This window comes from Mesorhizobium mediterraneum, from assembly GCF_002284565.1.
GTDB lineage: Bacteria > Pseudomonadota > Alphaproteobacteria > Rhizobiales > Rhizobiaceae > Mesorhizobium > Mesorhizobium mediterraneum.
On the sequence record NZ_NPKI01000037.1, the window covers coordinates 112,656 to 169,619 of the forward strand.

Annotated in this window: 53 protein-coding genes and 1 pseudogene (2 of these 54 running past the window's edge); 24 read left to right on the forward strand and 30 right to left on the reverse strand. The window is 63.6% G+C overall.

Going from position 1 to position 56,964, the window contains the following annotated elements:
• Positions 1–1,286: the 5' portion of a YbaL family putative K(+) efflux transporter gene (ybaL, locus tag CIT25_RS27690; RefSeq protein WP_095488354.1), read on the reverse strand. Its footprint begins 487 nt before the window's first position; only the first 1,286 of its 1,773 coding nucleotides appear in the window; its start codon is at positions 1,284–1,286; its stop codon lies beyond the left edge, outside the window.
• 5 nt (positions 1,287–1,291) lie between these two features.
• Here ybaL and CIT25_RS27695 point away from each other — a divergent pair, with 5 nt between their 5' ends.
• Positions 1,292–1,483: a hypothetical protein gene (locus tag CIT25_RS27695; RefSeq protein ID WP_095488356.1), complete on the forward strand. Its 192-nt coding sequence runs from the start codon at positions 1,292–1,294 to the stop codon at positions 1,481–1,483.
• A gap of 9 nt (positions 1,484–1,492) precedes the next feature.
• On the opposite strand, the gene CIT25_RS27700 is transcribed toward CIT25_RS27695, so the two are convergent.
• Complete coding sequence (locus CIT25_RS27700) at positions 1,493–1,942, reverse strand: baeRF12 domain-containing protein (RefSeq protein WP_095488474.1); 450 nt, start codon at positions 1,940–1,942, stop codon at positions 1,493–1,495.
• A 439-nt stretch (positions 1,943–2,381) separates the two neighbouring features.
• On the opposite strand from CIT25_RS27700, the gene cysG reads away from it, so the two are divergent.
• The 5 genes from cysG (at position 2,382) to CIT25_RS27725 (ending at position 7,315) form a co-directional block, all read left to right on the forward strand.
• Complete coding sequence (cysG, locus tag CIT25_RS27705; RefSeq protein ID WP_095488358.1) at positions 2,382–3,833, forward strand: siroheme synthase CysG; 1,452 nt, start codon at positions 2,382–2,384, stop codon at positions 3,831–3,833.
• Entirely contained in the window at positions 3,830–4,135 is a 306-nt protein-coding gene (locus CIT25_RS27710; RefSeq protein WP_095488360.1) for a DUF2849 domain-containing protein, read from the forward strand. The genes cysG and CIT25_RS27710 overlap by 4 nt, the downstream gene beginning before the upstream one ends.
• Before the next feature lie 46 nt (positions 4,136–4,181).
• On the forward strand, positions 4,182–5,852 hold the full coding sequence (locus CIT25_RS27715) for a nitrite/sulfite reductase (protein WP_095488362.1): 1,671 nt from the start codon (positions 4,182–4,184) through the stop codon (positions 5,850–5,852).
• Positions 5,827–6,591: a phosphoadenylyl-sulfate reductase gene (locus tag CIT25_RS27720; protein ID WP_095488364.1), complete on the forward strand. Its 765-nt coding sequence runs from the start codon at positions 5,827–5,829 to the stop codon at positions 6,589–6,591. Before CIT25_RS27715 ends, CIT25_RS27720 begins: the two co-directional genes overlap by 26 nt.
• Positions 6,592–6,778: 187 nt before the next feature.
• The gene (locus CIT25_RS27725; protein WP_095488366.1) at positions 6,779–7,315 is read left to right on the forward strand and encodes a DUF934 domain-containing protein; all 537 of its coding nucleotides are present in this window, start codon (positions 6,779–6,781) and stop codon (positions 7,313–7,315) included.
• Positions 7,316–7,517: 202 nt separating this feature from the next.
• Here the strand turns inward: CIT25_RS27725 and CIT25_RS27730 are convergent, their stop codons facing one another.
• Both CIT25_RS27730 and CIT25_RS27735 read right to left on the reverse strand, forming a co-directional pair.
• On the reverse strand, positions 7,518–8,540 hold the full coding sequence (locus CIT25_RS27730) for a fatty acid desaturase (protein ID WP_095488368.1): 1,023 nt from the start codon (positions 8,538–8,540) through the stop codon (positions 7,518–7,520).
• Between the two features lie 147 nt (positions 8,541–8,687).
• Complete coding sequence (locus CIT25_RS27735; RefSeq protein WP_095488370.1) at positions 8,688–8,924, reverse strand: hypothetical protein; 237 nt, start codon at positions 8,922–8,924, stop codon at positions 8,688–8,690.
• Positions 8,925–9,162: 238 nt separating this feature from the next.
• On the opposite strand from CIT25_RS27735, the gene grpE reads away from it, so the two are divergent.
• Positions 9,163–9,798: a nucleotide exchange factor GrpE gene (gene grpE, locus CIT25_RS27740; RefSeq protein ID WP_095488372.1), complete on the forward strand. Its 636-nt coding sequence runs from the start codon at positions 9,163–9,165 to the stop codon at positions 9,796–9,798.
• A gap of 125 nt (positions 9,799–9,923) precedes the next feature.
• On the opposite strand, the gene olsB is transcribed toward grpE, so the two are convergent.
• The 11 genes from olsB to sppA form a co-directional block, all read right to left on the reverse strand.
• Positions 9,924–10,799 carry a l-ornithine N(alpha)-acyltransferase gene (olsB, locus tag CIT25_RS27745; protein ID WP_164547281.1) on the reverse strand — a complete coding sequence of 292 codons (876 nt, stop codon included), beginning with the start codon at positions 10,797–10,799 and terminating at the stop codon, positions 9,924–9,926.
• 177 nt (positions 10,800–10,976) lie between these two features.
• A complete protein-coding gene (locus CIT25_RS27750) occupies positions 10,977–13,265 on the reverse strand; it encodes a hybrid sensor histidine kinase/response regulator (RefSeq protein WP_095488376.1) in 2,289 nt (762 codons plus the stop codon).
• Positions 13,266–13,375: 110 nt separating this feature from the next.
• Positions 13,376–14,365, reverse strand: coding sequence for an acrylyl-CoA reductase (NADPH) (gene acuI, locus CIT25_RS27755; RefSeq protein ID WP_095488378.1), 990 nt, complete (start codon positions 14,363–14,365; stop codon positions 13,376–13,378).
• A 52-nt stretch (positions 14,366–14,417) separates the two neighbouring features.
• Complete coding sequence (gene lspA, locus CIT25_RS27760) at positions 14,418–14,918, reverse strand: signal peptidase II (RefSeq protein WP_095488380.1); 501 nt, start codon at positions 14,916–14,918, stop codon at positions 14,418–14,420.
• 8 nt (positions 14,919–14,926) lie between these two features.
• Positions 14,927–15,784 carry a TrmH family RNA methyltransferase gene (locus CIT25_RS27765; RefSeq protein WP_095488382.1) on the reverse strand — a complete coding sequence of 286 codons (858 nt, stop codon included), beginning with the start codon at positions 15,782–15,784 and terminating at the stop codon, positions 14,927–14,929.
• 2 nt (positions 15,785–15,786) lie between these two features.
• A complete protein-coding gene (locus tag CIT25_RS27770) occupies positions 15,787–16,830 on the reverse strand; it encodes an RsmD family RNA methyltransferase (protein ID WP_095488384.1) in 1,044 nt (347 codons plus the stop codon).
• Between the two features lie 88 nt (positions 16,831–16,918).
• Positions 16,919–17,401, reverse strand: coding sequence for a hypothetical protein (locus CIT25_RS27775; protein WP_095488386.1), 483 nt, complete (start codon positions 17,399–17,401; stop codon positions 16,919–16,921).
• A 257-nt stretch (positions 17,402–17,658) separates the two neighbouring features.
• A complete protein-coding gene (lhpI, locus tag CIT25_RS27780) occupies positions 17,659–18,639 on the reverse strand; it encodes a bifunctional Delta(1)-pyrroline-2-carboxylate/Delta(1)-piperideine-2-carboxylate reductase (protein WP_095488388.1) in 981 nt (326 codons plus the stop codon).
• A 136-nt stretch (positions 18,640–18,775) separates the two neighbouring features.
• Entirely contained in the window at positions 18,776–19,108 is a 333-nt protein-coding gene (locus tag CIT25_RS27785) for a LapA family protein (protein ID WP_095488390.1), read from the reverse strand.
• Positions 19,109–19,184: 76 nt separating this feature from the next.
• A complete protein-coding gene (locus tag CIT25_RS27790; protein ID WP_023797441.1) occupies positions 19,185–19,469 on the reverse strand; it encodes an integration host factor subunit beta in 285 nt (94 codons plus the stop codon).
• A gap of 69 nt (positions 19,470–19,538) precedes the next feature.
• Entirely contained in the window at positions 19,539–20,492 is a 954-nt protein-coding gene (gene sppA, locus CIT25_RS27795) for a signal peptide peptidase SppA (protein ID WP_095488475.1), read from the reverse strand.
• Positions 20,493–20,810: 318 nt separating this feature from the next.
• On the opposite strand from sppA, the gene lptC reads away from it, so the two are divergent.
• The 6 genes from lptC to ptsN all read left to right on the forward strand — a co-directional run bounded on the left by lptC (position 20,811) and on the right by ptsN (position 26,103).
• Positions 20,811–21,524, forward strand: a complete 714-nt coding sequence (lptC, locus tag CIT25_RS27800) for an LPS export ABC transporter periplasmic protein LptC (RefSeq protein ID WP_095488392.1) — start codon at positions 20,811–20,813, stop codon at positions 21,522–21,524.
• Positions 21,511–22,119 carry an LptA/OstA family protein gene (locus CIT25_RS27805; RefSeq protein ID WP_095488394.1) on the forward strand — a complete coding sequence of 203 codons (609 nt, stop codon included), beginning with the start codon at positions 21,511–21,513 and terminating at the stop codon, positions 22,117–22,119. The genes lptC and CIT25_RS27805 overlap by 14 nt, the downstream gene beginning before the upstream one ends.
• On the forward strand, positions 22,119–22,937 hold the full coding sequence (gene lptB, locus CIT25_RS27810; protein ID WP_095488396.1) for an LPS export ABC transporter ATP-binding protein: 819 nt from the start codon (positions 22,119–22,121) through the stop codon (positions 22,935–22,937). The genes CIT25_RS27805 and lptB overlap by 1 nt, the downstream gene beginning before the upstream one ends.
• Positions 22,938–23,127: 190 nt before the next feature.
• A complete protein-coding gene (gene rpoN / locus CIT25_RS27815; protein WP_095488397.1) occupies positions 23,128–24,654 on the forward strand; it encodes an RNA polymerase factor sigma-54 in 1,527 nt (508 codons plus the stop codon).
• A 268-nt stretch (positions 24,655–24,922) separates the two neighbouring features.
• Positions 24,923–25,507 (forward strand): ribosome hibernation-promoting factor, HPF/YfiA family, encoded by a 585-nt coding sequence (hpf, locus tag CIT25_RS27820; RefSeq protein ID WP_095488399.1) that lies wholly within the window; start codon positions 24,923–24,925, stop codon positions 25,505–25,507.
• A gap of 131 nt (positions 25,508–25,638) precedes the next feature.
• Positions 25,639–26,103 (forward strand): PTS IIA-like nitrogen regulatory protein PtsN, encoded by a 465-nt coding sequence (gene ptsN, locus CIT25_RS27825; RefSeq protein WP_095488401.1) that lies wholly within the window; start codon positions 25,639–25,641, stop codon positions 26,101–26,103.
• A gap of 82 nt (positions 26,104–26,185) precedes the next feature.
• On the opposite strand, the gene CIT25_RS27830 is transcribed toward ptsN, so the two are convergent.
• Together CIT25_RS27830 and CIT25_RS27835 are read right to left on the reverse strand one after the other, a co-directional pair.
• On the reverse strand, positions 26,186–26,443 hold the full coding sequence (locus tag CIT25_RS27830) for a BQ00720 family protein (RefSeq protein WP_095488403.1): 258 nt from the start codon (positions 26,441–26,443) through the stop codon (positions 26,186–26,188).
• Positions 26,444–26,506: 63 nt separating this feature from the next.
• Positions 26,507–26,932 (reverse strand): Hsp20 family protein, encoded by a 426-nt coding sequence (locus CIT25_RS27835; RefSeq protein WP_023797450.1) that lies wholly within the window; start codon positions 26,930–26,932, stop codon positions 26,507–26,509.
• Between the two features lie 143 nt (positions 26,933–27,075).
• Here CIT25_RS27835 and CIT25_RS27840 point away from each other — a divergent pair, with 143 nt between their 5' ends.
• Positions 27,076–28,017 (forward strand): nucleoside hydrolase, encoded by a 942-nt coding sequence (locus CIT25_RS27840; protein WP_095488405.1) that lies wholly within the window; start codon positions 27,076–27,078, stop codon positions 28,015–28,017.
• Positions 28,018–28,170: 153 nt separating this feature from the next.
• Here CIT25_RS27840 and CIT25_RS27845 read toward each other — a convergent pair whose 3' ends face one another.
• From CIT25_RS27845 to CIT25_RS27870, 5 genes are all read right to left on the reverse strand, one after another.
• A complete protein-coding gene (locus tag CIT25_RS27845; protein ID WP_095488407.1) occupies positions 28,171–28,785 on the reverse strand; it encodes a LysE family translocator in 615 nt (204 codons plus the stop codon).
• A gap of 110 nt (positions 28,786–28,895) precedes the next feature.
• Positions 28,896–30,344, reverse strand: a complete 1,449-nt coding sequence (locus CIT25_RS27850) for an amidase (RefSeq protein ID WP_095488409.1) — start codon at positions 30,342–30,344, stop codon at positions 28,896–28,898.
• Positions 30,345–30,353: 9 nt separating this feature from the next.
• Positions 30,354–31,262, reverse strand: coding sequence for a ribokinase (locus CIT25_RS27855; protein ID WP_095488411.1), 909 nt, complete (start codon positions 31,260–31,262; stop codon positions 30,354–30,356).
• 159 nt (positions 31,263–31,421) lie between these two features.
• Entirely contained in the window at positions 31,422–32,300 is an 879-nt protein-coding gene (locus tag CIT25_RS27860) for a methylated-DNA--[protein]-cysteine S-methyltransferase (RefSeq protein ID WP_095488413.1), read from the reverse strand.
• Positions 32,301–32,548: 248 nt separating this feature from the next.
• Positions 32,549–33,043 carry a DUF2244 domain-containing protein gene (locus CIT25_RS27870; RefSeq protein ID WP_095488415.1) on the reverse strand — a complete coding sequence of 165 codons (495 nt, stop codon included), beginning with the start codon at positions 33,041–33,043 and terminating at the stop codon, positions 32,549–32,551.
• Between the two features lie 22 nt (positions 33,044–33,065).
• Between CIT25_RS27870 and nth the strand changes: the two genes are divergently transcribed.
• Positions 33,066–33,869 (forward strand): endonuclease III, encoded by an 804-nt coding sequence (gene nth, locus CIT25_RS27875; protein WP_095488417.1) that lies wholly within the window; start codon positions 33,066–33,068, stop codon positions 33,867–33,869.
• Here the strand turns inward: nth and CIT25_RS27880 are convergent.
• Positions 33,863–34,318: a DUF2214 family protein gene (locus CIT25_RS27880; protein ID WP_095488419.1), complete on the reverse strand. Its 456-nt coding sequence runs from the start codon at positions 34,316–34,318 to the stop codon at positions 33,863–33,865. The genes nth and CIT25_RS27880 overlap by 7 nt on opposite strands.
• A 230-nt stretch (positions 34,319–34,548) precedes the next feature.
• Here CIT25_RS27880 and CIT25_RS27885 point away from each other — a divergent pair.
• A pseudogene (locus CIT25_RS27885) lies at positions 34,549–35,087 on the forward strand (GNAT family N-acetyltransferase).
• Positions 35,088–35,136: 49 nt separating this feature from the next.
• Here CIT25_RS27885 and CIT25_RS27890 read toward each other — a convergent pair.
• Positions 35,137–35,910, reverse strand: a complete 774-nt coding sequence (locus CIT25_RS27890; RefSeq protein ID WP_095488476.1) for an IclR family transcriptional regulator — start codon at positions 35,908–35,910, stop codon at positions 35,137–35,139.
• Positions 35,911–36,115: 205 nt separating this feature from the next.
• Between CIT25_RS27890 and CIT25_RS27895 the strand changes: the two genes are divergently transcribed.
• From CIT25_RS27895 to CIT25_RS27915, 5 genes are all read left to right on the forward strand, one after another.
• Positions 36,116–37,093, forward strand: a complete 978-nt coding sequence (locus CIT25_RS27895; RefSeq protein WP_095488421.1) for a Bug family tripartite tricarboxylate transporter substrate binding protein — start codon at positions 36,116–36,118, stop codon at positions 37,091–37,093.
• A gap of 129 nt (positions 37,094–37,222) precedes the next feature.
• Positions 37,223–37,759 (forward strand): tripartite tricarboxylate transporter TctB family protein, encoded by a 537-nt coding sequence (locus tag CIT25_RS27900; protein ID WP_095488423.1) that lies wholly within the window; start codon positions 37,223–37,225, stop codon positions 37,757–37,759.
• Between the two features lie 3 nt (positions 37,760–37,762).
• Positions 37,763–39,286, forward strand: coding sequence for a tripartite tricarboxylate transporter permease (locus CIT25_RS27905; RefSeq protein ID WP_095488425.1), 1,524 nt, complete (start codon positions 37,763–37,765; stop codon positions 39,284–39,286).
• A 15-nt stretch (positions 39,287–39,301) separates the two neighbouring features.
• Positions 39,302–40,486, forward strand: coding sequence for a CaiB/BaiF CoA transferase family protein (locus CIT25_RS27910; protein WP_095488427.1), 1,185 nt, complete (start codon positions 39,302–39,304; stop codon positions 40,484–40,486).
• Positions 40,487–40,499: 13 nt separating this feature from the next.
• Positions 40,500–41,351, forward strand: coding sequence for a citryl-CoA lyase (locus CIT25_RS27915; RefSeq protein WP_095488429.1), 852 nt, complete (start codon positions 40,500–40,502; stop codon positions 41,349–41,351).
• A 9-nt stretch (positions 41,352–41,360) separates the two neighbouring features.
• On the opposite strand, the gene CIT25_RS27920 is transcribed toward CIT25_RS27915, so the two are convergent.
• Positions 41,361–41,828 (reverse strand): NUDIX hydrolase, encoded by a 468-nt coding sequence (locus CIT25_RS27920; protein ID WP_095488431.1) that lies wholly within the window; start codon positions 41,826–41,828, stop codon positions 41,361–41,363.
• Between the two features lie 133 nt (positions 41,829–41,961).
• Entirely contained in the window at positions 41,962–42,375 is a 414-nt protein-coding gene (locus tag CIT25_RS27925) for a hypothetical protein (RefSeq protein WP_337124228.1), read from the reverse strand.
• 320 nt (positions 42,376–42,695) lie between these two features.
• On the opposite strand from CIT25_RS27925, the gene CIT25_RS37750 reads away from it, so the two are divergent.
• From CIT25_RS37750 to CIT25_RS27935, 3 genes are read left to right on the forward strand one after another with little or no spacing between them, the layout of a single operon-like run.
• The gene (locus tag CIT25_RS37750; RefSeq protein ID WP_101954544.1) at positions 42,696–44,543 is read left to right on the forward strand and encodes a hypothetical protein; all 1,848 of its coding nucleotides are present in this window, start codon (positions 42,696–42,698) and stop codon (positions 44,541–44,543) included.
• On the forward strand, positions 44,540–50,920 hold the full coding sequence (locus CIT25_RS38195; protein WP_101954546.1) for an autotransporter outer membrane beta-barrel domain-containing protein: 6,381 nt from the start codon (positions 44,540–44,542) through the stop codon (positions 50,918–50,920). Before CIT25_RS37750 ends, CIT25_RS38195 begins: the two co-directional genes overlap by 4 nt.
• Before the next feature lie 33 nt (positions 50,921–50,953).
• Positions 50,954–51,535, forward strand: coding sequence for an invasion associated locus B family protein (locus CIT25_RS27935; protein WP_095488433.1), 582 nt, complete (start codon positions 50,954–50,956; stop codon positions 51,533–51,535).
• 22 nt (positions 51,536–51,557) lie between these two features.
• Here CIT25_RS27935 and CIT25_RS27940 read toward each other — a convergent pair whose 3' ends face one another.
• The 4 genes in view from CIT25_RS27940 to kdpB are tightly spaced (at most 52 nt apart) and all read right to left on the reverse strand, a layout consistent with a single transcriptional unit that may run on beyond the window.
• On the reverse strand, positions 51,558–52,250 hold the full coding sequence (locus CIT25_RS27940) for a response regulator transcription factor (RefSeq protein WP_095488435.1): 693 nt from the start codon (positions 52,248–52,250) through the stop codon (positions 51,558–51,560).
• Positions 52,247–54,994, reverse strand: coding sequence for a sensor histidine kinase (locus tag CIT25_RS27945; RefSeq protein ID WP_095488437.1), 2,748 nt, complete (start codon positions 54,992–54,994; stop codon positions 52,247–52,249). Before CIT25_RS27945 ends, CIT25_RS27940 begins: the two co-directional genes overlap by 4 nt.
• 52 nt (positions 54,995–55,046) lie before the next feature.
• Positions 55,047–55,616: a potassium-transporting ATPase subunit KdpC gene (kdpC, locus tag CIT25_RS27950; RefSeq protein WP_095488439.1), complete on the reverse strand. Its 570-nt coding sequence runs from the start codon at positions 55,614–55,616 to the stop codon at positions 55,047–55,049.
• A 12-nt stretch (positions 55,617–55,628) separates the two neighbouring features.
• Positions 55,629–56,964 carry the 3' portion of a potassium-transporting ATPase subunit KdpB gene (gene kdpB, locus CIT25_RS27955; RefSeq protein WP_095488441.1) on the reverse strand. 758 nt of this gene lie beyond the right edge of the window, so the window shows 1,336 of its 2,094 coding nt (coding positions 759–2,094); the start codon falls outside the window, past its right edge; its stop codon occupies positions 55,629–55,631.

A 56,964-nucleotide genomic window follows, 5' to 3' on the forward strand; every position in this document is an offset into this window, starting at 1 on the left:
GCCAACTGGCCTGGCTCCGTCGCGGGGCCAATCGGCTTTGCCTCGTCGAGCGGCGCCGTCTTGCCGGCGCGCCTTTCCAGCCACGGTTTCATCCAGTCGACGGCAAGGAACATCAGCGGGTTGAGAACGATCGACAGGATAGCGCCGGCGAGGATGAGGTCGCGTCCTTGTTCGGGCAGCAGCTTCAGCCCGACGCCGAGCTCGGCCAGGATGAACGAGAATTCGCCGATCTGGGCAAGGCTTGCCGAAATCATCAGCGCGGTCGGTATCGGATAGCGGAAGGCGACGACGATGACGAAGGCGGCCAGCGATTTGCCGATGACAATGATGGCCAGTGTCGCCAGGACCGGCCAGCCATTGCTGATCAGGCTGAACGGGTCGAACAGCATGCCGACCGAAACGAAGAACAGCACGGAAAAAGCGTCGCGCAGCGGCAGCGATTCCTCGGCCGCCCGATGGCTGAGTTCGGATTCACTCATGATCATGCCAGCGAAGAACGCGCCCAGCGCCAGCGAGACGCCGAATAGCTTGGCCGCGCCGAAGGCGACGCCGAGCGCGATGGCAAGCACCGCCAGCCGGAACAATTCACGCGACCCGGTGTGGGCGACGTAGTGCAGGATCCAGGGGATGACCCGGCGGCCGACCACCAGCATAACGACGACAAAGGCCGCGACCTTGGCCAGCGTGACGCCAACGACGCCCCAGATGCCGTAGCTGGCCGGCAGCAGGCTGCTATGGGCCTCCACTTGCTGCTGGCCGCCCAGCACGCCAGCCAACGCCGGCAAGAGCACCAACGCCAGCACCATCGCCAGGTCCTCGACGATCAGCCAGCCGACGGCGATGCGGCCGCGCTCGGTCTCGATCAGCCGCCGTTCCTGCAAGGCACGCAACAGCACCACGGTCGAGGCGACGGAAAGCGCCAGCCCGAACACCAGTCCAGCGCCCATCGACCAGCCGAGCATCCAGGCAAGAATGGCGCCGAACGCTGTCGCGAAGCCGATCTGCACGATGGCGCCGGGCACGGCGATGGCGCGGACCGACAACAAATCCTTCAACGAGAAATGCAGGCCGACGCCGAACATCAACAGGATCACGCCGATCTCGGCGAGTTCATTGGCGAGGCCGGCATCGGCGACGAAGCCCGGCGTGTTCGGCCCGACCAGCACGCCGGCGATGAGGTAACCGACCAGCGGCGGGATGCGGAAGCGATTGGCAATTGCGCCGAAGACGAAAGCCAGCCCCAGACCGGCGACGATGGTGGCGATAAGGGGCGTGTCATGCGGCATGGTCTATGGAGCGCCTTTCAAAAATCACGATGTCGGATATGCGCCGCCAAAAGAAGCCGCCGCTTTGGCAATATGGGGGCTTGGGTGGCCGCGAGGCAACCCACAATGCCATGAAATCGATGACAAGAATGGCAGAAGGCAAGCCGCCTCGAGGCTGGCAATGGTTGCTGCAAAAAGGAGAAGGCTTGCGCGGCTGATGCCTGCGATCAGGCCGCCTGCAGCAGGTTCTCGATATCGACGATGGTGTGGTTGGTCAGTGTCTTCGGAATTTCCACTGTGATCTTCTCGGCAACTTCCTTGTGTAGTTTTCGGCGCATGTCGCCCAGCACCTGCGGCGGTGCGATCAGCACCATTTCCTTGAAGGCGCCGCGGTGCGCAAGCTTGTACAGCCGCTCGGCAATTTCGTCGGCGAAACGCTCCTTGCCGAGGCGATGCCAGTCAGTGTCCTCGACTGCGCTGCGGTGGACGGAAGGGCCGTCGCTGTAGCGGCCGGGGCGGTCCGAACCCTGCTCTCGCGTCGCCGGATTTGCCTGCTCCATCTCCTGCACGACCTGGAGGTCGGGATATTGGGTGTCGCCACGGTTCTCGAGGAACAGCGCCTTCTCGCCGTCGGCCACCACGATCCACAGTCCGCGTTTCAGCTTGAGGTTGTTCACGGAGCGCTCCTTTTTCCTGTTTTTCATGGTTTTCTAGGCCCTTCTCTGGAGCCATTGCCGCAGCTGAACAGCCAGGCTCGGATTCGCAGGGCAAACGCGCGTCGAGGCAGGAATGTTCCGATGACGATAAGAACAGCGAGCGAGCAAACCGACCACGAGGATGACGGTGTTCCGCGCGTGTCGGCTTTAATCTACTAGATTGGTAGAATTTAGAAAAAATTGTTTTGCGATACACCTCGCTTGCCGCTAGAACGGCCGCAGATCAAGGCCCGCAATAGCGGCTTGGATCCGCTCCATTCGTGGGTGTGGAATTTTTTTCTCCTGCCTTTGGTGCTTGCAGAAAAGCGATTGCTTCGCACGAAGCGATGCGCGAGTGCTTTCCTTCTGCTTTTTCGCTCCCGCGCGTAGAACTGACAGCATATTCAGGATTCCACTCGCCATGCCGCAGGCCACACGCAAGCTCAACGCCTTTCCCGTCTTCATGCGGGTCGAGGGCGAAGCCGTGGCCATCGTCGGTGGCGGCGAGGAGGCTCTGGCCAAGGCGCGGCTGATCGGCCAGTCGAGCGCGGTGCTGCGCATCGTCAGCGATGCCGCCGAGCCTGAGTTGCTGGCCTTCATCGCCACGAATGGCGCCGCCATACACATCGCTGCTGCCTATGATGCCGCGCATCTCGAAGGCGCGGTGATGGTGTTTGCCGCCAGCGGCAATGAGGCGCTCGACCGTCGCGTTGCCGAGGATGCGCGCCGGCTGGGCATTCCGGTCAATGCCGTCGACCGGCCGGAGCTGTGCGATTTCTTCACTCCGGCGCTGGTCAACCGCGCGCCTGTCGCCATTGCAATCGGCACGGAAGGGGCCGGCCCGGTGCTTGCCCAAATGCTGCGCAGCCGCATCGACCGCATGCTGTCGCCGTCGCTCGGGCCGCTTGCTTCGCTTGCTGCCTCGTTGCGCGGCACCGCCGAGAGATTGCTGCCGAAAGGCAATGCCCGCCGCCGCTTCTGGAGCGACTTTTTCGGCGGCTCGCCGGCCCGCGCCATGGCGGCCGGCCAGCTTTCGCAGGCGCATGATGCCGCCGTCGATCTGTTGCTTTCGAATGCGCCGGCATCGGGCCATGTTGCCTTGGTGGGGGCTGGTCCGGGCGCCAAAGACCTGCTGACGCTGCGCGCTCACCGCCTGCTGATGGAAGCCGACGTCATCGTCCATGATGCGCTGGTGCCGGAGGCGATCGTCGCCATGGGCCGCCGCGACGCCGAGCGCCTGCCGGTAGGCAAACGCAAGGGCTGCCACACCAAGAGCCAGGCCGAGATCAACGCGCTGCTGATCGAACTCGGCCGCGACGGCAAGCGCGTCGTGCGGCTGAAGTCCGGTGATCCGCTGGTGTTCGGGCGGGCGGGCGAGGAAATGGCAGCGCTGCGCGATGCCGGCGTCGCCTATGAGGTGGTTCCGGGCGTCACCGCGGCCTTCGCCGCCGCCGCTGATTTCGAGTTGCCGCTGACGCTGCGCGGCGTGTCGTCATCGATGGTGTTCACCACCGGCCACGACCTCAAGGGAAATTCGTTGCCCGACTGGGCAAAGCTCGCCATTTCCGGCGCCACCGTCGCCGTCTATATGGGCCGCTCGGTCGCGGCCGAGGTTGCCGGCCGGCTGATCGAGGCCGGACTGTCGCCGGACACGGCGGTCGCCGTGGTCGAGAATGCCAGCCTTGCCAACCGCCGCCGTTTCCACGGCACGCTCGCCGACCTGCCGTCGCTGGAGGTCCGCGCCGACCTTACCGGCCCGGTCATGACGATCATTGGCGATGCGGTCGCCGGCGCCAACTTTGAACGTTCTGAGCCGCTCGCGACACACAGGCATGAAGGCGCGGCCCAAACGGCCGTTGGAGTTGAACGATGAAAGTTCTGACCGCAAACCGCCTCGCCGATGGCGAAGCCGTCTGGTACGCCAATGGCGGCTGGGCCGAGACCATCGACCATGCCGACGTCGCCCATGACAAGGGGGCTGAAGACCGGCTGGAGGCGATCGGCGCCACGGCCTATGCCAACAACGAAGTGGTCGACGTCAATCTGATCGACGTGACCGTCGCCAATGGCGTGGTCGAGCCGGTCCGGCTGCGTGAAAAGATCCGCGCCGCCGGCCCGACCAACCGCAACGACCTAGGCAAGCAGGCGCGCCCGGAAGCCGCTCGGGCGGCGTAAACGACCACATTGATGAAACGGGCGAACGCGCCCGGAAAGACCAGACATGTACCGTTACGATGAGTTCGATCACGATTTCGTCCAGGCCCGCGTCGCCGAGTTCAGCGACCAGGTCGCGCGGCGGCTTGCCGGTGAGATCACCGAGGATCAGTTCCGGCCGCTGAGGTTGATGAATGGCGTTTACCTGCAATTGCACGCCTATATGCTGCGCATCGCGGTGCCTTACGGCACGCTGAACAGCAAGCAGCTGCGCATGCTCGGCCATATCGCCCGCAAATACGACAAGGGCTACGGCCATTTCACGACGCGCCAGAACATCCAGTTCAACTGGCCGGCGCTGTCGGATATTCCGGCGATCCTGGCCGATCTGGCGAGCGTCGAGATGCACGCCATCCAGACCAGTGGCAATTGCATCCGCAACGTCACCGCCGACCATTTCGCCGGCGCCGCCGCCGACGAAGTCGCCGATCCGCGCCCCTATGCGGAAATCCTGCGCCAATGGTCGTCGGTTCATCCGGAGTTCTCGTTCCTGCCGAGAAAATTCAAGATCGCGGTGACCGGCGCCGAGCGCGACCGCGCCGCCATCCAGACGCATGACATCGGCCTGCATTTGAAGAAGAACGCGGCCGGCGAACTCGGTTTCGCCGTCTATGTCGGCGGTGGCCAGGGCCGCACGCCGATGATCGCCAAGAAAATCCGCGACTTCCTGCCCGAGGCCGACCTTCTGTCCTACTGCACAGCGATCCTGCGCGTTTACAACCTCTACGGCCGCCGCGATAACAAATACAAGGCGCGCATCAAGATCCTCGTCCACGAAACCGGGGTCGAGGAGATCACCCGCCAGGTCGAGGCCGAATGGCAGGAGCTGAAGGATGCGGACCTGAAGCTGCCGGAAGCCGACATTCGCGCCATCGATGCCTATTTCGCGCCGCCGGCGCTGACGGACCGGCCGGAAGGCGACGAGGCGGTCAAGCTTGCCCGCCTCGATTCCAAGAGCTTTTCGGAATGGCTCGACCAGAACGTGGTGACCCACCGCCATCCCGATTATGCCGCCGTCACCATCTCGCTCAAGGGCATCGGCGAAGCGCCGGGCGATGCCTCCGACAGCCAGATGGAAGCGATCGCCGACCTTGCCGAAAAGTACGCCTTCGACGAGCTGCGCGTCAGCCACGAGCAGAATCTGATCCTGCCGCATGTTGCGCGCGCCGACCTCAAGGCGGTCTATGACGCTCTGGTTGACATCGGACTGGCGACGGCCAATTCAAACCTGATCACCGACATCATCTCCTGCCCTGGCCTCGATTATTGCGCGTTGGCCACGGCGCGCTCCATTCCGGTGGCACAGGAAATCTCGCTTCGTTTCGCTTCGCTTGATCGGCAGCGCGAGATCGGTGAATTGAAGCTGAAGATTTCCGGCTGCATCAACGCCTGCGGCCATCACCATGTCGGCCATATCGGCATCCTCGGCGTCGAGAAGAAGGGCGCCGAGCTCTATCAGGTCACGCTCGGCGGCTCGGCCGACGAGAACACATCGGTCGGCGAGATCATCGGCCGAGGCTTCTCGTCGGCAGAGATCACCGACGCCATCGAGCAGATCGTCGAGACCTATCTCGGCCTCCGGCTCGACAGAAACGAAAAATTCATCGACGCCTACCGCCGTGTCGGTCCCGCGCCGTTCAAGGAGGCGCTCTATGCTGGCGAAGCCAAGGCCGCTTGATCGTATCGTCGACGTAGAGGCCGGCATCGCTGCCGAAGCGGCGGGGCTCGATGCGCTCTATGGTCATCTGAAGCCGCTGGAGATCATCGAGCGGTCGGCCCAGGAATTCTTTTACGGTGAAATCGCCGCGGTTTCCTCCTTCGGCGCCGATTCAGCCGTGCTGCTGCACATGATCGCCAAGATCGACCGGACGCTGCCGATCATCTTCCTCGACACCGGCAAGCACTTCGAGGAGACGCTCGGCTATCGCGACGCGCTCGTTGCCGATTTCGGGCTGACCGATATAAGGGTGATCACGCCCGAAGAAGCGGCGCTCGAACGGATCGATCCGACCGGTAATCTGAACGAGACCGACACCGACGCCTGCTGCGATGTCCGCAAGGTCGAGCCGCTGGCGCGCGGCGTTGAGCCGTTCCGCGCCTGGTTCACCGGCCGCAAGCGTTTTCAGGCGACGACGCGGGCGGCGCTTCCGGTGTTCGAGGCGGTCGGCTCGCGCATCCGCATCAATCCGCTGGCGCATTGGACGACCGCTGACCAGGCCAACTACATGCGCGCCCATGCGCTGCGCGAAAACCCGCTGGTCGCCTATGGCTATCTCTCGATCGGCTGCTTCCCGTGCACGCAGCCGGTGCAGCCGGGTGAGGACGCGCGCAGCGGCCGCTGGGCAGGGCATGCCAAGACCGAGTGCGGCATCCATCTGTCGGGGCTGGAGAAGTCACTGACCGACGCGTCGCTTTAGGGTATGTTGATATTCAGGTGAGGTCGGCCTGCGAATGGCGGCTTCCTGCGCTTCCGGTGCTCACGTACCCAAAGTACGCTCCGCTCCGGTTCTCGGAAGCCACCATTCTCGGCTCGGCCTGACCTGAATCTCAACACACCCTCGGGCGTTTTGAACTTTAGAATTTTGTGGACTTGGGAATTTCTCGATGAGTGAATCGATAGCGGAAAACGCCACCCGCCTCTGGACCCCGACAGGTTTTAGCGAGGACGAGTGGAGCCATGCCGAGAGCGCCGACGCACTGTCCGGCAATGGCCGCTTCATCCTGCCGCTGCAGGTGTTTCTCGACCTCGACCCGGTGGTGCGCCGGTCGGCGAAGGAGCGCATCGGTGTCCTGCTTCAGCCCGGCGACCAGCTCGAAAAGATCGCCGACCTGCTCGACCAGACATCGCTGGTGGCGTTGGCCTTCCCGGCTTTCAGTGACGGCCGGTCTTTCTCCAAGGGCGAATTGCTGCGCAGCCGCCACCGTTTCGAGGGCGCGGTCCGCGCCACCGGGCAGGTTCTGGTCGATCAGCTACCGCATATGCTGCGCCTCGGCTTCGATGAGTTCGAGGTGTCGCATCCGGTGCTCTTGAAAAGGCTCGAGGCCGGCCGCACTGGCGGCCTGCCTCTGCACTATCAGCCGACCGAGAAGCCGGAGGCCAAAGGCCCCAAATATTCCTGGCGGCGCGTGCGCGCCGACTGATCGCCTGCGCCGGCCACGGCGAGATCCTGATGCGCGACGAACGCAAAGCGGCTTGAGTCGGCTCTTGGAAAACCGCCGCACTTAGAGCGGTTCAGCTTTTGATAGAATCGCCGAACCGCTCTAAGTATTTATTTTTACGCAATTCCGGACGGAAAACCGCTACGCACTTTTCCTGGAATTGCTCTAGGTGCGGCTGCGCGTTTTATGCAGTCATCCGCGCTTCGCGAAACGACACCAGCTTGCTGCGGCTCTCATCCCACAGTGCGAGCTTGACGCAGCGCAGGCTGTCGAGAAGCGTGACGCGGCCGATTTCGCGCAGTTCCGGATAGTCCCTCAGGACCTCCTGGAGCCGGTAGCACGGCACCTTGGCGGAGAGGTGATGCACGTGATGGACGCCGATATTGCCGGTGAACCAGTTCAGCACCGGCGGCAGGTCATAGTAGGACGAGCCGTGCAGCGCCGCATGCTGGAATTCCCATTCGGAATCCTTCGCCCACTCGGTCTCTTCGAACTGGTGCTGGACGTAGAACAGCCAGATGCCGGCGGAACCGGCGAGGACGACGATGGGCAAATGGACAACCAGGAACGCTTCGAGGCCGACGAACCAAATGAGGGCAGCGGCGGCAACCGCGATGGCCACATTGGTGGCCATTGAGGAAACCCAGGGCGTGAGGCCGCCTCGCATCATGCCGACCGGCAGTCGCTGCTCAAAGATGAAAAGCCAAATCGGGCCGAGGCCGAACATGACCAGCGGATGGCGATAGAGACGATAGGCAAGGCGGCCCCGCCAGGACATTTGCCGGTATTCGGCAACAGTCAGCGTCCTGATGTCGCCCGTGCCGCGCTCATCGAGATTGCCGGCGCTGGCGTGATGGGTTGCGTGGGCGCGTCGCCAGCAATCGTAGGGGGTCAAGGTCAGGATGCCCAGCCCGCGGCCGATCCAGTCGTCGGCAGTGCGGTTGGCGAAGAAGGAGCCGTGGCCGCAATCATGCTGGATCATGAAGATCCGCACCAGAAAGCCGGCGGCGGGTAGGATGAGGATCAGACCCCACCAATGACCATGGGCATAGGCAGCCGTGGACAGGGCCCACAGCGTGGCAAAGGGGATAAGTGTGATGGCAAGTTCGACGGCGCTGCGCCGCCTGTCAGGCGTCTTGTAGCGCGCCAGGATCTTCAACCAGGCACGTTTGCTGTTCGCCACAGCTTCGGGGGAAATCATGTTCATCAGGAAGCATAGACGGACCATACCGTCGCCGCAAGGCAGGGATCACGCCAAGTTACTGCGCGTAATTGTCGCGCGACGCGCAAGAGGCTGCATGTGGAAGGGCATGCTTGGTTCCGACGGCACGCGACGACAGGCGAATGTGCTCGTCTACCGCCGGCGGCCACCGGCGGCTACGCTGCTCTCGATACCGTCCAGGCGGTCGAGCAATTCCTTGAAACGATCGGGAATATCGTTCTCCATCCGAAACGCCGGCAACGCACGCAGAAAGCCCATCGTTGCCTCGGTGCCGAACTGGCGCCTGATGCCGGCCGCGAGCCTTTCACGTCTTTCATCATTATTGCGGTCGCCATTCTTGTTGCGGTCGCCGTTGTTGCGGGTCGTCATCTCAAAATCCTGTGTCGGCTTCGAAACTCTTCCAGCAGACGAATGGTTCCCCCATCGCAGCATCTTGGCAAGCAAAGCTAGCGGTTACAGTAAAATTTGAATTAATATCGAAAGGTCTTCATGATGCGTCGTCAAAGCGCGAGCGGCCTCTCCAGTATCGCTTGCCCCTTGATTTTTGGCCGCCAAACCTCGATATCGGGCACAAAATCCACATCATTCGAAATGACGGGAAACGGCGATGAGCGACCAGGCAAAAGACGAACGCGCGCCCGATGAAGCCGAGACGGTCGGGGCTGCCACCGAACACACGGAAGGCAGCGTCGACGGCGACTACGAAGCGCTTGTGCGGCTGTTGAAGGAAAACGACGAGTTGAAGGACCGCGCGCTCCGCGTCGCGGCCGAGATGGAGAATCTGCGCCGCCGTACCGCCCGCGACGTGCACGACGCGCGTGCCTATGCCGTTGCCAATTTCGCCCGTGACATGCTGTCGGTATCGGACAATCTGCGCCGCGCGCTGGACGCGATCCCAGCTGAGACCAAGGCGTCGGGCGATGCCGGCTTCAAGGCGCTGATCGAGGGCGTCGAGCTCACCGAGCGCGCCATGCTGTCGGCGCTGGAGCGGCACGGCGTGAAGAAGCTCGAGCCGGAAGGCGAGAAATTCGACCCGAATTTCCACCAGGCGATGTTCGAGGTGCCCAATCCAGAGGTGCCGGCCAACACGGTGGTCCAAGTCGTGCAGCCAGGCTATTCGATCGGTGAGCGGGTGCTGCGGCCGGCCATGGTCGGCGTTGCCAAGGGCGGCCCCAAGCATGTGGCTGGTGAAGCGCCGGTCGAGCCAGGGCCGGTGAATGAGCAGGCTGAGAAGGATGCTTAAATTAGACTAGGGGAGTAGGGGAATAGGGAATAACGCTACGCACGGCAAAGTAGAGCAATTGCCTACTCCGGCCGTTGCCTTCTCTCCCCCTACTCCCCTACTGCCTTATTCTCCTACTGCCCTACTCAGGCCGCGAAGCGCTGGGCTTCCCCGCCATAATAGCTGACGTAGCGGGCGCCGATCTCCTTGACCGGCATCACCACGAACACGTCGACCGTCGAGAATTCGCGGTCGATGACGCAGCCGTCGCCGATGCGCGCTCCGACGCGCAGATAGCCCTTGACCAGCGGTGGCATAGCCGCGATCGCGGCCTTGGCGTTGACCGCCTCGATCGGCATTAAATCCATGGAACAGTAGCGGCCGGCGACCGCGCGCACGTCCCAGGCCGAGTTCGTCCGGCAATGATTGGCGAGATAGGTCAGCGCTTCGGCGTGCGCCGCCGGCACGGTGCCTTGGAAAGAGGCGCAACCGGTCATCACGCCGATGCCGTAATGGTTGATATAGGCCCAAATGCCTTGCCAGAGCGCCTCGATGGTGCGCTTCGAGCGGTATTCCGGCAAGACGCAGGAGCGACCGAGCTCGAGGAAACGCTGGCCGGGGTGACGGGCGATAAGATTGGTCAGCTCGAATTCGCCCTCGGAATAGAAGCCGCCGGCCGCTGCCGCGATTTCCTGCCGCAGCAGGCGGTACGTGCCGACAATGCGGCGGTGCTCGGGACCCGACAGCGAGGTGTCGAAGACGAGCAAATGATCACAAAGCGGATCGAAATGATCAGCATCGCGGCGGTCCTGCGCCTGGAACAGGTTCTTCCTGGCGCCAAGCTCGTCGTAGAAAACCCGGTAGCGCACTTCCTGCGCGGCAGCGACCTCGGCCTCGTTGCGGGCGAGCCGCACTTCGAGGTTGCCTATGCGGCCGAGCGCTTCGCCTTTTATGACGGCATCGACGTTCCGCCCGGTGAGCAAAGCACCGCTGGCGTTCGGCCGAGCGTCACATTCCGGCATAACTGTATGCACGAGTGATTCTCCTTCGAGCCATCCCTCTTGGCACGGGGATACGGTGTAGGTGCAACAGGATTGTGACAGTACCGTGATACGGCGTTGCCGGCAATACTTCGTCGGCTGGGTAATCCTTCAACCGGCTATGTTACGCCGGGAAACTTGGTAGGACAGCTCGGCGGATCACGCCGCCACCTGGCCTTCGACCGCATGGACAAGCGCGTCGGGGTCGAGCGGCTTGGTGACGAAGCCGCTGGCGCCATGGGCAAGCACGGCGTGGCGGGTCTTTTCCTGACTATCCGCCGACAGCACCATGATCGGAACCGGCGGCACGGCGGTTTCCTCCTCGTGGCGGCGGATTGCGGCGATGGCGTCCAGCCCGTCCATGACAGGCATGTGCAGGTCCATCAGCACCACGTCGAAGCGGTGCTTGTGGCCGGTGCCAGTGACGGCCTCGACGGCGGCCTTGCCGTTGCCGACCACTTTCACGCGGTGCCCGGCCTTCAGCAGCGTGGCCCGGGCAAGCATGGCGTTGATGTCGTTGTCCTCGGCGATCAGCACGGACAGGCCCTGCCGGCGGCCGGCGATGGCGCGGACGGATGGCGCGCCGCGCTTTTCCGCCTGTGGCTGGGTGAGGGCGGGTACGCTGCTGGTCAAAAGCACGCGCAGCAACGTCTCGCCACGCACCGGCCTTGCCAGGAAGGTGGAGTAGCCGCTGGCGCGGAACTCGCCCAACATGCCGCGATCGGTCGGTGCGATCAGCGTGATCGCCTCGCAATCGGCAAAGCCGCTCTGGCGAAGGCGCTTGAGCAACCTGCCGTCGCTGTCCTCCATGGCCGCGTCGACCAGAAGCACGTCGCAGCCTTCGGCGAAGGGTTCTGCCTGGGCGGCGGTCGCGGCCAGATCGACCATGCCGCCATTGGCGCGGATGGTGCGAGCGATGGCGTCGGCCTCGATGGCGTTCTTCGACAGGATCACGGCGCGCCGGCCAGACAGCGCATTCTGGCGCATCTGCGGTGCTTCGATGGCCGATATTACGGGGATTTCGAAAACGAATTCGGAACCTTGGCCGAGCCGGCTCGACACCGAAATCGTGCCGCCCATGGCGGTCACCAGGCGCTTGGAGATGGCAAGACCGAGACCGGCGCCACCGTGCGCGCGGGTTGACGAGCCATCGACCTGTTCGAATTCCTCGAAAATGCGCTCTAGGTCGTCCTCGCCGAGGCCGGGACCGGTGTCGGTGACGCTGAAGCGTATGCGATCGGTGGTTTCGGTGCGGGCACGGGCGACGGTCACCAGCACGCCGCCGCTGTCGGTGAACTTGATGGCATTGCCGATCAGGTTGAGCAGCACCTGCCTGACTCTTCCCGGATCGGCTGATATCATTTGCGGCACGTCGGACTCGACATGGCAGCCAACGCCGATATTCTTGGCGAAGGCGCGCGCCGCTAGGAGCTCGATGATGTTGTCGGCGATCTCGCGCACGGACATTGGCTGCGGTTCGGGATCGAAGCGGCCAGCCTCGATCTTGGAATAGTCGAGCAGATCCTCGATCAGCGCCAGCAGCGCGCTGGCCGAGGTCGATACGGCGCCGACATAGGTCCGTTGTTCAGGCGAGAGATTGGTGTCCGCCAGCAGCCTGGCCATGCCCATGATGCCGTTCATCGGCGTGCGGATCTCGTGGCTGACGGTGGCGAGGAAGCGCGATTTGGCCTGGCTCGCATATTCGGCTCGCTCACGGGCGGTGATCAGCGACGATTCTGCGTGCTTGCGGGCGGTAATGTCGCGGGCGATGGCGCGATGCGAGACGGCGCCGCTCTCCTTGTCGCGCACGGACAGTTCGATCCATGAGAACCAGCGCGGGCCGCTCGGCATGTTAATGGCGACGTCGGTGGAACTCAGGCATTCGTGGTCGGAAAAGGCGGCATCGGGAACGATGCCGACGTCGATGCCGAGCTCGGCCAGAGTCCTGCCGGCAAGGTCGCGCTGGTCGCTTCCGACAAGATCGGCGAAAACCTTGTTGGCATAGACGATGTGGCCGTCACGGTCGCGGTGGACGACGAGATCGCCAAGCGCGTCGATCAGCCCGCGAAAGCGTTCCTCGCTCTCCTGCATCTCCCACATGCGGTCGGCCAGGGTCTCGACCTCGGCGCGGCTGCGAGCTGCGGTCTCGCCAAGGAGGGCAACGGCGCGACGATCCGTGCGCCTGGCACGCAAATGCACGGCAAGACCGGCCATGCCAGTCGCCAAAAGCCCGACGGTGATGAAGATCGGCGCTCCGGTCAGATGCGACAGGCCTGCCAGCACGACGATGGCGACGAGCGTCAGGAACGGCAGGCCTTCACGATTGGCAGCGGGCAGTTCGGGCGCTAGTGGCGGCGCTGCAATATGCTGCCGCCTTGGCGCCTCCGGGCCGATCCCATCGGCGCTTTCGGCGCTCTCCGTTTCTCTGATGCCGGATTCCGTGACCATGCGAAATCCTTGCCAGACAGAGATTATGGAAAATTGCGGCCGATCGTTCGAATTTTATCGGTCGCGCGGTTTTTGCCTTCCTTTCTTGCAAAAACGGCAGACGACAGAACTCACATGTCCACCACCACGCGGCCACGGATCTTGCCGTCGACGATGTCGTGCGCGGCGTCGATGATGCCGTCGAAGCCAATGGTCGTGGACAGGCTGGCGAGTTTCTGGAGGTCGAGGTCCGTGCCGATGCGGCGCCACGCCTCCATGCGGACCGCTTTTGGCGCCATCACCGAATCGATGCCGAGCAGACAAACGCCGCGCAGGATGAACGGGGCGACGCTCGCCGGTAGATCCATGCCGCCGGCCAGGCCGCAGGCGGCGACGGCGCCGCCATAGGAGGTCATCGAAAGGACGTTGGCCAGCGTATGACTGCCGACCGCATCGACGCCGCCGGCCCAGCGTTCCTTGGCGAGCGGCTTTGCCGGCTGGGCAAGCTCTTCGCGCGAAATCACTTCCGCAGCACCCAGGTCGATCAGATAGGGGCTTTCAGCGCTGCGGCCGGTCGAGGCGATAACGTGATAGCCGAGGCTGGACAGGATCGAGACCGCGACCGAGCCGACGCCGCCGGCCGCGCCCGTCACCACCACCGGGCCGCGATCGGGCACGATTCCGTGCCGTTCCAGAGCGATGACGCAAAGCATAGCGGTGTAGCCGGCGGTGCCGATCGCCATGGCATCATGCGGGCTCATGCCCTGAGGCAGCGGCACCAGCCAGTCGCCCTTGACACGGGCGCGCTCGGCATAGGCGCCAAAATGCGTTTCGCCGACGCCCCAGCCGTTCAATATGACCTTGTCCCCCTTGCGCCAGTCGGCATGGGAGGACGAGATGACGGTGCCGGCGAAATCGATGCCCGGCACCAGCGGCCAACGGCGGATCACCGGGGCCTTGCCTGATATGGCGAGGCCATCCTTGTAGTTCACCGTCGTCGCCTCGACGGCGACGGTGACATCGCCTTCCATCAGGTCGGCTTCGGTGAGGTCGGTCACCACGACCGACTGTTTCTTCTCGGCGTCGCGCGAAACGAGGATGGCTTTGAAGGTTTCGGGCATGTCTTCTCCTCGGGCTTTTCGAATGGGCACTGTATGGCGACGGAAGGCCAGGTCAATCGTTTGAGGCCTTGGCCTCGCGCCGCCAACCGATGAGTTCGTCGAAGACGACCAGCACCGCGCCGACCGCGATGAAGGCGTCGGCGAGGTTGAAGATGGCGAAGGACCATACCGGGGTGTGGAACAGGATGTAGTCGATCACGTGACCATAGGTAGCGCGGTCGAACAGATTGCCGAGCGCGCCGCCGACGATCAGCGCAAAGCCGATGCGGGTCAGCACGTGGCCGGGCGGAGTGCGGGCCGCGAGATAGAGCACGAAAGCGACGACGAAAGTGGCGATGACCACCAGGCCGGTGTCGCCGAAGGACGAAAACATCGAGAAGGCAATGCCGGTGTTGTAGGTGCGATACAATGCCAGGAATGGCACAAGATCGACCTTTTCCTGAAAGGCGAGACCGGTCTCGACCAGGTATTTCACCCACTGGTCGAGCGCTACCGCGGCGGCGACCAGCAGGACGTAGGGGAACCACGATTTTGCCGTTTGGGATGTCACCATTTGGGATGTCACGGTTTGGCGTCCTCCGGGGCAAGTTTCAGCGCGCCGCGCCGGATCTCGAACAGCATGACGCCGGTGGCCACCGCCAGATTGAGCGAATCGGCCCGGCCGGCCTGTGGAATCCGCAGCAACCTGTCGCAGCTTTCGGCCAGGCTGTCGGGCAGGCCCTGCTGTTCGTTGCCCATCATCAGCAGCACCGGGCCTTGGGAAAAATCGACCGAACGGTAGTCAACGGCACCCTTCAGATGCGTGCCGGCAACGAGGCCAGGAAAGCTTTTTCGCCACGCGAGGAAGGTTTCCGGCGTCGCCTTGGCGACCGGCACCGCGAAGATCGAGCCCATGGTGGCGCGCACGGTTTCGACGGAAAAAGGATCGGTGGTCTCGCCGACCAGGATGATGCCCTTGGCGCCGACGGCATCGACGGTGCGGATGACGGTGCCGAGATTGCCGGGATCGCGCACGCGATCGAGCGCCACCCAGACATCGCTGTCTTGAGCGTGGATGTCTTTCAGCGGCAGGAACTTCTGCGAAAAGACGCCGACCACCATTTGCGGGTTGTCGCGACGGGTGATGGCGACGAGCACTTTTTCCGAAACTTCGAGCACGGTGCCGCCGGCGGCGACCGTGCGCGCCGCGACCTTTTCGACTGCCGCATTGCCGCGTCCGGCCTTGGCGAAGACCAGCGTCCGGATCGCCCAGCCGAGGTCGAGCGCGTCGATGACCAGCTTCAGCCCCTCGGCCATGAAGGCGTTCTGCTGGTCGCGGAATTTCTTCAGCGCCAGCGCCTTGATGTCCTTGACCAGCGGGTTGGCGAGGCTGGTGACCTCTTTCACCTGTCCGGGCGCGCCTGCATGCCGCTCGCTCATTGTCAGGCCACCCAGCGCGAGAACAGCGAGGTCGACAGCGCCCGGCCGGCGGATTTCTCGCGGATGATCAGCTCGCCGGATTCGACCGTGCCGCCCATGCCTGCGAAAGTGTCGCGCATCAAGGCATGGATGGCGAAGAAGGAAGCGCGGATCGAATAGGCGGTCAGCACCACAGCAATCGGCTTCGGCGTCAGGATCGAGCGGCAGAGGTCGGTCAGATCAGGCAGATCCTCGAACAACTGCCAGACCTCGCCCTTGGGGCCACGGCCATAGGCGGGCGGATCGAACAGGACGATGTCGTAGCGGCTGCCGCGGCGCTCCTCTCGCTCAGCGAATTTCATGGCATCGTCGACGATCCAGCGGATCGGCTTTTGCGACAGGCCCGCCATCTCCTGGTTCTCCCTGGCCCAGCCGATCGCCTTCTTGGACGCATCGACATGGGTCACCTCGGCGCCGGCACGCGCCGCCACCAGTGAGGCAAGGCCGGTATAGCCGAACAGATTCAGCACCTTGACCGGTCGCTTCGCCGCCGCGATCAGCCCGGCCATGTGGTCCCAGTGCGAGGCCTGCTCGGGGAACACGCCGACATGGCGAAACGAGGTGAAGCGGCCGAGATAATCGATGCCGTCATGCTTCATCGGCCAGGTCTCGCCGAGCGGCGTCCTCGGGAAGCGCCAGCGGCCGATGCCTTCCTCGTCGGTGTCGCCGGTGAAAATGGCGTCGGCGCGGTCCCAGTCCTTGGCCGGCAACGCTTTTTGCCAGATCGCCTGGCCTTCGGGCCGGACGATGCGATAGGGGCCGTACTGCTCGAGCTTTTGCCCGGCGCCGCTGTCGAGAAGCGCATAGTCGGCGTTGGGCGCCACTTCGAGGATCAGCGGCAGGTGTTCGACCGGCAGGGCGCCGTCGCGAAGCGAAAGGACGCGCGGCGTGGGCTTCGGAACAGACCGGTCGTCCGGTTTTGTGCCGGTTCCGCGCGGCTGTTCCGCCCCGCCCTTTGCGGGCTGATGCGAGCGGCTGTCGCGGCGTTTGTCGCGAAAAGGTTTCAAAAGAGCATCTCCGGGGCGACTTGGCCCGCTTCTGCCACAGCACATTCACCGGTGCAACAAACGCGGTCGCTGGAGATTTCCGAAACGATCAGCCGCGCTTGATCCAAAGCAGGGCGACAACCAACGATACGAAACCGACGGCCTTGAAGCCGGCGACGATCATATGGCCGGTTTCCCAGCGCCGCCGGATCGCTTCGAAATTTTCCGGGATCGGTCCAGGTGCCCAGGTGGCTAAAACATCGTTCGCCGGTTTGACGAGAGCAGACCACGTCGCAAGAGACATAGCAAAGAGCACGGCGGCGGCCAAGGCGAACCAGAACGCCGGACGGTCGTTGCGCAGCATCCATGCGAGAAGTGCCGGGCAGGCGATCGCTGCCACATCAAGCGGCGCGCCAATCACGGCAAACAGCTGGAACTGGGCGTTGAAGACAGTCGTCTCGCGCCAGAGAGAAGGCGGCCACTTCAGCCGAGGAGCCGATTCCAGGACATGGGCGAAGGATGGTCCAAGGCTGAGCGCCGCGACGACAGCGGCCAAGATGGACCAGAACAACAGGAATCCGCGTATCTCCATAACGTCCGAACAACGGCGTGACGCCGGAGACGTTCCCGTCCGAACGGGAGTAGGGGAATAGGGGAATAAGGGAGTAGGGGAGTAGGGGAGTAGGGGAGTAGGGGAATAAGGGAGTAGGGGAATAAGGGAATAAGGGAATAAGCGAGTAATGGAATAGGGAAAGTATGACTAGCACGAAGCCGTACGGTTGGTATGGCTCCCTACTCCCCTACTCCCCTACTCCCTTATTCCCCTACTCCCCTACTCCCCCTACTCCCCTACTCCCCCACTCCCCCACTCTTGAGCGCCTTGTAGACGGCTATGCCGGCGGCGAGGTCTTCAAGGGCCGCGCCGACCGATTTGAACAGCGTGATCTCACCGGGGCTCTGCCGGCCCTTCTTCTGGCCGCGCGCCAGTTCATGCAGATCGGCGACGATGGCTTGCGCCTTCAGCACGCCCGAGGCCAGTGGTTGGACGATGTCGCCCGCCTCCTTGGTGGCGCCGGCCCGGGTATCGACATAGACGCGGGCACGCGCAATCGCATCGTCGTCGCTTTCGCGCATATCAGGCGTGAAGCCGCCGACCAGATCGACATGGGTTCCCGGCTTCAACAGCGCGCCCTTGATCAGCGGCGTGGTCGTGATCGTCGCCGACGAAACGATGTCGGCCTGGCCGAGTTCGGCGTCGAGATCGCTCGCGGCGGTGGCGGCAAAACCCTCGGCGCGCAATTTCGCCGCGACCTTCTCGGCATTGGCCGGCGTGCGGTTCCAGATGCGGATCGTGGTGATCGGCCGCACCGCCGAATGCGCCTTGGCGAGGAACGGCGACAGCGCGCCGGCGCCGACCACCAGCAGCCGTGAAGCGTCCTCGCGGGCCAGATAGGAGGCGGCCAGCGCCGAGGCGCAGGCCGTGCGCCACTGCGTCAGCCGCTGGCCGTCAATCATGGCTTCGGGCTCGCCCGTCGCGCCGTCGAGCAAGAGGTAAAGCCCCATCACCGCCGGTTTGCCTACGGCGTTGTTGTCGGGCGACACCGTGACGATCTTGACGCCGATATGGCCGTCTGCCGAAGTGCCGGCCGCATTGAAGTCGGTCCAGGCCGGCATCAGGAGCAGGGTCGAGGCCGCGCCGTCGGGCCGTTCGACTGTATGATGATGCCTGACTGGTTGCACCGCGCCATCGCGAAAGGCCGCGCGCAGCGTCTCGACCAGTCCGGGAAAGGTCAGTGCATGGTCGACCTCGGCCGCCGAAATGGTCAGCATGGGGAAACTCCACAGAGAGAAATACGCCTCGGCATGACCCCGAAAATCGGAACCGATTTTCGGAAAAGATCATGCGCAAATCACATGGAACAGCGCCCTTTGCGCGTCAAAAAAAGACGCGCGGCGCTGTATTGGCTCAGCTCGTCGGCTTCGGCAAGGCCGGGCCCTGTGGTGCAGCCGGTGCGCGGCTGACCGCCTGGCGCAGGTTCTCGGCTTCGACACCGCGCTGGCGCGCCAGCTTGCGATAGCGGCCCTGCTTGACCCAGGTTGCCAGGCTGCCGACGATCATGCCGATGGCGAGAGCCAGGAACAGGAAGATGAAAAGCGGCAGCGTCATCGTCAGCGCCGGATTGCCGGGATTGAACGGGTCCAGGGTGAAGGCAACCGGATCGCGGTTGGCGACCGCCAGCGCAATCAGGATGACGGCCAGCGGCACGAAGACCACGATGAGCATGAAGCGATTGAACATGGAATTTCCTGTCGAAGGCGGGCTCTACCGAGGGCCGGGCCCTACTGAAAAGGCCGGCGCGTGACCCGCGCGGCGCCTATTTGCCGCTGTTCAGCCTTTCACGCAATTCCTTGCCGGTCTTGAAGAACGGCACCCATTTCTCCTCGACCTCGACGGATTCGCCGGTGCGCGGATTGCGGCCGGTGCGGGCGGGGCGGTTTTTCACCGAGAAAGCGCCGAAACCGCGCAGCTCGACCCGGTTGCCTTCGGCAAGCGCGTCGGTGATCTCGTCGAAAATCGCGCCGACAATGTTTTCGACGTCGCGCAGAAAAAGGTGCGGGTTGCGTGTGGCGATGATCTGCACAAGTTCGGATTTGATCATGAGAAGGCTCCCCGTGAAAACACTGTGGTCAAAATTATGAGGATGATTTTATTTGCTTTTTCACTCGTCTCAAGGGTGCCAGACGGAAACGAGACCGTCAAGAAACAAGCGGTCGGCACCAAGTTCGTGGATGATGTCGCCGCCATAGTCGGGCAGGCCGAGCGCACTGCCGATAGTTCGCGCCATCGCCTTGGAGAACAGGAAGCCGCCGCTTTCGGTATCCTTCCACTCCACCACCTTGAGCTTGGCATCGACGCCCTTGGTTGCGAGCCAGTCGATCGCTTCGGTCTCGCCGCCGACCGCATCGATCAATTTATTGGCAAGAGCCTGCCGGCCGGTGAAGATCGAGCCGTCGGCCAGCGCCAGCGCCTCCGGCTTGGTCATGTTGCGGCGTTCGGCGACGATGCCGACGAACCAGTCGTAGCTGTCCAGGATGAGCTTGCGGACCATTGTGCGCTCGTCGTCATTGGTCGGCTTGAAGGGCGATGGCGAGGCTTTCAACGGCGACGATTTCACTTCCTCGAGCTTGATGCCGAGCTTGTCCATAAGGCCGCTGACGTCCGGATACTGGATCAGCACGCCGATCGAGCCGACGATCGACGATTTGCGCGCGACGATATGATCGGCTCCGGTGGCGATCATATAGCCCGCCGATGCGGCCAGCGTGCCGACTTCGGCCACGACCGGCTTCTCGGCGGCCAGCTTGCGCACTTCCTCGTAAATCGATTCGCCCCCGACGGTGGTGCCGCCCGGTGAATCGATCGACAGGATCACAGCTTTCACCCTCGATGATTGACGGATGTCATCCAGCCGTTTGATCAGGTCTTCGTCTTCGGTGATGGTGCCCTCGATCTTGACCTTGGCGATGTGGTCGACCGCCGTGCCGGTGAAGTCGTCACCGTAGATCCAGGTCGAAAGGGCAATCAGCCCGGCCGCTGCGACAACAAGCGCTGCGACGCGCCAGAATGTCAGCTTGCGGCGCAAGCGGCGGCGGTCGATCAGGTCGTCGGCTCTCAGTGCCATGGTCAGCCTCATAGTCGGTGGGAGCAGATGCTTTTAAAGCAACCATCCGCGCCCGGCTACCGATTCCTGACGAGTTCGCTCCAAGGACAGGGTGTCGACGTTCGCGAGCCGGCGTTTCAAGTGACATCAAGACCAATCCACAGGCCCTAACGCTGTCCCGCTGTATCTGGTATGACGTGCAAGTTGTGGCGGTTTCATTTTCGTTTGTGCCACAGCAACCGTCACACTTTTGCGGTTTTCCTCCGCTTGTGCTTGCTTGAGGGCGCCGGCATCCCACCTATAGGGTGCTTGGCGGCAGGGGTTTAAAAGAAAGTAGTTATGTTAGCGCGACCGATCGAACCGACCAACACCGAGACGGAGTTGGCCCCCCCGAACGTAGGCCCGACGCGGGTCGACGCCTTCGGCATTGCCCAGCGCCATTCGCGCCGCGTGCGTATCTTGAAGCTGGCGGTGCCGCTGGTCGCTGCCGTGATCGCGGTCGCCTTCCCGGTCTATTCGTATCTCGCGGCGCCTGTCTCGATCCAGGTCCAGGCCGACGGCAGCGCCTTCGCCGATGGCAAGCTAGTGATGGCCAACCCCAAGCTCAACGGGTTCACCAAGCAGAAACTGCCCTATTCCATGACCGCCTTGCGCGCCATACAGGACGTGAGCAAGCAAGGCATCATCGATCTGGAGGGCATCGACGCCAAGCTGCCGATCTCGGCCGACAATGTGGCGGCCGTCAATGCCTCGCGCGGCACCTACAATCGCGATGGCAACACGATGAGCCTGACCAGCGATGTCACCATAACCACCACCGACGGCTTGGAGGCAAAGTTCAAATCGGTCTTTCTCGACATGGGCAAAGGCACTATGAAGACGAGTGATCCGGTCGACGTCAGCCGTGGCGGGTCGCGGATTACCGCAGATTCGATGTCGATCCAGGACAACGGCAAGATCGTGGTTTTCGAGAACAGAGTGCGTGTCAACATCGATCCCGCCAGCTTGAAGGCGGCAGAGGCAATGAGCGGAGCATCCAATGCGGTTCAGTAGTTCGGCACGGCTTGTGGCCGCGGCTTCGGCGTTGCCGGCCCTAGCGCTGGTTTTGGGGCTGGGCTTGGGGATGACGCCGGCTCTGGCGCAGTCCAAGGCCACCAGCCAGCTGTCGGGCCTCAAACTGTCCGGCGACAAGCCCATCCAGATCGAAAGCGACAAGCTCGAGGTTCGCCAGGCAGATAGCGTCGCCGTGTTTACAGGCAATGTAAGCGTCGTCCAGGGTCCGACCGTGCTCAAGGCCGGCAAGATGACGGTCTATTACGTCAAGGATGCCGGCGCTGCCGCCAAGGGCACGGAGGCCGCCGGTGCCGCGATGACCGGCTCGGCCAACATCGACCGCCTGGAGGTCGCCAACAAGGTCTATATCAAATCGGATGACCAGGTCGCCACCGGCGACCGCGGCACTTTCGACATGAAGACGGAAGTGCTGGTGCTTTCAGGCAGCAAGGTCGTGCTTTCGCAAGGCGACAATGTGCTGGTCGGCTGCAAGCTCACCGTGCAGATGAAGAGCGGCCTGGCCCAGGTCGACGCCTGCGGGGGCCGCGTCATGATGTCGATCACGCCGCCGAAGTCGGGAGCGGCGAAGCCCTGATGGCCGACGTAGCATCGCTGATGGCGCGTCTCTCAGGACGCGCCGCCGGCAAACTTGCGGCGCCGGCCACGGTCACTGTCGACACGGTAAAGTTCAAGGGAACCTTGATCGCGAAGGGCCTGACCAAGAGCTACAAGGGCCGCAAAGTCGTCAGCGGCGTGACGATCGGCGTGCGCGCCGGTGAGGCGGTCGGGTTGCTCGGGCCCAACGGCGCCGGCAAGACGACCTGCTTCTACATGGTCACCGGCCTGGTGCCGGTCGACGAAGGCACGATCGAAATCGACGGCTTCGATGTCACCTCGATGCCGATGTACCGCCGTGCCCGCCTCGGCATCGGCTACCTTCCGCAGGAAGCGTCGATCTTTCGCGGCCTGACCGTCGAGCAAAACATCCGTGCCGTGCTCGAAGTGGTCGAAAAGAGCCGCAAGGAGCGCGAACGCAGTCTTGACGAATTGCTCGAGGAGTTTCACATCAGTCATCTGCGCAAGGCCCCGTCGCTGTCGCTTTCCGGCGGCGAGCGGCGGCGCCTAGAAATCGCGCGCGCACTGGCGACCCGACCCGCATACATGTTGCTCGACGAACCTTTCGCCGGCATCGATCCGATCGCCGTCGCCGATATCCAGCAACTTGTGCGCCATCTGACGGCGCGGGGCATCGGCGTGCTCATCACCGATCACAATGTCCGCGAGACGCTCGGCCTGATCGACCGTGCCTACATTATCCATGCCGGCCAGGTGTTGACCCACGGTCGGGCCGACGAAGTTGTCGCAAACCCGGATGTGCGGCGGCTTTATCTCGGTGAGGGATTTACACTCTGAGCGTGAATATTTCTGTCCAAACGCGTTTTTTGACGCGAGACAGGCCTTTTTCTCCGATTTCTCGTCCGAATAACGCGACGATAGGCGAGTTTTGATCGCCATCGCCTTGACAAGCAAAAGCCGGGCCAGTTTCTATGCCCAACTCCTTCCGGCAGTCCGGATGCGTAGACAGGGCGTTTGAAACCGAACCATGGCGTTGGCGGCAAAACTACAGCTACGACAGTCCCAGTCGCTGGTGATGACGCCGCAACTCATGCAGTCGATACGGCTGCTGCAGTTCACCCACATCGAGCTGGAACGCTTCATCGACGACGAGATCGAGCGCAATCCTCTGCTCGAGCGCGCCGAGCCGCAGGACGATGCCGTCAGCGACCAGGCGCAGAAGATCGACGTCGCGCCGGAAACGGCCCCCGGCGGCGACTGGTTCGAGACGGAAACGGCGTGGAGTGCCGAGGCGATCTCGGAAAAGCTCGATACTTCGCTGGAAAACCTGTTTCCCGACGATCCCGGCACCAGCGAGCGGCTCGGTCCCGACCTGACGGCCCAATGGAAGTCGGCCTCCGGCAATGGTTCCGCGTCCTCGTCCGACGGCTTCGACGTCGCAGACATGGCGGCCGCCGCCATCACGCTGCGCGAGCATGTCGGCGAACAGGTCGCGCTTGCCTTCGCTGACCCGGCAGCACGACTGATCGCCAGCGAACTGGCCGATGGCCTCGACGAGGCCGGCTATATGCGCGCCGACATGGCCGAGATCGCCGCCCGTCTCGGCACCGACAAAACAGCAGTGACGAATGCGCTCGCTGTCTGCCAAACGTTCGAGCCGGCCGGCATCTTTGCCCGCGACCTCGCCGAATGCCTGTCGCTGCAGCTCGCCGTGCGCGACCGGCTCGACCCGGCGATGAAGGCTTTGATTGCCAATCTCGAGCTCCTGGCGCGGCGAGATTTCCAGACCCTGAAACGGATTTGTGGGGTCGACGAGGAGGATCTGCTCGACATGCTGGCCGAGATACGTGCGCTCGATCCGCGCCCAGGGATGGCGTTTTCGGGCGGCGCCAGCGACGCGATCGTCGCCGATGTCGAAGTGCGGGCGGCCAATGACGGGAGCTGGGTGATCGAACTCAACTCTGAAACGCTGCCGCGCGTGCTGGTCGACCATATCTATTTCGCCCAGGTTTCACCGCATGCGAAGAACCAGACGGAAAAGGATTTCCTGGCGGAATGCCTGCAGAATGCCAACTGGCTGACGCGTAGCCTCGACCAGCGGGCGAAGACCATCCTCAAGGTCGCCTCGGAAATCGTGCGCCAGCAAGACGCTTTCCTCGTCCATGGCGTGCGTCACCTGAAGCCGCTCAACCTGCGCACGGTGGCCGATGCCATCGGCATGCACGAATCGACCGTCAGCCGGGTCACCGCCAACAAATACATGCTGACGCCGCGCGGCGTGTTCGAACTGCGCTATTTCTTCACCGCCTCGATCGCTTCGTCGGGTGGCGGCGACGCGCATTCGTCGGAGGCGGTGCGCGACCGCATCAAGCAGTTGATCGACGAGGAGAAAACCGTCGACGTGCTTTCCGACGACGCGATTGTGGATATGTTGCGGGAAAGCGGCGTCGATATCGCCAGGCGCACGGTCGCCAAGTATCGGGAGGGCATGAATATTCCCTCGTCGGTGCAGAGGCGGCGTGAAAAACGCGCCTTGGCCAGCGCCGGGCGGTGATCTCCGACGGAATTTCCACAGCTTTTGCGCTTCATTGACAAGCCGCAACGAAGTGGCTAGAAGCCCGCCCGCATGAGACGGGCTACTGCCCGCATGCGGATGGTCCGTCACGACGTTGGCCACGGGACGGTCAAAGAAGGCGGCTTGTGATCAACCGGAAAGTTCGGATTTAAAATCGGCGCAAGTGACGCCGCAAAGCTTGTGCGCACAGATCACGGGTATAAACTCGGGACAGTTTGAAGCCTGAGCAAGGAAGGTCAGTTTTCAGATGACACTGCGCATATCAGGAAAACACATGGATATCGGCGATGCGTTCCGTACGCGCATCAACGACCGTGTCGGGGAAGTGATCGGGAAATATTTCGATCGGGGCTTTTCAGGTCAAATCGTAGTCGTCAAATCGGGATCGCGCTACACGGCCGATTGCATGATCCGGCTGGATTCCGGCGCTTCGCTGCAGGCGACCGGTGAAGCCCAGGACCCGACGCTCGCTTTCGAGGCCTCGGCGGATCGCCTTGAAACCCGCCTTCGACGCTACAAGCGTCGGCTGAAGTCACATAATTTAGGCAATGCCAATGGCGAGCTCACCGACATCGCCTATACGGTGATGGCGCCGCTTGCCGACGACGATGAGGAAATACCGGAGAATTTCGCGCCAGCCATCGTTGCCGAATCAACCATGACGCTGCGGACCATGTCGGTGGCGTCAGCCGTGATCGAGCTCGACACCAAGGACACCCCGGTCCTCGTCTTTCGCAATGCCGGAAACGAGCATCTCAATATCGTCTATCGTCGGCCGGACGGAAATATCGGCTGGATCGACCCATCTACGACCAAAGTCGCGCAGGGATGACGACCCAGGGTCGCACAGAGATGACGACCCAGGATCGCACAGAGATGACGGCCAAGGCCGCACTGGGATAAGGAACCAGCCGCACGCGAGAGTGAGGACTGGCGACGGCAGGCGAACAAGGGATTTCAAGTATGGATCTGAGCGATCTTATCAACGTTCCGGCGATTTTGCCGGCGTTGAAGGCGAACTCCAAGAAGCAACTGCTGCAAATGCTGTCCGAAAGGGCGGCGGCGATTTCCGGCATTCCGGAACGGGAGGTGTTCGACACCATCCTGCAGCGTGAACGGCTGGGCTCGACCGGTGTCGGCAACGGCATCGCCATTCCGCATGGCAAGCTGGCCGGGGTGAAGCGGATCGCCGGCGTTTTCGCACGGCTGGAGACGCCGGTCGATTTCGAGGCGCTGGACGACCAGCCGGTCGATCTGGTGTTCCTGCTTTTGGCGCCCGAAGGCGCCGGCGCCGATCACCTCAAGGCGCTGTCGCGTATCGCGCGGGTGCTGCGCGACGCCGACACGGTGGCCAAGATCAGGGGCACCCGCGACGCCGCAGCGATCCACGCGCTTTTATCGGATACACAGGCCTCGCACGCGGCCTGAGCTTTTTTTGATCAGATCCGTTGAAGGGCCGCCGTGGGCGGCCCTGTCCGTTCCAACCAGATCGCTGTGCCGTATTGTTAATTTAGTGGATGGCGACGGGGGTCAGGTCGTTTTCCAGGGCGCCGGCCAGCGCCCGGTCGCGAGCGTCCGAAAGCAGGATCGGCTGGCCATTGGCGGCAAACAGGGCCCACAGTTCCAGGCCGGGCGCGATTTCGCCGAGGCCCGGGAAACGGCCGCGCAGATCGTCGCTCGACACTTTCCTGAGATAGGCGACCGTGCCTTCGCCGAGATGGGCGAATTCGCCGCTGGTCATGATGAGATTTTCGTCAGTTCTGGTCATTTAAGCCTCCTTGTCGCGAGGACGCCGCTCAAGGCCGCCTCGCATGAGAGCCATCGGTGAAGATCAGTCTTTCACCGATATGTTTATTTTCCGTACCAGCCGTTCGGACTCGGGCCGATCGAGATCGATCGACAAAAGGCCGTTCTTCAGCTCCGCCGCGATCACCCGCATGCCGTCGGCCAGCACGAAACAGCGCTGGAACTGGCGCGCGGCAATGCCGCGATGAAGAAATTCGCGCTCGGTATCGTCGTTCTGACGGCCGCGCACGACCAACTGGTTTTCCTCCGTGGTCACATCGAGATCGTTTTCAGCGAAACCGGCGACAGCGAGCGTGATACGCAGCCTTTCGGCCTTGCCGTCGGCACCGCTGAGGCGCTCGATGTTATAGGGAGGGTAGCTGTCACCCGACTTCGCCAGACGTTCCAGGGTCTTTTCCATGGCGTCGAAACCCAGAAGAAGCGGGCTGGAGAAAGGCGTCATTCGGCTCATGTTACACTGTCCTCTCAAGAGCGACATAAAGCGGAAAAACCCGGATGGCATTTTTCCCGATGGTCTTGATATGGTCCGCCCCGCGGTCAAGTTCAAGCCGTCGAAAGCCCCGCCCAAAAAGACTCCCCAAACAAGGAATTGAAATGCCCCAATCCCGCAAGATCATCATCGACACGGATCCCGGCCAGGATGATGCCGTCGCCATATTGCTGGCGCTTGGCAGCGCCGAGCTGGAGATCGTCGGTATGACCGCCGTTGCCGGCAACGTGCCGCTGAGGCTCACCGAAAAGAATGCACGCAAGATCTGCGAACTGGCCGGCAGGCCTGAGATCAAGGTCTATGCGGGCGCCATCCGGCCGCTGGCGCGCGAACTGGTCACCGCCGAGGAGGTGCATGGCGAGACCGGCCTCAACGGACCGCAATTGCCCGAGCCAACAATGAAGCTGCAGGACCAGTATGCGGTCGATTTCATCGTCGAGACACTGATGAAGGAAGAGAGCGGCACGATCACGCTCTGCGCGCTCGGACCGCTCACCAACATCGCGCTGGCGCTGATCCGCGAGCCGAAGATCGCGCCGCGCATCAAGGAAATCGTGCTGATGGGCGGCGGCTTCTTCGAAGGCGGCAATGTCACCCCGACCGCCGAATTCAACATCTATGTCGACCCGCATGCCGCCGATGTCGTGTTCAAATCCGGCACCCCGATCGTCATGATGCCGCTCGACGTCACCCATAAGGCGCTGACCACGGCCAAGCGCACTCAAGCCTTCCGCAAGCTCGGCACCAGGGTCGGCACGGCCACGGCGGAGATGCTGGAGTTCTTCGAGCGCTTCGACGAGGAGAAATACGGCACCGATGGTGGACCGCTGCACGACCCCTGCGTCATCGCCTATCTGTTGAAGCCGGAGCTGTTCAGCGGCCGCAACTGCAACGTCACCGTGGAAACCGCCTCCGAGCTCACCATGGGCATGACCGTGATCGACTGGTGGGGCGTGACCAAGCGGCCGAAGAACGCCATGGTGATGCGGGACATCGACCATGATGCGTTTTTCGCGCTGCTGCTGGAAAGGCTGGGGCGGCTGTGAAAGCCTCCTTCTCCCCGTTCACGGGGAGAAGTCCCGGCAGGGGGATGAGGGGCGGCGCACCCGTCGGTATTTTTGCTTGCAACCTTGGAGCTGCCCCTCACCCGGTCGCTGCGCGACCACCCTCTCCCCGTAAACGGGGCGAGGGAAGGGCTCTCACTTCGCCTTTGAAAACGCCAGCCACAACCCGCCGCCAACCAGGAAACTGCCGCTGATCCGCGACAGCAGCTTGACGCGGCCGGCCGACAACAGGCGTCCGGCGCGGCCGGCGGCGAGCGCGAAGGTCGAATCCGACACGGCGGCGAAGATCAGGGCGGTGAGACCCATGACGACGATCTGCAATGTGTAGTTGCCTTCAGGGGCGATGAACTGCGGAAAGAAGGCGCCGAAGAACACCAGCGTCTTGGGATTGCTGATCGCTACCAGCAGGCCCTGCAGGAAGAAGCCGCCGCGCGGCGTCTTCGCCGATCCGTCGGCGTTCAGCTTGCCCTTCGAGCGGAACATCTGCACGCCCATCCAGATCAGATAGGCGGCGCCGATCAGCCTGACCCACTCGAACCAATGGCCCATGCCCGCGATCAATGAGGTCAATCCGATGCCGACAATGGCGATCATGATGGCCAGCCCGGCCTGTGTGCCGGCGACGTTGGCGAGGCCGGCGCGGGAGCCATGGCGGATGCTGTTGGCGATGATCAGCGTGACCGTCGGTCCGGGCACCAGGACAATGACGATGCAGGCAACGACATAGGTAGCGTAGAGTTCCAGCGACATGGTTTTCCTCGACAATATACGGCTTTGCGACGCGGCCGACCGTGATCAATGCATGACAGCAACGACGGTGCAAGCCGGCAGCATATGTCGCTGGCAGCCTTGACCTGGATTTAGGCTCCGGCCGGCCACGGCAGCGTCACCTCGTAGGCCGCCGCTGCTCTCAGCACGGCCATGTCGCCGCGCGGCCGCCCGATCAATTGCATGCCCATCGGCCTGCCTCTGGCATCGAAGCCCGCCGGTACGTTGACCGCAGGGCAGCCGCCCAGCGTGGCGAGCGCTGAAACCTGCATCCAGCGGTGATAGCTGTCCATGGCACGCCCGGCCACTTGTGTCGGCCAGTGGGTGGAGACTTCGAAGGGGAAGACCTGCGCGGTCGGCAGCGCAATGAGGTCGAAGCGGTCGAAGAGCGACAGCAGGGTTTTGTGCCACGACGAGCGCCTCACCGTGGCAGCGTGGATCTGCGGCGCCGTGAGGCGCAGCGCATGTTCCACCTCCCACACGGCCTCCGGCTTCAGAAGACTGCGTTTCAAGGGATCGTCGTAATGCGCCTTGAGCGCACAACCGCTGCTCGCCTGGCGCAGCGTCACAAAGGCCTGCCATAGCGCTTCGAAGTCGAAATCCGGCACCAGCGCTTCGGTCTGAAAGGATATGTTGGCGAAGCGGCCGAGAGCGGCCTCGCAAAGATCAAGGATGCCGGGTTCAACCGGCAGATGGCCGCCAAGATCGCCGAACCAGGCGATGCGGCCGCCGGCCGCCGCCGTTTGCAGCCCTTCGAGGAACGAGCCGTGCTTGTGATGTGAGAGCGGCGCGCGAGGGTCGTAGCCGGCCTGCTCGTCTAGCAGCAGCGCCATGTCGCGCACGCTGCGGCCCATCGGCCCTTCGACGCCCATCTGTGCGTGAAAGACGTCGAGGTCCGGGCCCGCCGGGACCAGTCCTTGCGACGGGCGAAAGCCAAAGACATTGTTGTAGGCGGCCGGGTTGCGCAGCGAGCCGCCAAAGTCGCTGCCGTCGGCGACAGGCACCATGTCGAGCGCCAGCGCGACCGCCGCGCCGCCGCTCGAACCGCCGGCGGTCAAGGCTGGGTCGAAAGCGTTGAGCGTCGGGCCGAACACGGCGTTGTAAGTGTTGGAGCCAAGCCCGAATTCGGGAACATTGGTCTTGCCAATGATGATGGCGCCGGCCTTGCGGACGCGTTCGACGAAGAAATCATCCTCTTGCGGCACGAAATCGGCGAAGATCGGCGAGCCGAAGCTGGTCCTGAGGCCCTTGGTCTGCGCGAGATCCTTGATGGCGATTGGCAGGCCGAACAGGGGGCCGGAATGCCCTGCATGCGCCAGATGGGCGTCTGCCTGATCGGCCTCGCGCAAGATGTCGGCACGGTCGCGCAGCGAGACGATGGCGTTGACCAGCGGATTCACTGCGTCGATCCGGTCGAGGAATGCCGTCACCACCTCGCGGACGGAAAGCTGACGGCGCCGGATCGCGCCGGCAAGGTCCACGGCGGACAGGCGGCAGATATCGCCGGCAGGCGGCACGGCGTGTTTTGTGGCAGGACGCATGGCTCTCACCTAGCTGGCGGATTTTTGTAGCGCCGCGTCGACTTCCTTCGCCTGCGGGATCGACGGCTGGGCGCCGGGCTTCAGGCAAGCGAGCGAACCAGCGGCTGCAGCACGGGCGAGCGCTTGTTCGAGCAGCAGGCCGGACGACAGGCCGGCGGCGAAATAGCCGCAAAACGTGTCGCCGGCGCCGACCGTGTCGACCGGAGTGATCTTCAGCGCCGGAACCATCAGAAGATCGGCTGGCGTGGCAGCCAGAACGCCGTCACCGCCGAGCGTGACGACGATTGTGCGGCCGGTCTTCCCGGCGTAATCGCGCATCCGCGCCGGGCGATCGCGACCGCTCAGCGACAGCGCCTCGCCATAGAGATCGAATTCGGTTTCGTTGGCGACGACATAGTCGGCCTTGCCGAGGAAGGCGGTCGCCTCTGCACGGAAGGGTGCCGTGTTGAGCACGGTGATCGCGCCTGCCGCCCGTGCCGCGTCCAGTGCGGCATCGACGGTGTGCAGCGGGATCTCCTGCTGCAAGAGCACGACATCGCCCTTTTTCATGAAAGCCTTGGAAAGATCGCCCGTCACGACCGAATCATTGGCGCCCGGCACCACGGCAATGACGTTCTCGCCGTCGTCGGCGACCATGATCAATGCCGTGCCGGTCGAGGCGAATGTTTCACCGACACCAGACAGGTCGATCTTGCCGTCCCGCAGCAGCGCCAGCGCTTCAGTGGCGAAGTTGTCCTTGCCGACGGCGCCGACCATGCGCACCTTGGCGCCGGCGCGTGCGGCGGCCAGCGCCTGGTTGGCGCCCTTGCCGCCAGGTGCGGTGGTGAAGCCGGAGCCCCGAACCGTCTCACCCGGTGCGGGCAAGCGGTCGACATTGGCGATAAGGTCGAGGTTGATCGAGCCGACAACGATTATCAAGTGGTGCCTCCCTGCTGACTGCGCGGGAAGCTAGCCCGGAAGACAGCTGCTTTCCAGAGCGGGCAGTCATTTCGCGGGTTAACGAAAAACACCGGCGAAAGCGTCTCGCCGGTGTCGCAAGGTCTGTTTGGGTATCAGCGCACGAGGCCGTGAACTATTTCAAGGCGCGACCTGTCCCGCTTCCCAGCCAAGGATGGCGCGTTTGCGGGTCAGGCCCCAGTGGTAGCCGGTGAGCGCGCCGGACTTGCCGAGAGCCCGGTGGCACGGCACCACGAACGACATCGGATTGGCACCGACCGCGGCACCCACCGCCCGGCTGGCGCTCGGTGCGCCGATGCGGGCGGCGATCGAGGAATAGGTGCAGGCCTTGCCCATCGGGATGCGCAGCAGGGCTTCCCAGACGCGAACCTGGAAGTCGGTGCCGATCATGACGACGCGCAGCGGCTGGTCGGCGCGCCACAGCGCCGGATCGAAGACGCGCGCGGCATAGGGCGCCGTCGCAGCCATGTCCTCGACATAGTTTGCGTTCGGCCAGCGGCTGGACATGTCGGCGAAGGCCGCACGCTCGCCGCCGGCATCGTTGAAGGCGAGGCCGGCAAGCCCGCGGTCGGTGACCATGATCAGGGCGATGCCGAATGGCGAGATATGATAGCCGTAGCGGATCGTCAGCCCGGCGCCGCGCGTCTTGTAGTCGCCCGGCGACATCGCCTCGTGGGTGACGAAAAGGTCGTGCAACCGTCCGGGACCTGACATGCCGACCTCGAAAGAAGCTTCGAGCAGCGGCATGCCGGAATCGAGCAGTTTGCGCGCGTGGTCGAGCGTGACGGCCTGCAAGAAGGCCTTGGGCGACAGGCCGGCCCAGCGGGTGAACAGCTTCTGCAGCCCGGTCGGCGTCTCGCCAACCTCCTCGGCCAGTATTTCGAGCGACGGCTGGTCACGGTAGTCAAGGCTGATCTTCTCGATCGCGCGCCGAACAACTTCGTAGTCACCGCCTTCGGGCGTGATGTCTTTCTTCAGAATAGCGGTCTGTGCGTTCATAGGACTGTCTCCTTGACGCGAATATCGTCCTTCGCGGCGCCGATCACCACCCGAAACTTGCCTTCTTTCCGCACATCCCCAGATAGAGTTGGCTTCGGGAAAGGAGCCGATGATGGCTGGCGAAAAGGTGCATCTCACCAAGGAGAAGGAGACGCTGCTGATCACCGTCTATCGCAAGGCACCGGAGAACCGGTTGCCTCAATCGCTGCTGAAAAATCATTTCGCGGACGAGGCGGTTTCGCTCACATCTAGCGTGCCTTGGCGGTCGCCAGGGCACGCGAAAAGGCTGACGCAAAGCTCTCGCGGTCGTCGGGATTGAGGAAGCCGCCGATCGGCACATTCTGGCCTTGCGCTTCAACCGCCATTCTGGTGATGCCGATCTCGGCGTGGCGGGCGACCGAAAAACGCGCCCAGAACGGATTGAAGCGATGCGCTTCCGATTTTCCTGATGGCGCCGTCTTTCGGATGTCGAGACTGGTGCGTGAGACCGACACCTCCTCGCAGGCGCGGGCGGCACGATAATTGGCGCGAAAGGCGATGTAGACGGCGATGACGTCGAGACCGAGGAAGCCGAACACCGGCCAGGCGCCGCGCGACAGGAAAAACGCTCCGGTGACCAACGAGCCGAACAGCAGAGCGCCCATCAGGATGGCAAAGCCGGTTTTGCCGAGCGACCGATGCGGTATCAGCAACGCCTGGAAGAATGGCTCGTCGGCCTGAAATGAGGCGTTTGTGTCGCTCATGGCGGGATATTATAGGAAGGGGATGGCGAACCCCAAGTCCAAAAATTCCTCCACACCCAAAAACGACCTGCCCCGCGGCCGACGCGACGGCCCAACTGCCAAGCCGCGTGCCCGGCCGGTGCGGTCCCATTCGCTCTACAGCCCGGCCGAGGTGCACGAGATTTTCCGACGCTTTTCCGTTCAGCGGCCCGAGCCGAAGGGCGAGCTCGAACATATCAACGCATTCACGCTGCTGGTGGCAGTGGTGCTTTCGGCACAGGCGACCGACGTCGGCGTCAACAAAGCGACGCGGGCGCTGTTCAAGGTCGCCGACACGCCGCAAAAGATGCTGGCGCTCGGCGAAGCCAAGGTCGGCGACTATATCCGCACCATCGGGCTTTGGCGCAACAAGGCGAAGAACGTCATTGCACTGTCGGAAGCGCTGATCCGCGATCATGGCGGCGAGGTGCCTGATGACCGCGACGAACTGGTCAAGCTGCCGGGCGTCGGACGCAAGACCGCCAATGTCGTGCTCAACATGGCCTTCGGCCAGCATACGATGGCGGTCGACACACACATCTTCCGCATCGGCAACCGGCTCGGGCTGGCGCCCGGCAAGACGCCGGAACAGGTCGAGCAGGGGCTGTTGAGGATCATTCCGGACGAATATATGCGCCACGCCCATCACTGGCTGATCCTGCATGGCCGCTACGTCTGCAAGGCGCGCAAGCCGGATTGTCCGGTCTGCGTCATCGCCGATATCTGCAAGGCTGACGAAAAGACGAACGATGTGCCGGCGCCGCTGGTCGAGATTGCGCCACTCGAACCGGTAGGCGAAATTCAGTAGCCGTAGCCGCGCGCCATCGCCGCCGCGAAGACCGGGATCAGCAGGAAGATGAACGCTTCGGCGCGGACATAAGTTCGAACGGATGCAAGTTGCGCAGCAGGCACCTGGAAGCCGGGGCTGGCCGAGGCCTGCCTGCTCCAGGAGCCGAAGCGGACCGTCGGGACGATCGACAACAGGCCGACGATGACGAAGGTCGCCATCTTTGCCCAGAACACCCAGTTGTAGACGTAAAACTCCCAACCCTTCAGGCCGTAGATGACGCGGGCGATGCCGACGATGATGATCAGCATGGCGATGATGCCATAGTGGCGATCGATGCCGACAAGCCGCCGGAGCGTCGCGGCGGGCAGATCGCCGCGGATCAGGACAAATTCGGCGCCGATGATGCCTGCCAGTGAAAACACCAGCAGATGATGAAAGATGGCAAGCAGAAGGTCGGTGGTATCCATGCCCTTTTCCCTCCGTCGGATGGCACAGCGGACGCTGAATCAGCTGCTGTGAAAAGTAGCACCGCTGGGCAGGATTCACATTGGGCTGGAAGATGATCTGCACAGGCTTTGGCTCTTGTTTGGTGCAGGCGATTTGGATCTCTGTCGCATGTCGTTATCCCCAAAACCGCCGAGCAGTCTTGGGCGACATGCACTAAGCACATAGGCAACCGCAACCGAAGGCATGACACATGGGTAATCCACAGGCGCTCGTCGCTCCCGTCATTGAAACCCCGCGCACCGTGCTGCGGCCGCACCGGCTCGATGATTTCGATGCCTATGTCGCCATGTGGGCCGATCCGGCCGTCACCCGCTTCATCGGCGGCAAGCCGCGCACACGGAAGAAAGCTGGATGCGCTTCCTGCGTCATGCCGGCCTGTGGTCGCTCTTGGGCTACGGCTTTTGGGCGATCGAGGACAAAGCATCCGGCCGCTTCATCGGCGAGGCCGGCTTTCACGATCTGAAGCGCGATATCGTGCCGTCGATCGAGGGCGTTCCGGAGGCCGGCTGGGCGCTGGCTTCGAGCGCACATGGCCAAGGGTTCGCCAGCGAAGTCGTCGGACGGGTTCTCGCCTGGGGCGATGAAGCATTCCGGCGCGCAAGGACTGTCTGCATCATCGATCCGGAAAACACCGGTTCGCTGAACGTTGCGGCAAAATGCGGCTACAGGGAGGTGTTGCGGACCATTTATCACGACAATGCAACGATACTGCTGGAACGGCAGTGTTGAGAGTGCTGCCTGTCATTCCGTGGTTGCGGTCAGGCCGAATCGAGGCTTTCTACGCCTTTCGCTTCAGCACCGGGCCTTCCACTTCGGCCTTGCGGGCAGCCTGTTCGAGCATTGAGGCGTCTTCGCCGAAAGCGCGGGTGGCGCGCGCGGCCGCCTCGAGCAAAGGTTTTTTCATGCGCTGGAGAAAGGCCGCGTCGACGCGCGTGCTCGGGCCGGAAAGCGTCAATGCACCGAGCAAGGTATGCCCTGGCCCGAACACCGGTGCCGAGACGCCCGCCGTCTCGGGGTCGCGATCGCCGACCGACAAACAGTGGTAGGTCTTGCGGATCGTCTCGTAAGGCTCGTCCTGCTGACCGGAAAACGCCGCGAGGACACGGCCGCCCGAACCAGCCAGCAAGGGCAGCACGTCGCCTTCCCGTATGGTGTAGCGGATGGGATGCTTGGACTCGACGCGGTAGAGACAGGTCCGCACGTCGCCCGAGCGGACATAGAAAGCGACGCTTTCCCAGCTTCGCTCGGCCAGATCACGCATGATCGGCAGCAGGATGTCGATCGCCACGACCGAACGCTGGTATAGCGCGCCCAGCCGGAAGGTGGCAGGGCCGACACGGTAGCGGCCGTCGTCGAGACGCTCCAGCAACTGCCCGCGCAATAATGAGTTCGCCAGGCGCAGGATCGTGCTCTTGTAGAGGCCGGTCCGCGCCGCGATTTCGGCTAGGCTGAGCGACCGGTCGGCAGTGGCGAAAGCATCGAGGATAGCGATCGCACGATCGAGCGCGGCAACGCCGGCGGTCGAGGCAGGCTTGGATTGTGTTACGGTCATCTGCTTGACCACGTCGTTCCGTTCCCGTTGGACAGAAGGGGCCGATCGGAGCAACTGTGCCGCACGCAATCAGTTCTGTCTAGTAGAACGTCGTTCCTGTTGACAGAACTAGGCAAAGCCTGCATGAATTTTTGTCGAGCGGGTCTGAATTCAGGCTACGTTGCTGGCAGGCACCGGAGGAGGTGTCGTGATTGGAGGAATCCCCATGCTGAACAGACGCAGATTTTTAATGAGCACCGCTGCTGCCGGCGCCGCCGGTTTCGCGGCGTTGCATCTCTCGCCCGCTTTCGCGCAGGATGCACCGCAGATCCAGATCTTCGTGCCGGCAGCGCCCGGCGGCGGCTGGGACCAGACGGCGCGCACGATGGACCAGGTGCTGCGCAGTGAGAAGCTGATCTCCGGCTCGCAGATCACCAATGTCGGCGGCGCCGGCGGCACGGTCGGCCTTCCGCAGTTCATCAGCCAGTGGAACGGCAAGGGCAATTCGCTGATGGTTGCCGGCATGGTCATGGTTGGCGCCATCATCGCCAACAAATCGGCCAACAATCTCACCGAAGTCACGCCGATCGCCCGCCTCACCGGCGAGTTCGAGGCGCTTGTGGTGCCGGCGGCCTCGCCGTTCAAGACAGCAGCGGATTTCGTCGCCGCCCTCAAAGCCGATCCGACCAAGGTCCCGGTGGCTGGCGGTTCGGCCGGCGGCTCGGACCACATATTGTTCGGCCTTATCGCGAAGACGGCCGGTGTTCCGGCAGCCAACCTCTCCTATGTGCCGTTCGCCGGCGGCGGCGAGGCGCTGTCGGCGCTTCTCGGCAACCAGGTCGCGGCCGGTATCTCCGGCTATGGTGAGTTCTCCGAACAGGTCAAGGCAGGCGCGCTTCGGCTGCTCGCCATTTCCGCGGACAAGCCACAGGAAGGCATCGACGCACCGACGCTGAAGGAAGCCGGCATCGATGTCGAACTGTTCAACTGGCGCGGCGTCTTCGCACCGCCGGGCGTTTCCGACGCCGACAAGGCGGCGATGATCACGCTGGTCGAGACCATGGCCAAAAGCGATGCCTGGGCCACCGAATGCAAGAACCGCAACTGGACGCAAATCCTGCTCACCGGCGACGACTATGCGAAATTTCTCGCCGAAGACACGACCAGGATCGCGGCCATCCTCAAGGACCTCGGCCTTGCCTGATACCCTCGGAAGGGGGTGGCCTGCGCCGCCCCTTTCCGATGTTCGCCAGCCGCATGGACATACGATCCAGCGCGGGTGAAACTGCGGTGAGGTCGGCTGTGGGAGACCGGCTATCCAGGGAGGACGATCATGAGCACCAGCGACCAGCAGGCGGCGCGGCCGCGCCTTGCCGCGCCCGAATTGCTGATCGGCATCGGGCTCCTCGCTTGCGCCGGCGCGGTAGCCTGGCAGACGCTGTCGATTCCGGTGTCGCCGCTCTACTCCAAGGTCGGCCCGACCGTCTTTCCCTACATCACCATGGTCGGCATGACGATCCTTTCCCTCCTGCTGATCGTCGCCGCCCTGCGGGGCGGCTGGCAGCCGGAGGAAGAAAAGGAAACGCCAACCGACTGGAAGGCGATGGGCATCGTCGCCGTCGGACTGGTCGCGAACCTTGTGCTGATCCAGCCGCTTGGCTTTACCGCGGCCTCGGTGATCATGTTCGTTCTCATCTGCCATGGGTTCGGCAGCAGACATCCGCTGCGTGATGTGATGCTCGGCCTTATCCTGGCGCTTGCCGCCTATTTCGGCTTCGCCAGGGCTCTCGGCGTCAATATCGGCGCCGGCTTCATCGAGAACCAGCTGAACACGGTTCTCGATGCGACTATCCGTATGTTGAGGGCGTGACGCATGGAAACGCTTGGCCATCTCGCGCATGGATTTTCGGTCGCTTTTACGCCGGTCAATCTCATGTGGTGCCTGCTCGGCACGACGCTGGGGACCGCGATCGGCGTGCTGCCCGGCCTCGGACCGGCGCTGACCATCGCCCTGCTTTTGCCGATCACCTATCAGGTGGCGCCGGAAGCGTCTTTCATCCTGTTTGCCGGCATCTATTACGGCGCCATGTATGGCGGTTCGACGACATCGATCCTGCTCAACACGCCGGGCGAAAGTGCTACCATCGTCACCGCGCTGGAAGGCAACAGGATGGCCCGTTCCGGCCGCGGCGGCGCTGCGCTTGCCACCTCGGCGATCGGCTCCTTCGTCGCCGGCACGCTCGGCACGCTGGGCGTCGCCTTCCTGGCCCCGGTCGTGGTCAAATTCGCGCTGTCTTTCGGCCCGGCCGAATATTTTTCGCTGATGGTGCTGGCGTTCATCACGGTTTCGGCGGTGCTCGGCTCGTCGTCGGTGCGTGGCCTCACGAGTCTGTTCGTCGGCTTCGTCATCGGCCTAGTCGGCGTCGACCTGCAGACCGGCCAGCCGCGCTTCACCTTCGGCATGAGCCAGTTGCTCGACGGCGTCGACGTGATCGTCGTCGCCGTCGGCCTCTTTGCGGTCGGCGAGACGCTCTACATGGCCTCGCGCCGCTATGCCGGCAAGGACGAGATCGTGCCGCTGAGGGGATCGCTCTACATGACCGCCGCCGAATGGGCACGCTCGTGGAAGGCTTGGCTGCGCGGCACCCTGCTCGGCTTCCCGATCGGCGCCCTGCCGGCCGGCGGCGCCGAGATCCCGACGTTCCTGTCCTATGCGATCGAGAAGAAGCTCTCCAAACACAAGGAGGAGTTCGGCACGGTCGGCGCCATCGAAGGCGTTGCCGGACCGGAAGCCGCCAACAACGCATCGGCTGCCGGCGTGCTGGTGCCGATGCTGACGCTCGGCCTGCCGACCTCGGCGACGGCCGCGATCATGCTGTCGGCCTTCCAGAGCTATGGCATCAATCCCGGGCCGATGCTGTTCATGACGCAGGCCAATCTGGTCTGGGGGCTGATCGCCAGCCTGTTCATCGCCAATGTCATCCTCGTCATCCTCAACCTGCCGCTGATCGGTCTGTGGGTGCGGCTGCTGAAAATCCCGGCGCCGCAGCTCTATGCCGGCATCCTGGTGTTCGCCACGGTCGGCACCTACGGCATTTCTCAGTCGCCGACCGACCTCGTCATCCTCTATCTGCTCGGCGGGGCCGGATTCCTGATGCGGCGCTTCGATTTCCCGACGGCGCCGGTCATCATCGGCATGATCCTCTGGCCGCTCGCCGAAGCGCAGTTCCGCCGGGCGATGACCATCTCGAATGGCGACTGGTCGGTGTTCTACAAGCATCCGCTGTCGCTGACACTGCTGACGCTGGCGTTCATCGGGCTGATTGGGCCGCATATCTGGGCCTACGTCGAGCGCAGGCGCAGGCGTGGGCCGGAGCATGTGCCGGGCGATGCCTGACCTGTTTGTGACATCATGACCGATCTGCTGTCCGGTGTCCGCGTCCTCGACCTGACCAATGTTCTGGCAGGTCCTTACTGCGCCTATCAGCTCGCGCTGCTCGGGGCGGACGTGATCAAGGTCGAGGCGCCGCAAGGCGGCGATCTGGCGCGCCAGCTCGGCGGCTCGCCGGAGCTCAACAGTGCCGGAATGGGCGCTTCGTTCCTGGCGCAGAACGCGGGCAAACGATCGGTGGTGCTTGATCTCAAAAAAGAGGCCGATCGCGAACGCTTCCTCGATCTGGTCGCCTCCGCCGACGCTCTGGTCGAGAATTTCCGCCCCGGCGTGATGGACCGGCTGGGGCTTGGCTACAAGAAGCTGAAAGAGGTCCGCCCCAGCCTGGTTTATTGCGCGATTTCGGGTTTTGGACAGACCGGGCCGATGCGCGACAATCCGGCCTACGACCAGATCATACAGGGACTGTCCGGCATCATGAGTATCACCGGCACGCCGGAGACCGCGCCGCTGCGTGTCGGCTATCCCGTTGCCGACACGTTGGGCGGACTGGTTGGTGCCTTTGCCATCACTGCTGCACTTGTGAAGCAGAAGACGACAGGCGAAGGCGCTTTTCTCGACGTGTCGATGCTCGAATGCACGCTTTCCGCACTGGGCTGGCCGGTCTCCAACTATCTGACGGCTGATGTTGAGCCGCAGCCGATGGGCAATGAGAACATGACGGCGGCACCTTCTGGAACGTTTCGCACCGGCGATGGCTTGCTCAACATCGCTGCCAACAAGCAGGAGCAATTCGTGGCGCTCTGCCGGCTGATCGGGCTGCCCGATCTGGCGTCGGACCCACGCTTTGCCGAGCGCGAGACGCGCAAGCGCAACCGCATCGCCTTGAAGGCGCTGATCGAGGATGCCCTGGCGAGCGGCTCGGCCGCGGGCTGGGAGGAGACGTTCAATCGTGCAGGCGTGCCGGCGGGCAGGGTGCTGACGATCCCGCAGGTGCTGGCCGAGCAGCAAGTGATCGGGCGCGACATGACCACCCGTTTCGATGGCATGCCGAACATCGACCGGCCGCTGACCGTCGTGCGCGGCGGGTTCTTGGTTGATGGCGCAGCACCCTTGCCGACCAAGCCGCCGCCGACGCTGGGCGAGCATATGGAGGAGGTGTTTGCCGGCTTGCCGCCCCGCGTCAAGAAAAGAGCGCAGGCATGAGCGACGCGAGACCATGAGCAACGTTGGGAAAAAAACCGGCCGCGAGCGCGGCGAGGAATGGTGGCAGACCGATATCATCGAAATGCGCCCCGGCGTGATCCGGCTGCGCGGCTATGAGATCCAGGACCTGATCGGCCGCGTCAGTTTTCCGGCGATGATCTGGCTGATGCTGCGTGGCGAACTGCCTGGTGAGGAGCAGGCGGCGCTGCTCGGCATCGCGCTCGGTGCTGCCGTCGATCACGGGCCGCAGGCGCCGTCGATCGCCATTGCCCGGATGGCTGCTACCTGCGGCGTCGGCATCAACAGCGCCATGGCCTCAGCCATTAATGTGCTCGGCGACGTGCATGGCGGAGCTGGCGAGCAGGCGCTTGCCTTCTACGGCGACATCGCCGCGGCACTGGACGGAGGCATGACGCTTGCCGATGCTGTCACGGCGCGGCTTGATCGCTTCTTTGCCGAAGAAAAATCCTATGTGCCGGGGCTTGGCCATCGCTTCCATCCGGTCGATCCGCGGGCGCCGCGCCTCATCGAGTTGACCCGAGATTTTGCCGCGCGCGGCATCATCAGCGGACGTTTCGCCGACATCGCCGAGGCTGTTGAGGCCGAGGTCGCGCGGCGCAAGGGCAAGAAAATCCCGCTCAACATCGACGGCGCCACCGCCGTCATCTATGGCGAGCTCGGCTTTCCGCCGCCGCTGACGCGCGGCCTTTTCGTGCTGTCGCGCTCGGTCGGCATTCTGGCGCATGCGTGGGAGCAGTCGCAGCAGAGCGACCGCAACAAGGGGCCGCTGCCGCGCGAATGGTTGTGGGCCTATGCCGGCACGCCGGTCCGGCCTTTCCCTCAGGGAGACGACGATTCCAAATGAGGCCCCGGTTCAAGCGGGCGCAGGTTGGGGAACCTTCAAGTTCTTCAGCAGCGTTGAAAGGTCGGGCTCGTCGATAAGCACTGCTGCGTCTTCCGGCGTCAGCCATGCTCGCTGCCGTCTGTTGGCTTCCTGCCAGTTGGGCAGATCCTCGGTCACCGCCAGCAGATAGACGGTGACGTCGACGCGAACGAAGCGGTTTGTCAGCCGCTTCCAGTAGGAATAGGTGCCGGCCGGCTGCTTCAGCGTCTTGCCGAGGACGCCGGCTTCCTCCTGCGCTTCGATGGTGGCTGCCTTGCGCCCACTCTTGCCCTTCATCGGCCAGCCCTTGGGCACGATAAAGCGCCTTGTCGATATCGAGGTGACCAGCATCACCTCAACGTCCCCGTGTTCGCTCAGCCGAAAAGGAATAGCCGCGACCTGACGGACCCGCTCCCCCTTCCTTGCCTTGCGTACGGCCTTCTTCTTGGTGGCTGCCATTCCCGACGATCCAATCAGGGCAGTGCCCAAGCACAAAGGCACGTTGCGAAATCAAAACCGCCTTCGATGCTACTTCAAGTAGAGCGGTGTTCAAGGCTATAAGTCGGCTAAATAAATGAAAAGTACCGGCTCATCAGCGGCAGGTGCTGATAAAGCGGCTGCCCGACCGTCGCAACTGGCACGTAGGCTGCATCTGCTGCACATCTGGCCGTTGCGGCGCGACCTCGCGATCCTGGGCACGGAACTGCTGTTGCTGCTGCTGATATTGCTGGCGCCGCAGCCTGTTCTCGAGCACCTGCAATTCGTTTTGCCGGACCAGCGCGTTGCGGTCGGCGGGGTTGAGGACCTGTGCCAAGGCGGCCGGACTTGCGCCCGGCAAGATCGCTGTTGCCAGCAATGCCGACGTGAAAATCGTTGAAAGACGAGACTGCGACATCCGTTCATTCCCGCGCGGAGGAGACACCCTCCTAATATAGGATGTCTGCGTGGCGATGCCATCGCCAAGGCCCCGATCGTAGTGGAATCGATGCGCCTGCCGCCAGGACATTATATTCGTAATCTCTAATATTTCGGCAGGCCGATTGAAGCATTGCCGTCATATGACGACTATGAAACGTCAGACGTTTTGGCCAGTGTCCTTCACGCAACACTTCGATTCCATCAAGCGCAAGTTCAACAATTCGAATTCCATTGGGCAGAAGTTAATGTATTCTAATCAAGCCAGCGCTTCACAACGAATTGGGAGCGCTGGCCTTAATGCGTTGAGTTCTATTACGAATATCCAGCATTTTTTACTGCCTGAGTAGATGTGGCGGCAGCGGCGGATCCAAGTAGGGATTGGGAACGTCGCACTCTAGGGGGTAGTGCATGGCTTTGTTCTCAAGGCTCTCCGTGTCGGATTCCGTGCGGCGGACCGTCATCGGCAATAAGGCCGTTTCGACGGAACGCCCTGTCGATATCAGATCGAGCAAGAAAGCTGGACCCGCGCCGGAAGCCGCGCGCGGCGAGAACCGGCGCATTTTGCCCGGCCGGGCCATTCTGCCAAATCGCCTGGCGCTGCTGCTCGGCGCCACGGCCTTGGCAGGGCTCCTTCCCGTTTCGACAGATGTCGTTCATGCGCAAGTCCTCATCAATCAAAATGGAGGCAATGGAGGCAACGGCAGCGGCTATGACGGCGACGGCGGCAATGGCGGCGCGGGCGGCAACGCAGTGCATGTCAACAACACCGACCAGAGCGTGCCTGCGCCGGCTCTGCCCCATGTTAGCGCCTATGATGTCACGGCGGATGGTGGCAATGGCGGCAATGGCGGATACGGCTTTCTGTTGCTCGTAGGCAATGGTGGCGAGGGCGGCAATGGCGGCAACGCCGGAAGCGCCAGTGCCACCAACACCGCCAGCCTGTTCACGGAGGGCAATTTTCATCACGGCATGGTTGCGACGGCCACCGGCGGTCAGGGCGGTGATGGCGGCGGCAGCGGCGGTCTCGTTTTCGCAGATGAAGGTGACGCTGGCCATGGCGGCGCCGGCGGCAACGCCAATGCAACGGCCACAGCCTCGAGCATCATCGAAACGACCGGTGAAAACTCGTTCGGGATCATCGTAGACGCCAGCGGTGGCAATGGCGGCACCGGTGGTAACGCCGTCTCCGCCGGTTATGCAAATGCCGGCGAAGGCGGCAATGGCGGCAGTGCCGGCACCGCGAACGGCAGCAACGCCGGGCAGATCACCACAGGCGGTCGATTTTCATATGGCATGATTGTCCGCTCCGCCGGTGGCCGCGGCGGCGACGGAAATCAATCGTCTTCGATTTTTGTCGGATCCGGCAGCAATGGCGGCTCACCCACCAGCGGCGGCAATGCTTCGGGTGAAAACTCCGGTGAGATAACGACCCATGGCGACTTCGCCTCCGGCCTGGTCGTGCAATCCGTCGGCGGCGCCGGCGGCAGTGGCGGCGGTGCTTTCGGTCTGTTCGGCGGCGGTGGAGCCGGTGCCGATGGCAACAACGGTGGAAACGCCACGGCGACCAATACCAACAGGATCACGACCAACGGCATTGGTGCGATCGGCATGTTGGTGGAATCGATCGGGGGTGGTGGCGGCGACGGCGGTGGCGCAGCCGGCATCGTGTCTGTTGGCGGCATTGGCGCTGGCGGCGGCACTGCGGGAACGGTGACCGCCAATGTCGGCGGTGAGATAATCACCGGCTCCGACGGTAGTGGCGACGGCGCGCATGGCGTGCTCGCCCAGTCTGTCGGCGGTGGCGGCGGCAATGGCGGCTTCGCGCTGTCGGCTGGCCCGATCGCGGCGGTTGCCATCGGCGGCGGCGGCGGCACCGGCGGCAATGGCGGCGTCGTCAACGTCAATCAGGCTGGCGCCGGCGCGACAGTCAGCACGCATGGCAGTTCGGCTATCGGTATCCTCGCTCAATCCATCGGCGGCGGCGGCGGCAATGGCGGCGGCAGCTTCGCCGCCGGCGGCATTGCTTCGGTTTCGATCGGCGGCAGCGGCAGCGCCGCGGGCGACGGCGACGAGGTCAACTACAACGTCGGCAATTCGCATGTCACGACAAGCGGCGCCGATTCGATCGGCATCCTGGTGCAATCGGTCGGCGGCGGCGGCGGCAATGGCGGATTTGCCCTGGGTGGCGCGGACGTCGTTGCGGTCGGCGTGGGTGGCAACGCAGGCGCGGGTGGCATCGGCAAGAAGTCGATATGACGACCGGCGGCACGGTCGAAACCAGCCAGGCACGTTCGGCCGGCATCATCGCGCAGTCGCTTGGCGGCGGCGGCGGCAATGGTGGCTTCGTGGTTGCAGGCAGTCTGGGGGTGAGCGTCGGCGTTGGCGGCAAGGGCAGCGGGGGCGGCGACGGCGGCCAGGTGTTCTTCCGCACCGCTGGCGGCGGCCAATCGATCATCACGCATGGCACCGATTCCGCCGGCCTGATCGTGCAATCGGTCGGCGGCGGCGGCGGCAATGGCGGTTTTGTCGGAACATTCGGCGCTATCGCCAATCTGGGCATCGGCGGCGGCGCCGGCGCGGCAGGCCGGGGCCTGGCGGTCGACGCGACCTATAACGGGTCCGTGGAAACGTGGGAGCAGCGCTCGGCCGGCATCATCGTGCAGTCGATCGGCGGCGGCGGCGGCAATGGCGGCGGCGTCATTGGTGTCGGCCTTGGCCTCACAGTCGGCATCGGCGGCAATGGCGCCGGCGGTGGCGATGCCAATGCTGCGGAATACAGATCCGCGACAACCACGATCACCACTCATCAGGCCGATTCGGCAGGCCTTGTCGTGCAGTCGATCGGCGGCGGCGGCGGCAATGGCGGCTTTTCCTTCAATCTGTCGGCGGGCGCTGCGGTCGGCGTAGGCGGCCAGGGCGGCGCGGCCGGCGAAGCCGGCACGGTCAGGGTCACTGTCGACAGCGGCTCCATCCATACGATCGAGGACCGTTCGACCGGCATTATCGCGCAATCGGTCGGCGGTGGCGGCGGCACTGGCGGCGGCAGTGTCGCCGGCAGCTTTGCCCTCAATGTCAGCATAGCCGGCAAGGGCGCCGGCGGCGGTGGCGGCAAGACGGTCGACGTGACCAATGGCGCCAGGATCGCCACCGAGGGCGTGCAGTCGCATGCGATCTTGGCGCAGTCGGTCGGCGGCGGCGGTGGATCGGGTGGCTTCTCGATCGCCATTGGTGGTCCGTCGCTGGCCATCGGCGGTGCCGGCGCTGCCGGCGGCTCGAGCCAGAAGGTCACAGTTCGCAACACGGGAGAACTTTCCACCGCAGACGACCTCTCGGTCGGCTTGCTGGCGCAGTCGATCGGCGGCGGCGGCGGCGACGGCGGTTTTGCCGGAGCAGGCGGCCTGTTCACCGCGGTTGGTGTCGGCGGCCATGGCGGCGGCGGCGGCAATGGCGGCGAGGTCGAGGTCGTCAACACCAATAGGATCACCACCACAGGCGACCTGTCACACGGCATACTCGCCCAGTCGGTCGGCGGTGGCGGCGGCAATGGCGGCAGCGCCGGTGCGGTGTCCGTCGGCGCCTTTGTCGGCGTCGGCGTGGCGGTCGGCGGCGACGGCGGCGTTGGCAGGGACGCGATGGCGGTCAACGTCACGCATACCGGCGACATCACGGTCAGCGGCGCGGAATCCAAGGCTATTCTGGCACAGGCGATCGGCGGCGGCGGCGGCAATGGCGGCAAAGCGTTCTCCGGCGCGTTCAGTGCCGGTCTCTATGCATCCGCCGCCGTAGCGGTCAGCGTCGGCGGCGGCGGTGGCAATGGCGGCTCGGGCGGCGCTGTCACGCTCAAGGCGGACGGTAACCTCATTTCACTTACCGATGCCACGGGTTCGGGCGGCATCGTGGCGCAATCGATCGGCGGCGGCGGTGGCAATGGTGGCCGCACGACCTCGATTGCGGGTGCCGTCAGCAACGGCGTGGCGGTCAATCTCGGCGTCGGCGTGGGCGGCGGCGGTGGCGGCGGTGGCGAGGGCAGGACGGTCCGGGTCGAGACCGGGCTTGCCGGCGGCGGCAGGATCGAAACCCAAGGCTTCCAGGCCGTCGGCATCATGGCTCAGTCGATCGGCGGCGGCGGCGGCAATGCCGGCGATACGTTCGGTGGCGCGGGCGGCTACGGCAACAATGTGACGGTCAGCGCCACCGTCAATATTGGCGGCGGCGGCGGCAATGGCGATTTCGCCGGTGACGTCCATGTGACCAATGCGATGTCGGTAAAGACCACCGGCGATTCCAGCAGCGCGATCGTTGCGCAGTCGATCGGTGGCGGCGGCGGCAATGGCGGCACCAGCACCGGTGGGTCGGCCAATGTCGGCGGCGGCAGCGGTGTCAATGTCGCGGCGAATTTCGCCATGGGCGGCGGCGGCGGCACCGGCAGCTACGGCAACACGGTCGACGTCATCAATTCGGGCACGCTGACCACGACCGGCGCCTTCTCGTCGGGCATCATCGCCCAGTCGATCGGCGGCGGTGGCGGCATCGGCGGCTCCAGCACCGCCAAGTCCTACAATATCGGCGGCAGCAGCCAGACCAGCGTCAACGTCAACATGGGCCTGGCCGGACATGGCGGCGGCGCCAGCGAAGCCAGGAAGGTGACCGTCAACAATTCCGGCCTCATCACCACGCAAGGCTTCGGCTCGTCCGGCATCATGGCGATGGCGGTCGGCGGCGGTGGTGGCGCAAGCGGCGCGGCTTCGGCATCCGACGAAACCGTCGGCGGCGGTGCCGGCGACGATGGCAAAACGACGGTTTCGATCGGCGTAGCGCTCTCTCTGCCGGGCGGCACGGCCGGCGACGGCGGCGAAGTGTCGGTCACCAACAGCAACTGGATCATCACCGACGGCGCCTTCTCCTATGGCATCAGCGCCAGCTCCATCGGTGGCGGCGGTGGTGTAGGCGGCTCGGCGTCGGCTGGTGCCGAAGCCGAATACGCGATCGGCGGCGCCATAGCCGGCTTCGGCGGCAGCGCCGGCGAAGGCAAGCTCGTCGAGGTCACCAATCAGTCCACCGGCCTGATCTGGACCAGGCAGGAAAATTCCATCGGCATTTTCGCGCAGTCGATCGGCGGTGGCGGCGGCGCCGGCGGCGCCGGCAAGAGCACGGGCAGCGACGGCGGCACCGTGGACGTCAAGTTCTCGATGGGCGGTCTTGGCGCCGGCGGCGGCGATAGTGGTGAGGTCCATGTCACCAACAGCGGTATCGTCCTGACGGACAAGGCCAATTCGCACGGCATCATGGCGCAGTCGATCGGCGGCAGTGGCGGTGTCGGCGGCGCGGCCGGTTCGACATCCGCCGACGCCTCTGTTTCCATTTCGGCGGCTCTTGGCGGCCTTGGCGGCAATGGCGGCATCGGCAAGTTCGTCCATGTCATCAACAATACGACCGGAACCATCATCACCCAGGGCGACAATTCCTATGGCGTCTTCGCGCAGTCGATCGGCGGTGGCGGCGGTGCGGCCGGCAGCGGCTCGACCGAAACCGGCGAGGCCGAGTCGGTGGCGGTCAATTTGTCGATCGGCGGCATCGGCGGCGCAGGCAGTCGCGGCGGCGACGTGACGGTCGACAATCATGGCCTGATCCAGACCACCGGCTATCTGTCGCACGGCATCTTCGCCCAGTCGGTCGGCGGCGGCGGCGGCGCATCAGGCGCCGCGGCCAGCGCCTCGACAGCCGACATGTCGATCGGCGGCGCGGTTTCGCTGCCGAGCGGCGACGGCGCTAATGGCGGCCATGTCATCGTCAACAATGACGGCGTCATCGAAACCACTAAGGACGGCGCGATCGGCATCTTCGCGCAGTCGATCGGGGGCGGCGGCGGCTATGGCGGCACAGTGTCGGCAGACACGGCCGGAGACAACTCGATTGCGCTGCAACTTGGCGGCTTCGGCGGCAATGGCGGCAATGGCGGCGAGGTGGACGTCACCATCTCTGGTGCGATTATCACCCATGGCGAACGCGCGCATGGTGTTGTCGCGCAATCGGTCGGCGGCGGTGGCGGCTATGGTGGCGACGCCAAGGGCAAGAGCTCGAATGCGCTCGCCATTGGCGGGCTCGGCGGCAATGGCGGCGATGGTGGCGACGTCACCGTCATCCGCACCGGCACGATCACGACGACGGGCAAGGATTCGATTGCCATCATCGCGCAATCGGTCGGCGGCGGCGGCGGCTTCGGTGGCGCCGGCTTTGGCCGTTTCGGCGCCGACGACGATGGCGGCGGCCCGAACGCCATCGGCTTCAACACCCCTGGCGGCACCAAGGGCACCGGCGGCAAGGTTACCATCATCCAGGACGGTGAGATCGAGACGGACGGCGACCGCGCCCATGGCATTATCGCGCAGGCTGTCGGCGGCGGCGGTGGCGCTGGTGGCATGGCCTCGCTGGCGATGGGCCAATCGGCTGCCGGCTCGCAAGGCGGCATCGGCGACGCAGCCGCGGCCGAAGCGACGGCGATGAGCCAGGTCTGGGTAAAGGGCGCGAGTTCGTATGCGCTGTTCGGGCAAAGCGCCACCGGCCAAGGCAATTCCGGCGCAGTCGACCTGATCGCGGAGGGCAATTTGTTCGCACAGGGTGCGGATTCGGTCGCAGCCTATGCCGAAAGCACGGCCAGCGGGTTGAAGGGCAATATCAGTCTGGACCTGAAAGGCCAGTATACAATAGGCGGCGGCAGCACTGGCGTGGCAGCCATGCTGGTCGGCGGTCAGAACAATACGCTGAACAACAACAGCCTGACTTATGCGATGGGGCTGACGGGATCCTTTTCTTTCCAGAATGAGGCAGACCTGGCCGAATACCTCCAGGAGCTTGTGGCCGGTGGACCCGTTGCCCCGAAGAAGGCGATCCTGGAATCGCTGCTGGACGATTTCAGCCCGTTGTCGATCACCGGCACCTCGGGCAACGATCTGGTCAACAATCAAAGGACAGCCAGCACGCTTGGCCGCGTTATCGGCAATATCGATCTCGGCGGCGGCATAAACGGTTTCCACAACTTCGCCAATTCCTCGATGGTCGGCCTCAAGACCATCGACCTCGGCGGCGGCACCTTCCTCAACGACGGCCTGATGACCAACAAGGGTATCGCGGTCGTGGAGACAGTTGATGTGACCGGCGGCTTCACCCAAATGGCCACCGGCGATTTCGTCACCGACGTCGATCTCAACGATCAGATCACCGACGCCCTTGCCTTGACCGGCGCCGGCGACTTCAACGGCGAGGCGCCGCTCAACTTCCTGTCGATCGACAAGCTGTTTACCGAATATCTGCTGGCGAAAGGCTCCTCGATGGTCGATTCCGGCATCACGCCGACGACCTTGCATCCGGCGGTCGGCTTCAATTTCCTGACCAGGGTGGACGACGGCACCGATCTCGTTCTCTACGCCGACAATCCGACCTTCCTGGAACTGGCGCAGGATCCCAACTCCGGCACCAACGACCCGGGCGTGTTCGAGATGGCGCAGTATCTCGACGATGTCGAGGCGTCGTCGAGCCCGGACAATCCGATGGCGCGGCTGATCAATATGCTGCGGTTCCTGCCGGATGAGGCGTCACTCGGCGCAGCGCTGACGCGACTGACGCCGCATTACGCGGTGCATGCGTTCGAGATGGTCAACCGCTCGGCCGACATCATGCTGGAAACGGCGCGCGAATGCACCGGCGTTCCCGCATACAGCAATCCCGACGGGCGCTGCGTCTGGGGCGTGATCAGCCCGCAGGCCGACTACAGCCGGGACGCCGGGGCGGGAACGACCAGCCGCGACGATGTGTTGAAGACGATGTCGTTCGGCGCCATTGGCGAGGTCAACCAGAACTGGTCGCTGGGCGGCACGATCGGGCGGACAGAGTTCGATTCCGAGATCCATTTCAACCAGGATCTGCTGTCGACCACCCAGGGTGAATCCTGGCAGGCCTACGCGTTGGCGAAATACGAGAACAAGAACTATTTCGTCGACTTCGCCGTTGGCGGCGGCACCGGCATGTTCGACGGCCAACGCGACACGCATGTCGACCAGGTCGGCTATATTCCCGGCGAAACGCTCGAAGGCGTCTATCTGCCGGAACTGCTGCTCGAGGGCATCGGCAACAGCGTCACCTATACGCAAAGGACCGCCCAGTTCGGCGGCTCGGCACGGTTCGGCGTGACCCAGCAGATGGGCGCGTTCTACCTGCAGCCGACCTTGCAATTCGATGCACGCTGGCTTCGCGTCTCCGGCAAGGAAGAGGGTTCGGTTGCCGCCTTCAATTTCGACGACAGTTCCAACACCTATTATTCCGCGACGCCAGGCCTCGAGCTCGGCACCGACATCGCGCTTAGCGACATCGCCAGCCTTCGCGTCTACGGAAAGGCAGGCGTGGAGTTCTCGAACAAGAAGTGGGAGATCGACGGCCAATTCGCGGCCGCGGAAGATCTACCCGGCAATCCGGCGCTGCACTTGACACAGGAGGTCGATTCGCCGCTCTATCGCGTCGGTGCCGGCCTCGAACTCAATGGCGTGAACGGCGTCGGCATGGCCGTCAGGTACAATGGCGCCTTCGGGGAAACAGTAAAACAGAACGCGGTCAGCGCGTCCCTCAAGGTCAGCTTCTAGCTGGCTTGAGGTGGAGGGCAAGAGGGGGTCTTCATGAGAAAGCGGGCGTATTTCGCGGCTGTGCTGGGCATCGCCTTCATCGCCGGCCTGCCGGCGGCAATGGCATTGGCCCAGACCAAGACCGACAAAGCCGTGCCGGCCGACGTGGCCAAGCCGCCGCAACTGCCCGGTGGCGCGTCGGCCCTGTCCGAGACGCATGGCGACTGGACGGTCAATTGCCAGATCATTGGCAAAACCAAGGCATGCAGCCTGTCGCATCAGCAGTTCAACAAGCAGAACGGCCAGCGCCTTCTGGCGATAGAATTGGCGACCAAGGCCGCAGAGCAAGCCGACGGCACCTTGGCGCTGCCGTTCGGGCTGGCCCTGGCCAAGGGCATCAATCTCGAAGTTGACGACAAGAAGCTGGAGGGCATCCTGCAGTTCAGCACCTGTCAGGCCGTCGGTTGCCTGGTTCCCGTGACATTCGACGCGAAAATCACGCCGCTGCTCAAGGCCGCCACCATTTTGAAGATCAACGCGGTCGCGGTCGATACGGGCCAGCCGATCAGCTTTCCCATCTCGTTGGCCGGCTTCAGCGGCGCGCTTGCCCGAACCGCGGAACTCTCGGCAGACTGAGCGTTGTCCACCCGGATTGTATTCAGTCAACTTCTCGCAAGCGGTATCCGACGCCGGTTTCGGTGGTGATGTAGCGCGGCTGGTCGGGCGTTTTCTCGATCTTCTGCCGGAGCTGCCGCACATAAACCCTGAGATACTGCACGTCGGTCGAATCGCCCCAGACCTGGTTCAGCAGAAACCGGTGGGTAAGAACCCTGCCGGCGTGCTGGACGAGGATGCGGAGGATGTCATATTCCTTCGGCGAGAGCTTTATCTCCCTGCCCTCGACGGTGACGATCCGTTTCACCAGATCGACCGTGAGATCGCCAGTGTGGAAAACAGGCTTCTCGCCCTGCTGCTGTAATTTGTGGCGAAGCGCCACGCGAATGCGCGCGACAAGCTCGTTCATGCCGAACGGCTTGGTGACATAGTCGTCGGCGCCCAGTTCAAGTGCCGAGACGATGCCGGCCTCATCGGTGCGGCTGGAGAGGATGACCACGGGGACGTCAAGGCCATCATCTCGCCATTTGCTCAGCAATTCGTGGCCGCCCATGCCGGGCAGGCCGAGATCGAGCAGGATCAAGTCCGGTTTTTCCGTCTCCATGAGCTCGATCGCCGCCTTGGCGTTCGGCGCCTCGCTGATCGCATAGCCCTGGCTGCCAAGGCCGACGCGAAGCAGCTTGCGGATCGGCGGTTCGTCATCGACGACCAATATCCTGACGTCCAGATTCGTCATGCCAAATCATCCAGATCGGGGCCGCCCACATTTTGGTCATCGCCGTTGGGGTCGTCCACGGCGGGCAATTCCGTCGGCACCGGCATTCTGATGGTGAAAACCGCACCCGAGCGGTCGGTCCTGCTGGCCGCCGAAATTGTCCCGCCCATCGCTTCGATGAAGCCGCGGCAGATCGACAGCCCGAGCCCGGTGCCGGCACGGACCTGATCGCCCTTGCGCACCCGGTAGAATGTGTCGAAAACGCGTTGCAGATCGGCCGGCGGAATGCCCGGCCCCTCGTCCATGATCTGCAGGATGACGAAGCCATTGTCGAGCCAGCCCTGCAAGCGGATCGTCGAACCAGGCGGCGCATATTTTGCGGCATTGTCGAGGAGGTTGAACAGCACCTGCTCGAACAGGACGGGGTCAAGCCTCAGCATCGGCAGGTCAGCGGGAATGTCTATGTCGGTCTTGTGTTCGCCGATGATTTTCCTGGCTCGGTACAGCGCGGAGCCGACAATATCGCCGACATAGTGGAACGCGTAGTTCGGCTCCATCGCTCCGGATTCGATCTTGGTCATGTCGAGCAGATTGGCGATGAAGCGGTTTAGCCTTTCCGATTCGTCGAGCACGGTCGAAAGCAGGTCCGCACGGTCCTGTTCGGGAAGTGCCGGCGCGAATTCCCTTAGCGTGCCGGCCGCGCCCATGATGGCGGCAAGCGGTGTTTTCAAATCATGGGAAATGGAGGTGAGCAGCGCAGAGCGCAGCCTGTCCGCCTCGGCGGCGAGCTTGGCCCGGTCGACGTCGGCGACAAGCTGGATGCGCTCGATGGCGACCGCCGCCTGGTCGGCGAGCGCATCGAGCAGGCGCTGCTGCTCGGGCGTCAGCAGCGGGCCTTGCTTGTCGTTGTCGAGGCCGACGACACCGACGGCGGTGCGCCCCGTCCGCAGCGGGAGATAGAGGCGTTTTGCCCCTGGCAGCGTGTCGGCGCCGCGTCCCGCGGCGCGGTTGTGTTCCCAGGCCCAACGGGCGGCCGCGATGTCGGCCTCGGCCAGCGTGTCGTCGGGCGGATAGCCGGCCTTGACGGTGATCGAGCCGTTTTCGGGCAGAAGCAGCACGACCCGCAGCTTCAGCATGGAGGCGATCTGGAAGGCAGTCGCCCAAAGCACGTCATCGAGCGTGGCAGTTCCCGCTAACTTCTTTGAGAACAGATAAAGGTCCTCGGTGGTGCGAGCGCGAGACTGTGCCGCCACGGCCTGGCGCTGCACTCGTGCCGTCAAATTGCTGGCGATGATCGCGACGCAGAAGAGGAAGCCGAGCGCGACGACACTTTCCGTGTCGCTGATGTTGAAGGTGTAAAGCGGGTCGAGAAAGAAGAAATTGAAGGCCAAGGTGCTGAGAACAGAAGCGAATATCGCAGGCCACAGACCCGCGGTGACCGCAGATACCAGCACCGCCATGAGGAAGACTAGGGCGATGTTTCGCACGTCGAGCACACGCGACAAGAGCAGCCCGAAAAGTAGCCCCGCGACGACGTAGCCGGTAACGATCAAATAGGGCTTGATGTCGAAACGCGCCGGGTGGGCCGGGGTGATACCGCGCGACGGCTGCGCTTGTGCCTGGACGTCGCCGGAGACGACATGGACACTGATCTTTCCCGCGTCGCGTATCAAATCATAGGTGACGGCGCCGTCAAACAATTGCCGCCAGCGCGGCTTGCGCGGCTTGCCAGTGATGATGTGGGTGACGTTGTTCGCGGCCGCGTAGCGCAGAATGTCGGCGGCGACGTCCTGGCCGGGTATGGTGACGGCAGCGCCGCCCAATTGTTCGGCAAGGCGAAGCGTCGATGCTAGCCTGTCGCGATCCTGCTCGGACAGGCCCGTCGAACGCGGCGTCTCGACGTAGAGCGCGAGCCATGGTGCGCGCAGCCGCTCGGCCTGGCGGCGAGCATAGCGCACAAGGGACGCGCTGCGCGGATCCTCGTCGACCCAGACCAGGACACGTTCGCTGGCCGCCCAGGGCCCCGGTATCGCGTGGGCCTGCATGTGGATCAGCAACTGCTCGTCGACGCGCTGGGCGGTGCGGCGGAGCGCCAGTTCCCGAAGCGCCGTCAGATTGCCCGGCGAGAAATAGTTCTCGATGGCGCGCTGGGCGGTGCTGGGGATATAGACCTTGCCTTCCTCGAGCCGCTTGATCAGGTCGTCGGGAGTGAGATCGATGATCTCGATGTCGTCAGCCTGGTCTATGATAGAGTCTGGGACCGTCTCGCGTACCCTGACGCGGGTGATCTGCGCCACGACATCGTTCAGGCTTTCGACATGCTGGATGTTGAGCGTCGTATAGACGTCGATGCCGTGCGTCAGGATTTCCTGAACGTCGAGATAGCGCTTGGGATGGCGGCTGCCCTGCGCGTTGGTATGGGCAAGCTCATCGACGAGGACCAGCGCTGGACGCCGGGCAAGGATGGCATCGAGGTCCATCTCCTCGAGGATGCGCCCCTTGTAGTCGACCTGACGACGGGGAATCAGCTCATAGCCGTCGACCAGCGCCTGGGTTTCTTTGCGGCCGTGCGTTTCGACGACGCCGATCACCACGTCGACCCCGTCGGCCAATCTTGCACGGCCCGACATCAGCATTTCATAGGTCTTGCCGACACCGGGCGCTGCGCCCAGGAATATTCGCAGGCGACCGCGCGCCTCCCGCTCCGCATGATCAAGCAGCGCGTCGGGTGAGGGTCTGGTTTCGTTGCGGCTGTCGTCCGGCATCAGAATCGATCATGAATGGCGCCGGGGATGGTGTCGATCCCCGGCCCACCATTCATTGCTTGGTGGCCTCGTCCAGTGCCAGATTGAGCGTCAGCACATTGACCACCGGCTCTCCCATGAAACCGAGCTCGCGGTTCTCGACATGGCTGTCGACGAGGGATTTGATCCCGGCTTCATCCATCCCCCTGGCCTTGGCTACCCTGGCGACCTGGAAATAGGCGGCTTCTGGGCTGATATGCGGATCGAGGCCGCTGCCTGAAGTCGTGATCAGATCCATCGGTACCGGCTGGTCCGGATTTTCTGCCTTCAGCCTGTCGGCGTCGCCCTTGATGCGGTCGATCAGCTTGGGATTGGTCGGACCGAGATTCGAACCGCTCGAAGCGCTGGCATTGTAGCCGTCGCCGGCGGCCGATAGGCGACCGTGGAAATAGCGGTCGCTGGCAAAAGCCTGGCCGATCAGTTCGGAACCGATGACCTTGCCGTCTTTCTCTATCAGACTGCCATTGGCCTGGCGCGGGAACACAGCTTGAGCAATGCCGGTCATGCCGATCGGATAGACCAGGCCGGTTAGCACGGTGAAGAAGACAATCATGACGATCGCGGGTCTGATTTGCTTGAGCATGGACGTAATTCCTTATGCGAGGCCAAGCGCGGTGATGGCCATGTCGATCGCCTTGATGCCGACGAACGGGACGATGATGCCGCCGAGGCCGTAGACAAGAAGGTTGCGGCTGAGCAGCGCGCCGGCGCCGATCGCGCGATATTTGACGCCTCTCAGCGATAGCGGGATCAGCGCGATGATGATCAGCGCGTTGAAGATGATGGCCGAGAGAATGGCGCTCTGCGGCGTTGCCAGATGCATGATGTTGAGCGCCTGTAGCGGGCCTGATGTCTGCCCCGGCGCGACGTAGAAGACGGCGAATATGGCCGGGATGATGGCAAAATACTTGGCCACATCATTGGCGATGGAGAAGGTGGTCAGCGATCCGCGCGTCATTAGCAGCGCCTTGCCGATTTCCACGATCTCGATCAGCTTGGTCGGATCGCTGTCGAGATCGACCATGTTGCCGGCTTCGCGTGCGGCGACCGTGCCGGTGTTCATGGCGACGCCGACATCGGCCTGCGCAAGGGCGGGCGCATCATTGGTGCCGTCGCCGCACATGGCGACCAACTTGCCCTTAGCCTGTTCGTCGCGGATCAGCTTCAGCTTGTCCTCGGGCGTCGCCTGGGCAAGGAAGTCGTCGACGCCGGCTTCCGCCGCGATCGCCGCCGCCGTCATCGGATTGTCGCCGGTGATCATCACCGTGCGGATGCCCATCTTGCGCAGCTCGGCGAACCGTTCCCTGATGCCGCCCTTGACGATGTCCTTGAGATGGACGACGCCGAGCAGGCGGCCGTCGCGCTCGACCGCCAGCGGCGTGCCGCCGGATTTGGCGATGTCGTCGGCGATTGCCTGCAGGTCGCGGACGGTGTCGCTGCTGGGGCGCGTGGCATGGGTGGCGACGGTCGACTGATTGACATGGGCGAGCACGGAATCGACCGCGCCCTTGCGAACCGATGAACCATCGATGTCGACGCCGCTCATGCGGGTTTGTGCGGTGAAGGGCACGAAAGTGGCATGCAGTGTTGCCATGTCGCGGGCGCGGATGGCGTATTTCTCCTTGGCCAGCACGACGATGGAGCGGCCTTCCGGCGTCTCGTCAGCGAGCGAAGCGAGCTGCGCCGCGTCGGCCAATTCCTGCTCGGTGACGCCTTTGACCGGACGAAATTCCGTCGCCTGGCGATTGCCGAGTGTGATCGTGCCGGTCTTGTCGAGCAGCAGTGTGTCGATATCGCCCGCCGCCTCGACGGCGCGGCCCGACATGGCCAATACATTGAACCGCACCAGGCGATCCATTCCGGCGATGCCGATCGCCGAAAGCAGCGCGCCGATCGTCGTCGGGATCAAGGTCACGAACAGGGCGACGAGC

Coding starts and splice junctions, on each gene's coding strand:
- CIT25_RS27900 (WP_095488423.1), top strand. CDS start 37,223: ATGAGCACCAGCGACCAGCAGGCGGCGCGGCCGCGCCTTGCCGCGCCC.
- CIT25_RS27880 (WP_095488419.1), bottom strand. CDS start 34,318: ATGGATACCACCGACCTTCTGCTTGCCATCTTTCATCATCTGCTGGTG.
- acuI (WP_095488378.1), bottom strand. CDS start 14,365: ATGCCCGAAACCTTCAAAGCCATCCTCGTTTCGCGCGACGCCGAGAAG.
- cysG (WP_095488358.1), top strand. CDS start 2,382: ATGCCGCAGGCCACACGCAAGCTCAACGCCTTTCCCGTCTTCATGCGG.
- CIT25_RS27910 (WP_095488427.1), top strand. CDS start 39,302: ATGACCGATCTGCTGTCCGGTGTCCGCGTCCTCGACCTGACCAATGTT.
- CIT25_RS27945 (WP_095488437.1), bottom strand. CDS start 54,994: ATGCCGGACGACAGCCGCAACGAAACCAGACCCTCACCCGACGCGCTG.
- CIT25_RS27720 (WP_095488364.1), top strand. CDS start 5,827: ATGCTGGCGAAGCCAAGGCCGCTTGATCGTATCGTCGACGTAGAGGCC.
- CIT25_RS38195 (WP_101954546.1), top strand. CDS start 44,540: ATGACGACCGGCGGCACGGTCGAAACCAGCCAGGCACGTTCGGCCGGC.
- CIT25_RS27840 (WP_095488405.1), top strand. CDS start 27,076: ATGCCCCAATCCCGCAAGATCATCATCGACACGGATCCCGGCCAGGAT.
- CIT25_RS27940 (WP_095488435.1), bottom strand. CDS start 52,250: ATGACGAATCTGGACGTCAGGATATTGGTCGTCGATGACGAACCGCCG.
- lhpI (WP_095488388.1), bottom strand. CDS start 18,639: ATGCTGACCATTTCGGCGGCCGAGGTCGACCATGCACTGACCTTTCCC.
- lptB (WP_095488396.1), top strand. CDS start 22,119: ATGGCCGACGTAGCATCGCTGATGGCGCGTCTCTCAGGACGCGCCGCC.
- CIT25_RS27710 (WP_095488360.1), top strand. CDS start 3,830: ATGAAAGTTCTGACCGCAAACCGCCTCGCCGATGGCGAAGCCGTCTGG.
- CIT25_RS27695 (WP_095488356.1), top strand. CDS start 1,292: ATGGAGCGCCTTTCAAAAATCACGATGTCGGATATGCGCCGCCAAAAG.
- lptC (WP_095488392.1), top strand. CDS start 20,811: ATGTTAGCGCGACCGATCGAACCGACCAACACCGAGACGGAGTTGGCC.
- lspA (WP_095488380.1), bottom strand. CDS start 14,918: ATGGTGACATCCCAAACGGCAAAATCGTGGTTCCCCTACGTCCTGCTG.
- CIT25_RS27750 (WP_095488376.1), bottom strand. CDS start 13,265: ATGGTCACGGAATCCGGCATCAGAGAAACGGAGAGCGCCGAAAGCGCC.
- CIT25_RS27860 (WP_095488413.1), bottom strand. CDS start 32,300: ATGAACGCACAGACCGCTATTCTGAAGAAAGACATCACGCCCGAAGGC.
- CIT25_RS27805 (WP_095488394.1), top strand. CDS start 21,511: ATGCGGTTCAGTAGTTCGGCACGGCTTGTGGCCGCGGCTTCGGCGTTG.
- CIT25_RS27775 (WP_095488386.1), bottom strand. CDS start 17,401: ATGGAGATACGCGGATTCCTGTTGTTCTGGTCCATCTTGGCCGCTGTC.
- CIT25_RS27895 (WP_095488421.1), top strand. CDS start 36,116: ATGCTGAACAGACGCAGATTTTTAATGAGCACCGCTGCTGCCGGCGCC.
- rpoN (WP_095488397.1), top strand. CDS start 23,128: ATGGCGTTGGCGGCAAAACTACAGCTACGACAGTCCCAGTCGCTGGTG.
- CIT25_RS27915 (WP_095488429.1), top strand. CDS start 40,500: ATGAGCAACGTTGGGAAAAAAACCGGCCGCGAGCGCGGCGAGGAATGG.
- sppA (WP_095488475.1), bottom strand. CDS start 20,492: ATGGCACTGAGAGCCGACGACCTGATCGACCGCCGCCGCTTGCGCCGC.
- kdpC (WP_095488439.1), bottom strand. CDS start 55,616: ATGCTCAAGCAAATCAGACCCGCGATCGTCATGATTGTCTTCTTCACC.
- CIT25_RS27935 (WP_095488433.1), top strand. CDS start 50,954: ATGAGAAAGCGGGCGTATTTCGCGGCTGTGCTGGGCATCGCCTTCATC.
- CIT25_RS27845 (WP_095488407.1), bottom strand. CDS start 28,785: ATGTCGCTGGAACTCTACGCTACCTATGTCGTTGCCTGCATCGTCATT.
- CIT25_RS27890 (WP_095488476.1), bottom strand. CDS start 35,910: ATGACCGTAACACAATCCAAGCCTGCCTCGACCGCCGGCGTTGCCGCG.
- nth (WP_095488417.1), top strand. CDS start 33,066: ATGGCGAACCCCAAGTCCAAAAATTCCTCCACACCCAAAAACGACCTG.
- CIT25_RS27785 (WP_095488390.1), bottom strand. CDS start 19,108: ATGTTCAATCGCTTCATGCTCATCGTGGTCTTCGTGCCGCTGGCCGTC.
- CIT25_RS27715 (WP_095488362.1), top strand. CDS start 4,182: ATGTACCGTTACGATGAGTTCGATCACGATTTCGTCCAGGCCCGCGTC.
- hpf (WP_095488399.1), top strand. CDS start 24,923: ATGACACTGCGCATATCAGGAAAACACATGGATATCGGCGATGCGTTC.
- CIT25_RS37750 (WP_101954544.1), top strand. CDS start 42,696: ATGGCTTTGTTCTCAAGGCTCTCCGTGTCGGATTCCGTGCGGCGGACC.
- grpE (WP_095488372.1), top strand. CDS start 9,163: ATGAGCGACCAGGCAAAAGACGAACGCGCGCCCGATGAAGCCGAGACG.
- ptsN (WP_095488401.1), top strand. CDS start 25,639: ATGGATCTGAGCGATCTTATCAACGTTCCGGCGATTTTGCCGGCGTTG.
- CIT25_RS27725 (WP_095488366.1), top strand. CDS start 6,779: ATGAGTGAATCGATAGCGGAAAACGCCACCCGCCTCTGGACCCCGACA.
- CIT25_RS27735 (WP_095488370.1), bottom strand. CDS start 8,924: ATGACGACCCGCAACAACGGCGACCGCAACAAGAATGGCGACCGCAAT.
- CIT25_RS27870 (WP_095488415.1), bottom strand. CDS start 33,043: ATGAGCGACACAAACGCCTCATTTCAGGCCGACGAGCCATTCTTCCAG.
- CIT25_RS27925 (WP_337124228.1), bottom strand. CDS start 42,375: ATGTCCTGGCGGCAGGCGCATCGATTCCACTACGATCGGGGCCTTGGC.
- CIT25_RS27730 (WP_095488368.1), bottom strand. CDS start 8,540: ATGAACATGATTTCCCCCGAAGCTGTGGCGAACAGCAAACGTGCCTGG.
- olsB (WP_164547281.1), bottom strand. CDS start 10,799: ATGCCGGAATGTGACGCTCGGCCGAACGCCAGCGGTGCTTTGCTCACC.
- CIT25_RS27920 (WP_095488431.1), bottom strand. CDS start 41,828: ATGGCAGCCACCAAGAAGAAGGCCGTACGCAAGGCAAGGAAGGGGGAG.
- CIT25_RS27905 (WP_095488425.1), top strand. CDS start 37,763: ATGGAAACGCTTGGCCATCTCGCGCATGGATTTTCGGTCGCTTTTACG.
- CIT25_RS27790 (WP_023797441.1), bottom strand. CDS start 19,469: ATGATCAAATCCGAACTTGTGCAGATCATCGCCACACGCAACCCGCAC.
- CIT25_RS27765 (WP_095488382.1), bottom strand. CDS start 15,784: ATGAGCGAGCGGCATGCAGGCGCGCCCGGACAGGTGAAAGAGGTCACC.
- CIT25_RS27830 (WP_095488403.1), bottom strand. CDS start 26,443: ATGACCAGAACTGACGAAAATCTCATCATGACCAGCGGCGAATTCGCC.
- CIT25_RS27835 (WP_023797450.1), bottom strand. CDS start 26,932: ATGAGCCGAATGACGCCTTTCTCCAGCCCGCTTCTTCTGGGTTTCGAC.
- CIT25_RS27850 (WP_095488409.1), bottom strand. CDS start 30,344: ATGCGTCCTGCCACAAAACACGCCGTGCCGCCTGCCGGCGATATCTGC.